Here is a 56,995-nt window from a genome sequence, read left to right as displayed (position 1 = left end):
CATGCGGGTCACGACCACGCCGGTCATGATCATGCGCAAGCTGCCCCTACCCAGTCTTCTGGTCCAGCTGCAATTCTTCCTAATTTCACTTTTTACCAACTTCGATCCGGCATACGTGTCAGCAATGAGAATCTAGCTAAAGATAAGAATACAGTCTTCATCTTATTTGATCCGGGATGTAGCCATTGTCAGCATGAAGCAACTGAACTCGAAAAAATATTGACCGCATAAAAGATGTCAATATTTTCTATATTTCCATGAATGATCCAGCATTGGTATTAGGATTCTTCGATAGCTTCGCACCAAAACTATCCAAATCTTCCAATGTGGAAGTCCTGATTGACAAAGATCAAACCTTTATCCAAAACATACATGTTCCTTCACAGTTCCCAGCAAATTATGTCTACGGTGCTGATGGAAAACTAAAAGCACATTGGGAAGGTGAGAAAATATCAATGAGGCAATAAGCCAATTTCATAAATAAGCTGAAATGCTCAATATAGCGATAAACGGATTTGGACGCATCGGAAGAAACACATTACGTAATATTTTTCTTCGCGATGCTTTTGATCAATTGCAGGTGGTCGCCATCAATGATTTGGCTGACACCAAGACTTTGGCCCATTTATTCAAGTATGATTCGGTGCATGGACCCTTCGCTGGTACGGTCACACACGATGAACATCATATTATCGTGAATGGCCATTCTATTTTAGTGACCAATGAAAGAGATCCGGCCCTACTACCCTGGAAATCCTTGCATATTGATGTTGTTGTTGAATCCACGGGGCATTTTACGAACCGTGAAAAAGCAACGCTTCATCTAACAGCAGGTGCGAAAAAGTTATTATCTCAGCTCCGCCAACTGACAAGGATATTGCAACAGTCGTATTGGGTATCAACGATAATGCTGTCGATCTCTCGGCTTCGATCTTGTCCAATGCTTCCTGCACAACCAACAACGTCGCCCCACTGGTCAAAATATTAGATGACAATTGGGGATAAAAGACGGATATATCACTACGGTGCACTCCATGACGGGAGATCAAAACCTGCATGATGCACCACATAAAGATCTGAGACGGGCACGTGCCGCCTCTTCGGCTATCATACCGACAACAACAGGTGCCGCCAAAGCAATTACCAATGTCTTTCCACATCTACAGAATAAGTTGGGCGGAGCAGGTATACGTGTTCCTGTACTGAATGGTTCGCTAACAGATTTTACCTGTACGTTAGAAAAAGAAACAACGGTTGAAGAAATCAACAAAGCTTTTAAAGCTGCAGCGGAAAACGAATTAAAGCAGGTATTGTTTTATACAGAAGACCCAATCGTGTCTGTTGATATTATCAACAACCCCTATTCTTGTGTTTTCGATGCACAATTGACCTCAGTAGTGGGTGGATTAGTGAAAGTTGTGGGTTGGTATGACAATGAATTTGGTTATTCCAATCGTTTGGTGGACCTTCTGATTAAGATTGACCGACTTGTTTAAGCTAAGTAGCTAAAAATAAAGAAAGCCCGTATCCTAAAAATACGGGCTTTTTCTTTCAAACTTTTACACGCCTATTTGCGAGGTATCAGTACTTTAGACCAAGCGCAAGTAAAGCACGAGAAAAGCACCTTTCGTTTTGTTTAATATCAGTCAATAGCTGCTACCCTAAGCATGGATATTTTGGGTGATCAGTACCCCTAGGTGTACCGTCTGTTACCTAGCATATCCGCTGATTACATGCCCTGTTGTTGGGGTGATACTGGTATATTAGTATTACATCTGTGTAACGTCTGTACTGGAGTAAGGCAGTTGAGGGGACTTGAGCGGACTTGAAGGGACTTGAGGCGACTTTACAGTTCCCGTTCTACCCCAAGCCGAAAAGCGCAAAATCATATTTTACCGGATCGTTGGGATCCAATAAACGAAGATTGCCCGTTAACTCTTGTGCGGTCTTCCAGTTGACCTTTTCCAAGGTAATCAGTCCAAATTTTCGCGCTACACGTTCGACATGTACATCACAAGGACAGATCAGGTCTTTTGGTGATAAGCGGTTCCAAATTCCAAAATCTACCCCTTTCTTGTCCTTTCGGACCATCCAGCGTAAAAACATATTGATACGCTTGACAGTAGATTTTTGGGCTGGGCTACTGATATGTTTACGCGTTCGGTGCGGATAGTCCGGAAGCGAAAAGAAATAGGTTTTAAATGTATTCAGCGCCTGCTCCAAATCCACCTCTTTTACGGTCTCCTGCCCTACCAAAAAAGCATCTTCTAAAGACGCAAAGTGGCTATAGTGGTGCCGAAAAAAAGCAACGAAATAAAGAATATCCGTATCATTGAATGTTCGGTGCTTAAAACCAAGCAGGCTTTTGAGGTCCTGATCGCTATGGTTCATGATATAATCATATGGCGCGCCGTCCATTCTTGCGATCAATTCATTACATTTATTGATGATGGTTTTACGTTGTCCCAAGCCATTATTGACGCTAGGAACCCGGTAATCTCGATATCATTCTTGCTTGAAAATTGATGTGGAATGGATATGGGATCATTGGGAATAAAATTAGGTTGATTATATTCATCAACCTTTTTGTCCAAAAAATCTTTTAAATTAAAATCTACTGCCATGGTCTTTGATTATCGTCCTGTCTGTAGTATACCTTTACAGATATTTGCGATCAATCCCGGTCCTTCATAAATAAATCCGGTATAGACCTGAATAAGACTAGCACCGGCATCAAGTTTTCAATAGCATCTTTGGCAGAGTGAATACCACCTACGCCAATGATCGGAAATGCTTTGTTGGATTTTTCGCTGAGGTAGCGGATCACTTCAGTTGAACGCTTGGTCAGCGGGCGTCCACTCACCCCTCCGGCCTCTTGTATCAAATCCGGCTGGCTCTTTAAACCTTCTCTTGAGATTGTGGTATTGGTTGCGATAACTCCTGCTATCTGTGTTTCCATAACGATCTCAACGATATCATCCAGTTGACTATCTGTTAGGTCAGGTGCGATCTTAAGCAGAATTGGCTTAGGAGCCGGTTTTGCTTTATTCAGATCCTGTAGTGTATTTAATATATTTTTAACGGTTCCTTTTCCTGCAAATCCCTTAAGCCAGGTGTATTTGGCGAACTGACATTGACAACAAAGTAATCTACATAATCAAAAAGTGCATTGAAGCAATAAATATAGTCGTTTACTGCTTCTTCGTTTGGTGTCACTTTATTTTTTCCAATGTTACCACCGATCAGAAGCCCTTTTCGATCTTTTAGGTTCTTCAATCGGGTTGCAGCGACATCTGCCCCTGATTATTGAACCCCATGCGGTTGATCAGCGCTTCATCCGGCACAAGGCGAAACATGCGTGGTTTATCATTCCCCGGTTGTGGTTTTGGAGTGACGGTTCCGATTTCAATAAAACCAAAACCTAAATTAGTCATGTCGGAGATATATTCGGCATTTTTATCGAAGCCTGCCGCCAGGCCTACTGGATTTTTAAATTTCAGTCCAAATACCTCACGTTCCAAGCGAGGATCTTCTACTGTAAAAATAGCATTCAATAATTGCTTGGCACCCCAAATTTTTGAGAAGACATTCAATCCACTGGTCACTTTATGGTGAGCCATCTCCGGATTCATTGTAAAGAATATAGGTTTGACTAATTTATACATAATCGCAAAGTTAGTCAAACAAGAAGAAATATTCATTACTTTTGTACTTTTGCATTTGAAATGATATCAATAAATAATTTAACATTTGAAATAGGATCCCGAGCGTTGTATGATGAGGCAAACTGGCACATCAAACCAGGTGATAAAGTAGGTTTAATTGGTGCCAATGGAGCCGGAAAATCAACCTTATTGCGTTTGATCGTTGGACAATATGCGCCGACTTCGGGAACAATTTCCATGGCAAAAGATCTAAAGATCGGTTACCTTAACCAGGACTTATTATCTTACCATTCGGACAAGAGCATTCTATACGTCGCTATGGAAGCGTTCGAACGCCAAAATCAACTACATGCCGAAATCGAAGACTTACTTGCGAAATTAGAAACAGATTATTCGGACGATATTCTCAATAGATTAAGTGATAGACAACTGGAATTTGAAGCGCTGGATGGCTATAATCTTGAATTCAAAGCACACGAGATCCTTGCCGGTCTAGGTTTTCAGAAGAAGAACAAAAAGGCCACTGGCAACATTCTCCGGGGCTGGCGTATGCGTGTGATGCTTGCAAAAATTTTATTGCAGACACCGGATATCCTATTATTGGATGAGCCGACCAACCACATGGACTTACCTTCCATCAAGTGGCTTGAGAACTACCTACAGGCGTTTGATGGGGCAATCGTCATTGTATCGCATGACAGGTACTTTCTGGACCGCATCATTAAAAAGACGGTGGAGTCGCGCAAAGGAAAATTAACACTTTATGCAGGTAACTATAGCTTTTACCTGGAAGAAAAGGAGTTGAGAAATGAGCTGCAGGCCAACCAGTTCAAAAATCAGCAGGCTAAGATCAAACAGGAAGAAAGACTTATCGAGCGTTTCCGCGCCAAAGCATCCAAAGCTAAAATGGCACAATCCCGGATTAAAGCTTTGGATCGAATGGAGAGAGTTGAGGATGTCGATGACGATAATCCAACGGTCAACTTTAGCTTTAAGTTTTCAAAACCTTCTGGCCGTCATGTGGTGACATTAGACAATATTTCTAAATCCTATCCGAACCTGGAGATATTAAAAACACTTCTGCGATTATTGAAAAAGGTGATAAGATTGCTTTGATCGGTGCGAACGGAAAAGGTAAGTCTACCCTACTACGTATTGTGGCGGGCACAGATACTCAGTTTGAGGGAAAAGCAGAACATGGACATAATGTATCGCAAACGTTCTTTGCACAGCATCAGCTGGAAGCGCTCCATCTTGAAAATTCGATCTTGGCCGAACTACAGGCCTTTGCGCCAAAACATACGGAGACTGAATTACGTTCGATATTGGGTTGTTTCCTATTTACGGGCGATGATGCATTCAAGAAAATTAAAGTGTTGTCTGGAGGTGAAAAATCCCGTGTAGCCCTTGCTAAGGCCTTGACCGCAGACGCCAATTTCTTGGCACTCGATGAGCCTACCAATCACTTGGATATGCAATCGGTTAATATTTTGATTCAGGCCCTACAACAGTTCGAGGGAACATGTATTGTTGTATCCCACGACCGTTATTTTTTGGATCACGTGGCCAACAAAATTTGGTATATCGAGGACAAGGAGATCAAAGAATATCCGGGTACCTATCAGGAATATGAAGAATGGGCAGCTAAACGTGTTGTAAAAACAGAGGCAAAACCGGAGAAAAAAGTCAAAGAAGAGCCAAAGGTTAAAAAAGAGAAACAAGCACCATCTGAAGACCGGACACGATTACTAAGCAAAAAGAATAAAGAGCTTGCTGCATTGGAGAAAAAGTCGAAGAACAGGAAATATTGGTCAAAGATTTAGAATTGAAACTGGCTGATGAAGCTGTATATTCGGATGCGACTAAGTTACAGGAAACTACGCGCGCATACAATTCTGCTAAGGCCCAATTAACCCAGTATCAAGAGCAATGGGAGCAATTGGCCGAGGAAATTATGGAATTGGAAAATGATTAATTTTTTTGGCTTAAAATCAGCTTTTTAAACAAACAGCTACGATTTTAAGCCAAAAAAATTTGCAGGAATAGGATTAAAGCCCTACTTTTGCATCACTTCAAACAAGGAACGGTAGTTCAAAAAAGAAGTACGATTCCGTAGCTCAGCTGGTAGAGCAATACACTTTTAATGTATGGGTCCTGGGTTCGAATCCCAGCGGGATCACAAGAAAAAAGCTAATCGCAAGATTAGCTTTTTTGTTTTTTAACAAAATCAGGATTCGAAAGAAGTGTCAGCTGGGTTCGATCCATTCGAGGCTCAGGAAGGCTTGCGGGAACCGTGGGACTTACCCAATTCTAGCGGGATCACAGCGAATCAAACAAAAGCGTACTTAATCTACCAATACTTGCTTATTTATCGGGTTGCAATTTGTTGGCATACTGCCCCATAATGCTCCATATTTTTTCGAACCCTGTCATTATATTTTTATTAACACCATTGAGCCCTTCCATTTCCGTATTGGCAATGAACAGCATGCCATAACCTTTGGCAGGATTAAAGAACAAGAACGCAGTAACACCGCCATCACTACCGCTATGACCAATGATGCCACTTTTTTTTATGGCATAAAATACGCCGATGTTTGGCTCTGCAGGGTTTAAATTTTCTGGCTTATAGGAATCTGAAAAAGCCGGCTGCAGCATCTTGGCATAACTTTCGGGTTTAAGGATTTTTCCTTTCCCCTGCTGCCCTGCAATTACCTCTTTCAGAAAAAGACTAAGCTCATGACATGAAGTTGTAAGTCCTCCATCGGGATAGGTTACGGAACTATATTTGGGATAGCTTTTTTGTCGCCGTTATATAAGGTCGATAGTTTAGCCTGGTCTGCATTAGTAGTAGACCAGGAGGCATCTGTCATCTGTAGTGGAAGCAGAATATGCTTTTGCGTGTATTCCGCAAAGGACATACCCGATTTGAGCTCGATCAGCCAGGCAGCTAAATCCGATCCAATATTTGAATATTCGTACCTTTTACCTGGTGCCTGTTTATTAAAGTTTTTGTTGGAATAGTAAGAACCATCAGTGCTTAAATAATCCTGTAAGAAAGCAGCCAAAGTAGTGTCTTTCCTTCGGCGCCATATCCCTTCGATTTGAGCAGCCTGTAAATTGGATTATCCTCATTAACCGGTGTATTATACAGGTATGTCTTTTTGTACGTATCAGCATGATCAGTAATTCCAGAAGTATGTGTAACCAGATGTCTCAAAGTAATTGGTACTTCGGGAGTGTAAGGATGTTGTAATTTAAAAGGTAATATACTGTTGATCTCCATATCAAGCGTAAACAGGCCCTGTTCTATGGCTTTCATTACTGACATTCCAATAAACAGCTTACTTAATGATGCAATGGGCTGTATGATGGTGGTTGTATAAGGAGTTTTCTTTTCCAGATCAGCGAAGCCAAAGGCATTTTCATATAAAATACTATCGCTGTTTACAATGGCAACACTGAAGCCTGGAAAGTCATTTTGTTTATATGCTGTAGTGAGTGCAGCTGTCAGGGATTCTGCAGCGATTTGCGCTTTAATTTGACTAGCGCAGAACATAAACAACAAAAGGAGGACATTTCTAAAGACGCTTTGCACTTTGTTTGAGCACTCCGCTCCATGGTGAAAAATAATCTTTGCTGACATAATATGAAATTATAAAACAATGTACATATATTGATTTATATTTCAATGTATTATAATTCTTTATCCAAAGAGTTTTGCGTGGCAATTTTAGCTTTCCATTGCAGCAATCACCCTACGCCTCTCCGATCAGGCTTTATCGGCATCCTTCCGCATTTGATGATATCTTATGACGGATTCATATTTTCAGTATATTTACCTTTGGGTTCGGTAAAATAATAACTCATGTATAACTCTTTAATCGAATATATCAATTCGCGGGTCTCCAGGCCGTTGGAAGCAAGTGAAATTAACATTCTCAAAAATAATTTTGTACCGCATAAACTCAGAAAGCGACAGATCTTTTTACAGGAAGGTGATGTAAGTAACCATATTGGATTTCTAGTCAAAGGCTCCATGAAAAAATACAGTACAGATACCAAGGGTACCGAACACATCATGAGCCTCTATATTGAAGGCTGGTGGGTCGTCGATCGCGAGAGTTTTGCAAAACTCACTCCTTCTTCCTTCAATATTGAGGCCTGTGAAGCTACTGATTTACTAATCTTAACCAAGAAAGCCGCAGAAGAAGTATTCTCCTTCCTATCATGAGTGAACTCATACGCCAGTTGGATGAAAATTATTCTTTTGCCAGTCAAAAAGAATCAATGCCGCCATAAGTATGACAGCTGAAGAACGCTATAATATGCTTATTGATAACTATCCTGAATTTGTGCAGCGATTTCCACAGCGCATGATTGCATCGTATTTAGGTATTACGCAAGAAACCATTAGCAGAATCCGTTCTAGAGCAGTCAAAAAATAATCAGGATTGATTTACCATAGGAATTACCTTTGTCCCGATTAATTCTATGGCTTTGAATATATCTTCTTTGCTAAGTCCTGGATTGTCCATCTGAAACGTAAATCTTGATATACCACCCAACGCCTCACTATGTCGTAAAATCTTTTCGGCAACTTCCTCAGGGTTACCAATAACGTACGCACCTGTGGGGTTGGCCTGGACCTCAAACATTTCTCGTGTAGGCGTAGACCATCCTCTCTCTTTGCCGATCTTCCCCATCATTTCCTGGTATCCTGGAAAGTAAATATTCTTCGCTTTCATTGTTGTATCCGCTACAAAGCCCAAAGAATGTAGTCCTACTTTAAGCTTCTCCCTCGCATGTCCTGCTTTTCTCCGGCCTCATAATATAAGTCTATCAACGGACGAAAACGGTGGGTTTCACCTCCAATAACGGCCACCATCAATGGAAGTCCCAATACTCCGGCGCGTATAAAAGATTGCGGAGTTCCTCCTACCCCTATCCAAACAGGCAACTGCTCCTGCACTGGCCTTGGATAAATGGCTTGTTGCTTCAGCTCTGGGCGGAATTTTCCCTTCCAGGTTATGGTTTCATTATCACGGATTTCAAGAAGCAATTTAATCTTCTCTTCAAAAAGTGCATCATAATCTTGGGTATTGAACCCAAATAAAGGAAATGAATCAATAAATGATCCTCTTCCGGCTACAATCTCAGCCCGGCCTTTGGAAATAATATCCAATGTTGCATATTCCTGAAATACCCTAACAGGATCTGCCGCACTTAGTACGGTAACCGCACTCGTTAGACGAATATGCTGAGTTCTGGCTGCCGCTGCTGCCAATATTACTGCCGGAGACTCATCCAAAAACTCCTTTCGATGATGTTCTCCAAGTCCAAAAACATGTAATCCCGCCTGATCCGCAAACGCTATCTTTGACAACAAAGCTTCCATAGCCATCATATTTTCCTCAGGACGCAACCCGTCATTATATGCACCGGTGGCAATAAAACTATCTATTCCTATTTCCATGATTATTCATTTAGTTTTGTAGACCTCCCATTATTGAAAAGCTAACCAAATTTCTATTTTTTTGATGGTTCATAACGATGATCTATGTCAAAAAGAATGCCGACAAATCATAAAAATATCTTCTATCTCCGTAAAAAGATGCAGTACCATGCGCTGCAATTGTAGGATTAGACCAATGTTGTGTGACAGGCGCAAAAAGCTTCGCAAGATAATTTGCTCATTTTTGCAATTCGACCAGCTTAATGACAAAATCCATTGGTCTGTCAAATCCCGTTCGCAGGTCATTGGGTTGTGCTTGTATTCGAACATCGGGCTTAATTCCTTTTGGATCATTGATAAAATGAACTGTTCTCATTTTGTATTGAAAAGTAGCCATCCAAACCAATGATTTGGAATAGGGCAAAACAAATGCTTGTCCACCAGCATTACTATAGTTACTCCCCTGCGTATATTCTCCATAGAATTTTCCGATCTTATATTCTCTCATCAAAGCTAATAGATGTCCAGTGGTTGAAAAGTATCCACCATTTATCAAAACACTGATCTTACCTTTGTAAAAATTTGGTTTATTTTGTTGTTGTTCAAACCACCAATAGTCTGTACTGTCAGTTTCTGTATAGTAATTCAATCCATCCCTGAGTTTTGTTTCATTCAGACCTATTTCTTCGATATTATCTGGATATCGCGCATAATGCCGCCATTCTTTTACGCTTCCATATTTTGCGCCGACATAATCAAAATAGTAATAAGGGCTGCTGGTTTGGTTTTCAACTAAACATTTATAACAGGCGGCCTCGATTCCTATTGGACTAGCCCCATGAAGTATTTTTATGATTTTTTCTTCTGAAAGCTACAAAACACAAAATTCTGTATACTGTCCGATGGTGTCCGATGATCCACAATCTGGCAATTGATCTTATCAAAATAAACGTTAAACGGATTGACCAAACTTGTTTCCGAATACTGTTTGATCTCAATACCACTGCATTTTTGGGACCTTGTTCTGAAAATGTACCGATGACCAAAATACCATCTGGGTTTATTTTCTTTTACGGTTTCTACATAACTTGTAATATCGTCTTCATCTGTCAAAAAATGAAAAGCGGCACGGTCATGCCAGAAATCATAGCTTTCAGTAGGCATAAAATAAGCGATATCCGCCACAATCCATTTTACCTTATCAGCCCTATCGGCCAACCGTTGTTTTGCCCTGTCGATGGCCTTTGCGGAAATATCCAGTACTGTAATATCTTTATATCCCAAATCTAACAGATAATCTACCAGCAAACTGTCGCCACCACCGATATCAATGATTTTCGCAGAGGTAGGTATATTACATGCGCTTAAATAGTCCAAGGATGTTTGGGGTGTTTGCTGATACCAACTTGTCTCGTTTGACGCCTTTGTTTGATAAATATTTTCCCAGTGATTTTTACGATTGAATGTTTCCATCAGTATTTTTTGTGTTATGAATTTATTAAAATTTGTAAACTATTGCCTGCATCTTATACCAGTTATGCGCCCTCCTAGTAAAAAAGATAATAGTTAATATAAATAAAACGTCCTATATTTTATCAATTTTTATGCTCAGAATTAGTGTAAAGTCACATAAAAAAGCCCGCGGTTTCACCACAGCTGGCAACTGAAAAGTTAGGTACTCAACCTAATCGTATAAATGGGACTCCAATTTACTCCAAAAATGATCGATAAAAGATTAAAATCAATCCACTTGCGATTAATTTCAATTTACTTTAGGTTTTAAATAGACAACAACTATAAATAGCGGTGAACTATTCTAAAATTGGAGATAGTGTAAAAAGTAATTATTAATGATTTTAATAATAGATTTAATAACCCACGATATTTTACGAGGCTAAATGCATCTAATTTAGGGAGTATAAAAAGAGGACAGTTTATTAAATCGCTTTTGGCATTCGCATTTTCCACGCCCTTGATATGGAGTATAGCTTATAGCAAGGATAATGGTCATATTTCTGATCGAACGGGAATTTTATTGTTGATTCCACAAATCGCTTTTCAGGATAGTCTTGCTGCCTCAATGTACACGAATGGTCAGCAATTTGGGTATTAGGGCGCAAAAGAAGATTTGACGGAACTCGATCCAATTATTTCATTTTTGTATATTTAGAAGTAATTTAAAAAGCAACCATCATTTGGAAAATATAATAAACCATTTTGAAAAGTATCTTCCCTTAATGATGAGGAAAAACAGGCTTTGATGAGTCGTGTTACGGAAAGGAAAATCAAACGCAGGCAGTTCCTGTTGCAAGAAGGAGATGTATCAATAGACACAACATGAGAAAAGCTAATCATAAGGTTAGCTTTTCTTAATGAGTAGTTCACCCACTTTCTTTTGCGCGATCTACTCAATAGACAATTCGCTGGGTAAAGAAAGTGATACTGCAACAGATCGATATACAGGATTATTTTAAACTACATTCCAATTTTTATTTACTGTTATCTGAGGATTGCTTTGCAGGGCTTCGTCTACTAGATTTAGTACTTTAAGAACATTTCCGCTCAAACGAAAACGGTATGTTTCTTGTGCTGTTTGAATTTTCACGGTAGCACTGTACCCTCTGTAATGTGTTTGTGAGACATGAATGTTTGTTATATTCTTAAAAGCAATGGTCGTTTGTTGCAGGTTTGTAAAAAACAAACCGCATCTCCTTTACAATATAAGGTGGCATGAATTTTTCATAAAAGGAGCGTTGTCGTTGTTTTTCACAAGCTTTTCCATATCTTTTTCAGAAAGTGTAATGATAAACTGCCGATAATTATCAATATATTTTTTAATAAAAAGAATAGCTGGAATTACCAATAAGAGCAAACAGCCAAAAAGTCCGAATGTGTAAAGATAACTATCGTTTACCCTTGCATTATAACGATCTTCACCCAAAAGTGTCCTGCCATAAGAGTCCGTTTCCATCATAGTACCAATAAAAAAATGATGGGAAGAATTATGATTATTGACAACATAATGCCGATAATTATCCGGCCACGGCGTTGTAGCTCATTTATGAAAAAATTATTCATTGCCTTTTTGATTATATTTCAACGTTTTCATTATACCGCAAGCGTAGTCTCTATTTGAATATTCACTATTTTTTAAACGGAGTGTCTAAACCCAAAAATCCATCCGGACTTCCTCCCAGTCTAGCAACAATAAAATTCTGCTTAAATGTATGTTATTTCTTATTACTGATAATTAAAATTTAATATTCGAAAGTCCCATTTTACAATTCGCATTAATGGAATATTTATTTGCGCTGCCAACCATATGGTATAGAGGTCAATATTATTGACATTGCTGGAGTTTGCTGGCATTTTATTAAAGAGCAAATTTAAAATAAAGAAGAAAAAATCGGCTAGAAAAGTAAAAAGATCGGACATAAGACAGAGAGCTGTTACAATTGCAGTGCATAAGCCATTTTTCACTAAAATAAAAGTGATTTTTATTAAATTTGAACTTATACGTTAAGATAATGTTGAGCCAGTCGGAAATATTAAAACATTTGGAATCCCTTCAGCAGCTGAATGATGAAGAACGCCTCGAATTGTCCAAAATATGCAAACCGCTATTTTTGGCCAAAAAGACTAAACTTGTGGAAACGGATGACCGATTTGATTCCGTCTTTGTGCTCACGGCGGGTCTATTACGTTGGTATTTCTATTCGGATGATGGTACCGAAAATAATGTTTTCTTCTCCTCGGAAGCAGATCATGCCTTTATTGCCAGTATCCCTGAGTATTATGCTGACCAACGGGAAACAAAATACACCATCGAAGCTGTTGTAGATACACAGTTACTGCTATTTCCGAAAGAGTTATTTGAAGATTTGGCTTTTCGACATAGAGGGATTTTCCAGTTCTATGTCAAATCCTTAAAAATTATTATTGATACCTTACGTATCCGTACAGAGCAACTGTGTAGCGATTCTCCAAGCGCCCGCTATGAGGTTTTCCTAGAAAACCGTTCGTACATCACCAGAAACACAAATCGTAAGCATATCGCTAATTTCTTGGGTATTACACCTAATTCTTTGTCCAGATTAACAGCCCGTATACAAAAAAACGGCCACCAAAAAACTAACTTAAGAATACTTTTTTAGCCTGTATTCGTTCTAATTTTGCTTCGTCAAAAAAGCTGTAAAACAGCCATTTGTACAGATAGTATGATTTAAAACGAAAACAAAATGAACAAATTTATTGTAAGAATAGGTGTCTTAAGCTTATTCGCACTTTTAGAAACGAATGCAGTACATGCCCAATCTCAGGAAGCAGAAAAGGTTGGCCTGTACATCACCCAAGAAATGTCATTTTTAAATATGACAACAACGCAAGCCGAACAGGTTTATCAAATAAACCTTCAGGCAGCCAATGCTGTAGAAAACTTACGCCAAAATAGCAATGTTCAACAAATAGGCACTTCGGAGAACATCGAAGGTTTTACAGATATCCTAAAACAAAGAAACCTAGCTGTACAGGAAATTCTATCACCGGTACAATTTCAACTCTTTAAGGAAAACAAAATAATAAGAGCAGCTACTTTTAGAACTATTGTCATGGCTAAAATGTTGGATTTAACCCAAGATCAGCTCGATCCAGTTTTTGAGATCAATCAAACAGTCGTAAAAAATGTAAGAGAAGACCTAGACATATACTTTTCTGCAGATAATAATCGGGGTAAAAGAAATGCACAACGTAGACTGCATAAAGCACTAAAGAAAACGGACAAAGCATTTGACAAAGTCTTAAGCCCGCAGCAAACTACGATTTACCATGAAAATGTTGATCTTTTGCGAAATGTACTTCGCGAAGAATATGGAACTCAAGACTCGTTTTAAATCATGTTTTCATGATGCTCGGCTTTATCTTAATTGATATTGCCGAGATTTTTATCACCAAATTTATTTTATCATGCAAAAATTATTCGCAACAATTTGCTTATTGCTGTTGTGCCGCGTTTCGCATGCCGCTACTAGCGGTGCCGAAGACACGATCGCAGATGTAGCATCATGGCTTATCATATTTATCTTACCTATTGCCGGAATTTTTCTGTTTTGGAAAGTACATATTTATCCTGAAAAAATAGCGGAAGAAAAAATCATCCACAGCTAAGTGCCATAAAAAGTATGTGTTTACTTTCATTGATATTCGGTGGTCTTCTCTGGCCAGTTGCTTTGATATGGGCAAATTACGATTACAAACAAGATAAAGTGCCTGCTCCAAATTTAGGCGAATCGGACTCTTCTTCAGGTGAAGAAAGCTTACCTTTTGAAGAAAAGAAATAAATTCTATAAGAAATACAGAATCATCTAGAACAAAAAATTATGTTAGAATTACTAATAGGAATATATGCTGGTATTTGCTGGCTTCTCATCAAAAAAATTAAAACTAATCCCTTGGAATTTCAATACGCAAGTTGTTGTATACTCGTTACCTATTTTTGGGTCTATTGCACTGATATTGAGTCTCAACTATTTTTGCCCCATTACATCGGACGTAAAAGTGGGTAACCGCAGTGTGGATATTACAACTCAAACCCTAGGGAAGGTCAAAAAGTATATGTAAAAACAAATCAGGAGGTAAAAAAGGAGATACACTATTTACGATAGATCCGGTACCCTACGAACAAGAGATAAAATCGTTGGAGGCTCAGCTTAGCAATATGAAATCTACCGTTTCCTCCTACACTTCGGATATCGATGCTTCCCGCAAAAATATACTGAGTTTACAATCTCAGCTTGATTTGAGCAATAAAAGAATAAAGCAATATCAGGAACTTGTAGCTGCTGGTGCTGCCAACAGATTTGACCTGGAACAAGCTATCGCAACATCGCAGGATCTGCAATCGCGAATTAGTGCTGCTCAGGCACAAAAGCGTCGTTGGAAGCCAAATATCATTCGACTCATAACGGTGAAAATGCGTCTATTGCAGAACTAAGGGCTAAATTGGATCAGGCAAAATGGAATCTTTCCCAAACAGTAGTTTTAGCACCTACCGATGGTCTGATTCCGAATGTACAGCTGAATGAAGGGGCTATGATGGCACCTTTTAAATCTGCTTTCGTGCTGATTCAAAAACAACAATCTATTATCGCCTTCTTCTCCCAAAATGAGTTGGAAACGGTAAAAAATGGTAATGAAGTAGAGCTTGCTTTAAAAACAGCTCCAGGAAAGTGGTCAAAGCCAAATTGGAATATGTAGTTGATGCAACCAGTCAGGGCATTATGAACAATGCCGGTGGGATGCTTGGTGGTAATGCCACAACTTCAGGAATTCCTGAAACAGCGCGACAAGTGCCTGAAACGGATGGAAAGCTCATCGCAAAATTTGTATTGATGAAAACGAGCAACCGCTAACTGTTGGTGCTAGAGGAACGGCTGTCATTTATTCCGACCATATCAAACCATTGCATCTTATCCGTAAAGTAATGGTGCGTGTGAGCAGCAAAATCAATTACTTAATTCCAAAACTGCATTAACATGATAAAGAAAATAAGTATGGGGGCTCTCCTCCTATTCAACTTGACTTCTTGTATCGGTTACAAAAATGCAACGCCTGAGAAGATTGAAGAATTAAAAACACAAGCGCGATAAAGGCCAATGTTGAAATATCTGATAAATGGATTCAGGAACAAGGACAGAACCAACCGGCTTTTTCCTATGCTTGGATGAACGAGCTACTCACGCCGGAACTGGAAGCATTAATCAAAGAAGGGCTTGCCCACAATGCGGATATCATCATCTCCAAAGAAAAACTGAATCAAGTTGAATTAGCAATGGATATCGCCGGAAGTAGCCTTTATCCAAGTGTTAATGCATTAGCAAATACAGGGAACAATCTTGTCAGTGGAAGCCACATCGGAAAGTTGCAATTAAAAGCCAACTGGGAACTTGATCTCTGGGGAAAAAATAAATCTGCGGAAATGGCGAGTGTTAGCCAATACTTTTCGGCAACGTTCCAGCAAAAATGCTGGAGCAGTCCGTTGCTGGGATGATTGCTAAGGCATATTACCTGAATATTGCGGGCCAGTACCAAGAGCAAAAAATCAGCGAGTATATTAGGAAAACCGAAGACTTAAAAAGGATTTTAACTGTTCAGAATAAAGTTGGAACGGCAAACGCACTCGATTTGTCCAATATAGAGAGCGAGTCTATTCTCCTGAGCTCTTACCTTGAGAAAATCAAAAATGCGAATTCGCAATCAAGAAGAAGTTTAGAAATGCTCTGTGGAAAATACCCGGAAGGTTTGATAAAAGTAAGTGCGAAATTTTCGGCCTTACAACAGGATATCCCGACAAATTTTCCGCTTAATGTTTTGGAAAAGAGAGCCGATATTATGGCACAACAATTTCAAATAGAATCCAGTTTCTATGAAATTCAGGAAGCAAAAGCCGCACGACTACCTGCTATTAATATCAGTGCTGCTTTTGGAGCTGCGGAAACAAATGTTGAAGGGATCAGCAATCTGTTTTCCAATCCATTGATAAAAGTTGGTGGTGGTCTAACAACCCCTATTTTTAACGGTGGGAAACTAAAAAAGAATGTAGAAGTAAAAACCTCACAACAAAAACAAGCTGTTGAGCAGTATGCAAAATCAGTGCTATTAGCTTTAAACGAGGTGGAATCTGCCTTAGCAAATTTAGGTTCAATCGACAAGCAAGAGGTTTTCCAGCAACGGGCAATTTCTTCGTTGGAGAAAAATATAGATTTAACAAAAAAACAGATCAATGTCGGCAGCAGCAATAGTTTCACGCTACTCCAAAAACAAAGAGACCTGGTAAAAAGAGAAATGAACACTATCGATCTCCACCTCCAACAGCGCATTGAAAGGATCAACCTTTACATGGCATTGGGAGCAAATGGGCTTGCTAATTTTTAAATAACTCAAATTCTAAACAGTAAAAGCTAATCTTTTGATCAGCTTTTACTGCTTCCCTCCATTACAGCAATTTTATCAGGGCAATACCACAATAATTGTAGATGTCATAAAAACCGATTATTTTATACCTAAGCATATATTTTTTCTATAATTTAGGGGCTTAAACCATTTCGCACATGAAGAAAAGTGAAATAACCTTATCTGCCTTCCATAGTAAATATACTTTTGGGGCATCGCTAATTACCATGTTCATTTTATTCCCGATTTCAATCGTATTCATTAAAGCTATGGATGTTAAATATACAGTAAATCAAACCCAATTAATTATCGCATTCCTGAGTTTAGTTTTTGGTTTTTTAATCGTTGTAATGAAAAGTACCATGCAAAAATTTCATTCATAAAATCTGAAGATCAATTTTATTTGAAAGATGAAAAGGAAAATGAAGTTCCCCTGCCTAATAGCACAACCTATAATATTTACAACTATAATTCGAGAAAAGCGTTTATGTTAAGAATTACAACACAAGCTGGCACAAAATATTTTTTGTCTCCTGATATGAACATAAAATCTGATATTGAAGATTTTTTTGCCAAGTTCTCGAAAAAACCGAACAGAAAGGACTTTTATATTAAGGCTTATCCATACCTGATTTGTTGCGCCTATGTTATAGTAAGTATTGTGCTCGTATTGTTTATTTAATGATTGATCGTTAGCGTAATCTCGCTATCCAGGTTAAAAATAGATACGAATACTGTTTTAGTACATTAACCTTATTTCCGGTCATCATATACATGTTCAACAATGCTCTTCCATATCTTATTATTATAAGCATTCATTTTTGAGATGGTATCGACATCACTTATAATAATAATCTGGGTATCAACGCCATCCACGGGCTGAACACTTTTACCTTCCTCTAAGACCGAAATTCTGCTAAATTGATTTGAGCTGTCAGGTCTTTCCAATCTTTGGGCACTGTTTTCTTATGATATTCTGAATTATCTGCTGGATTAGCCGCAACAGTTAGCCTATAATGTGTGGAGTCCTTATCTATTAACATACGCGAGTGAGAGCCCAGTTGCCCCCTGTATTGATGACTTCAATAGATTTTATTACCACATCTTTCATAACTCCAGGCGAATTTGTAGTCTTGTTCTTTGTTTCGGTACAGCCGATCAAAAACAAGGATAAAATAACTAATTTATACATTTTTCAAAATTTAAACTTTTATTACAGTACATGCACATAATTAGATTTGTCAAGTCGCCAACCAACTTTCTCCGGAGACTCTCTATAGCTGTACATTAAGGTCACTCGGTGTTATCAGGCGCTGTTTTTTCTCTTACAGCGTGGTAGGCTTTTGCATCGCAAATTACAGGTTCAGATTCATAGCCAACTTTATAGTATTGAGACACAGGTTTAATATTTCCTGACTTATAAAAGGTCTTTTCGATATAACTTGTTATCGCATGACAGCCTGTCTCTTTTTCGTCTTTGATATGGACATATGTTGAGGTTTCGATGAGCTTGCCTTTCCTATTGAATAAACTATCTGTCCCAACCGGAACACCACAGCCCATAAATATGCCCTGATGTGTAATCGATTGAATGTTTCCATGTTCATAATATGTCCTATATGTTTTTGTCTGCGCCAGGCTACGCGCAATAAAAATGAGCTGTATGATGATTACGATAAAAACGACAGGTTTCATAATCAGATTATTTTAAATTTTGTTACTAAATAAACAATACTCAGCTACTATCTATTTCAAGTTTATAACTCCAACTAAGTTTAGCCAAAAAATATGCCAACCTGCTATAAATCATACCAGCAGAAGGCGTGCCTTTCTTATGCTCTTTCCCATTTGATTAACCATACAAACTAAATTATAAGATCAAACTTTGATATTTTATCTCACTATTTAAATACTTATTCTGTTATTTATGATATTTTTGGGCTATTATTAAAGATTATTCCAAACTTATTAAACATTTTAAAGCCAAAATTAATGACTAAGCTTATTTGTGCTGTCTTTACATACTTTTTCCTCGTTATCTGCTGTGGTACTGTTTGTGCCCAAAATAGTAATGAGCTTATTACGGAAACATTATCTCATTTGAAACAACAAGAGAGGGACAAATTTGAGAATGTTCTCATGAACATTTTTCCAACCTACTTAAAGGAAAATTTAGCCAACTATCAAAATTCCATTAAGCTATTGGGAGAAAAAAATATAATGAAGTTTATCAAAACCTAGATAGTCTGATGCATGACGATTATTTTTTGGAGGAGATATTAACCGATGAGAATTTTAAAACATTGCACAACCGCAATGACTGGAAGACCTTCAAAACAGGTTTAGAAAACAGGCTTAATCAATATGATAATACAATCCGTATGCTATTGAAAAAAATACAGTACAGCGATCAGGGTATCCGATTAATCCTTTTGTATCATCAAAAAAATCAACCTCAAGATACTGCTTTGACTGTTTTGCTAAATAGACAAATGAAAAAAATTGACCTTGAAAGCGCCGAGTCTGTAAAAAGATCATTGATGATCATGGTTGGTTAGGTAAGCATCAAATTGGAAAAGAGGCTAACGAAACGCTCTTTTTAGCTATTCAGCATATTGATGACTCTGTTGTTCAGACGAAATACCTACCAATTCTGTCTGAAGCTGTAAAAATAAAGCCGCAGAACCTTGGCAATATGCTTTTTAACTGATAGAATTTTAATGAATCAGGGAAAAAAGCAGCGTTACGGAACTCAAACAATTATTTCTGATAAGGAGTATGGTGGTTATGTTGTTCCTCTGGAAAATCCGGATCAGGTCGATAAATTAAGACAAGAAATGGGATTAGAATCGTTAAAAGAATACTTGAATGAATTCGACATTGAATGGGATCTTGAAAAATATAAAAGAGATGCGGTGATTATAGAGAAACGTTTTAAAGATCGGTTTGAAAGTCTCAGAAAAAATAAATAGTAGGTTATTATCTATTTGGCATTTCTGATTTAAAATAACTCTTTATGAAACAAGGGGCATGATCAAACCAGAAAATGAGACTAATCAGCGGGAATTTGATATGATTTGGAGGAGTTCTGGTACGTTATTTTTTTAATTTCATCAACTTGATGAAATAGCAAATTATCAACGATAATCGAACTTAAATTCCATATCCAACAAGCAATGAACCAAAGTAGTCTTTCTACAAAATCCCATTACCCTATCCTGGATGGATTGCGTGGTGTCGCGGCCATCATCGTTGTCACTTTCCACCTCACTGAACCTTTAGGCACCGGACACCTGGATATCCTAGTCAACCATGGTTATCTCGCTGTTGACTTTTTCTTTCTCTTGTCAGGTTTTGTCATTGGCTATGCCTATGATGACCGTTGGCAGAAGATGAGTGTCGGTACCTTTTAAAACGCCGAATCGAGCGACTTCAGCCCATGGTTATATTAGGGATGACCCTTGGTGCTGTTGGATTCTATTTTACAGATTCAACTATCTGGCCACTTATTCATACAGTTCCTCTTTGGAAAATGTTGCTGGTGATGGTTATTGGTTATACCATATTACCCATCCCCTCTCTTTGGATATTCGCGGTTGGCAAGAAATGCACCCTCTTAATAGTGTGGGTTGGTCGCTATTCTTTGAATATATTGCCAATATCCTCTATGCGATCGGCATTCGAAAGCTGTCAAAAACCGCCCTCGCTATTTTGGTGCTGATCTCGGCCGTCGCCCTCGCCCATCTTGCCATTACAAGCCCCAATGGGGATGTCAGTGGTGGTTGGACACTCAATATGGAACAACTACGCATCGGCTTTACCCGGACCATGTATCCATTCTTTGCCGGTTTATTACTTTCAAGGGTAACCAAAGCCACTCGAATAAAGTATTCCTTTTTGTACTGTAGCCTCTTGCTCGCTATTGTATTGTATATGCCTCGCATTGGTGGTGCAGAAAATCTTTGGATGAATGGAGTCTACGAATCAATCTGTATAATCATTATTTTCCCCTTATTGTTTACTTGGAAACCAGCGGAACAACACAGACACAAAGAGAGTACAGGATTTGCAAATTTCTTGGCGATATCTCCTATCCACTCTATCTCGTCCACTACCCAATTGTTTATTTTTACGTCGCCTGGATCAGTAATCATCAAGGGATGACCCTCGCGCAGGCCTGGCCCTATGCGCTGCTCATCTTAATTGTCAGTATATTATTAGCCTATATAAGTCTGAAATGGTATGATGAACCCCTTCGCAGATGGTTAAAAATCGTAGATCTTCCAAGACACAGTAATGAAGATTCCAAGCATAACTTCTGGCATAAAAAGGTAGATATTTTTTAGAAAGATTTTAGTTGAAATTTTAATATTAAATTTTATAAACAATACAATATCAAAACTGGCAATACCTTTATGCTGTGTTTACTTTACCCTCCTATAAATAGGAGGATAAATTTCACGATTTATCTGTATTGTAATAATTGAAAATACTTAATACGTTTGTTAACGTGTTAAAATCAGTCTTTTAAATCATTGAAAAGCATACAATTAAAATACCTCAGATGAAGAAACTGCTTTTCCAATTTACCTTAACAATACTACTGCTATCCCCGGTATATGGCCAAGATACCAATGCGATAGATAGTTTAAGAAATGAATTTACGGCAGCAAAATCAGATACTGCCAAGCTATCGCTCTCCAATAAGCTTGCTCGGGAATATTTTATCCGGGGACAGCATTACAGCATTCAAATATGGATACACATCGCTCGCTCTTGCGCAAAAAACTAAGGTTCGACTGTATCAAGCAAAGGGTAACCAGATCATGGGTTATCTGCATACCATATTGATTCATATGGATAGCGCAAAATATTACAATAATCAGGTTATCCAAATCCTAAAAGATGCAAAATCAACGGAAGAAATACGGGTTGTTGCTTATGCCAAAAATAACCTGGCTGCTAACTACCAAGTCACTGGACAGCTCAAAAAGACGGCCGAACTTCTCATCGAAAATTTGCCAAGATTCGAAAAGATCAAAGACAATAAACTCTACCAAGTCACTTTAGAAAATATCGCTGTCACATTTAACGAATTGGAGGATTTTGAAAAAGCGACCTTTTATCTTAAAAAAGGAATTGAGTTTCTAAATAAAAATAATTTTGATGCCGAGCATAAAATTGGCAATTACCTTACAGGCGCTTTGATTACCTACGGACAGAATGATCTTGTGCGGATGAAAACCTACCTCGATCAAGTAAAGTCTTACCTCGATGAGCTGGGCGTTACCTCATTATATTCAGGTCGATATTATGCTTATTTGACCTGGTATTACGTCAAAAAAAAGGATTTAAAAAATCAAGAGAAGCACTCGCACAAGCAGAAAAGTCACTCCAGCATCTGGAGAGCCGCACCAATTATTACGATTTTTACAATTCACAATATGAGGTTGCCAAATTGGCCGGGGACCATCAGGGGCATTGAAAGCTTCGCATATATTATTTGACATGGCAAAGGAAGATAACCGAGCTTCGATTGCTGCAAGACACGCAAAGGACATTGCCCTTCTGGCCAGCAAACTCGGTGATTATAAGACGGCCTATGCCTTTCAGCAACGATACTCCGCTATTTCGGATAGCACGAAATTTGAAAATATGGAGGTTGAAATCCATGATCTGGAAATCAATTATCAAACTGCCGAAAAAGAGAAACGTATTGCACTATTGGAAAATGAGCAACGGGAAGCGGTATTAAAAAGTAAAAATCAAGTTTTACTGAATTTGGTTTTGGGTATTGGTGCCCTTACTTTCCTATTGGTCATGTTGTTTCTTTTCTATGTATTGAGGACAAATAAAAAGAATAATAAAAAACGCTTGGAGGAAATTGATCGGGATCAAGAACTTAAGATATCCCAGGCGTTACTGGAGGGCGAAGATCGTGAACGTATGCGGATAGCGCGTGATTTACACGATGGTATCGGTGGGACATTGAGTGGAATAAAACTAAAACTTTCAGATCCAACTGCAGATAGAGAATTAATGGTCCAAAGGGCAAATGAGCAACTTAGCACCGCCATTGGGGAGCTCAGAAGAACCGCACGGGGAATGATGCCCGAAAGTTTACTGAAAAATGGGCTAGAAACAGCACTACATGACCTATGTACAGATCTGATAAGCTCCGAGGTACAGATTGAATTTCAATACAGTGGTTTGCCAGCTGATCTTTCCATGAATAACACTGTTCATATCTACCGTATTGTACAGGAATTATTGACCAATGCCATCAAGCACGGTAAGGCAGAAAATATTCTGGTACAACTTATCCATGAACAAGATACTATCTTGATCACCGTAGATGACAATGGTAAGGGATTTGACCTAGCAACAATGTCAAACGCAACTGGTATAGGTCTTAAAAATATCCAGAATCGCGTTGATTTTCTCAAAGGAAAATTGTCAATTGGTAGTGAGCCAGGAAATGGCACCTCCGTAAATATCGAGATTTATGTATGATAGAGAATTGGTTATAGTTATACTAGATGATCATCCAATGGTATTGGATGGCATTCAAGAAATTATCAGGAGGAATATCGCCAATGCAACAGTCATCGGTTTTCAGAGTATTATCCTATTTAACGACTTCATCAGGCTCAAGCCAGTGGATCTGCTTTTGGTGGACATGTTTCTCAGTGATGGACGTGGAATTGATGTCTGTAAGGAGGTTAAAGAAAAGTTCCCTTCGGTTCGTGTATTGGGCATGAGCAGCGCACTTGAGCGAAGTATGATCATTGAACTTTTGCAACAAGGAGGATCGGGTTTTATTCTCAAAAACACCGAAGCTACCGAGATCTTGGAAGCTATTGAAAAAGTGTTGCGCGGAGAGATTGTCTTGAGTCCTGAAGCAGAAAGCTTGTTAAATAGATCTGTAGACAATCAAAGTCCGCTGCCTACACTAACTAGGCGCGAACGAGAGCTATTGCGCTACCTGGTTCAAGGGAAAACAATAGCAGAAATTGCTGACATCTTGCTTTTAAGCAACTCAACGATAGATACCTATTGTAAGTACCTGCTACAGAAATTTAAGGTATGCAATACGCCTGAGTTGTTAACACTCGTTTCCAGAGAAAGTATATTGTAAAAAGTCTTACTCATTATTATTACTATACTTTCCTATCTATTCGTTGTTGTATAATTTAAATCCAAAATTATAGTCATCTTTTTAATTCAATCTAGATTGACGAAGCTTATTGGGGAATCAATCCAGCCTAACTATTGTCCACTTGATAGAAGTTGAATCTATCAATCATAAAATACCAAAAGGTAAACAAAAACTTCTTACAAGCAACCTAATAATTTTATAAAAAATTGAATGTAAATTAACAAATAACGGTTATCTTCATAGTGCATACCTTGCTTTCCTTAATCCATTTCGGAAGTCATGGCATTAACGAAAGGAATTGGACTGTATTTGTTTGAAAGACATTCCACTACATTACTGGGAGCTATCTTTTAGATGTTAACATATATTCGGCATAGGGAAAATCCTACGTTTAATGAAAGCAATATGATGAAAAAATCTGTATTAACCATTACATTAAACCCTTCGGTAGACAAAAGTACAAGTGTTCAAAACATTGTTCCCGAAAAGAAGCTGCGCTGTGATACCCCAAAGTATGAAGCCGGCGGTGGTGGTATTAATGTAAGCCGCGCACTCAAACGACTTGGTATATCTTCAAACTCACTTTTTACTGCTGGAGGAAAAACAGGCAATATGTTGGAGGTATTATTAAAACAGGAAGAGCTCGATATTACAGCAATCCCTATCAGTAGTGAAACAAGGGAAAACTTTATTGTGGTAGATACGACCAGCAATCAACAATACCGATTTGGATTTCCAGGAGAAGCCTTTACAGCGGAAGAGAAGGAAAACATTTTGGGGACTGTTGACCAATTAAATCCAATCCCTGATTTTGTTGTCATCAGCGGCAGTCTCCCAAAAGATGTTCCCGCAGACTTTATCGGATTACTTGTCAATAAATATAAAGCTAAAGGAAGCAAAGTAATCGTCGATACTTCCGGAGATGCGCTTAAAGTTGCACTGGAAGAAGGGGTATATTTGCTGAAACCAAATGCGGGTGAATTAGCTGCTCTTGTCGGAAAAGAGGAACTGGCAAGCACAGATCTGGATCATGCTGCCCAGCAAATCATTGCGCAGGGCCAAGCTGTCCTCGTTGTGGTATCTCTGGGCGCTCAGGGAGCAGTATTATATTCCGCAGCAGAAAAAATCCAGATGGTTCCACCACTTGTAAAAATACGTAGTACGGTTGGTGCTGGAGACAGTATGGTTGCAGGCATGGTATCGATTCTGGCCAGGAGGGTACAGTCGAAGAACTACTTCGCATGGGAATAGCTTGCGGATCGGCAACCACCATGGCCGAGGGAACCGCCCTCTTTCAAAAGAAAGATGTGGATAGACTGTATGACGAAGTCAGAAAGCTATAGCCCGTAGATAAAATAGGCACGATTTAATTTTTTGAATACCTGTTCAGTTGTAATAAGCCTGTCTTCAGCAATTCGGGAAGAGTCACGCTATACGAAACTTTTTAACCTAATCTTTATTGTAATTATGCATATCAAAAACATTCAGAACCACAATCTTTTTGCTTATAGGAGATTACGGCGGGCGATCGGTTATTTGGGCATCTTTCTACCCATTGTTTTGGTTTTGCTGTCCCTATTTAAGTTTTTTGGCACCAACATTCAACCATCCATCAGTCATTACTATTTTTCAAATCTGAGAGAAATTTTTACGGGCACTTTATGTGCAGTTGGATTATTTCTAATCTGCTATAAAGGCAATGGGAATAAAGTCATTTGGAAAAATGATAACGCCCTCACAAATCTTGCCGGATTTATGGCGATTGGAGTTGCATTTATACCCACCGATCCAATCGGTAGCAGCTGCATGCAATGCACGCTGGTTGCAATTGGTTTAAAGGAACTGCATTACGGTTTTGCAGCCGTACTTTTTCTAACGTTTGCATTCCTTTCCATCAATGTATTTACTATTGGTCAGGAACCCAACAAAGAGATTCCGGTTAGTATCATGAATGAAAATAATATCTACCGTTTTTGTGGCTATGGTATAATCCTTTGTATCGCTTTGATTCCCTTTAAACTCTTTGGACATGCAACACTTGTCTTTGAGGCCATTGCACTTTTTTTATTTGGCAGTTCATGGCTTATTAAGGGACGAGCTTTGGGTGATAAAGGTGTAATCGGCGAAAAATTATACCGTGAACATAATACCACAGAAACAGAAGATATAGGGGCTGGATAGGAAGCAGTCTATTTATTTTAAAATAATTGTTATTTCAAATACAATTCGGCAATAAAAATCCAAGGCCGACAACCAATAAAGGTAAAGCGATAGATAACAAGATAAGTGGCCAGGCGAAAACGCGAAAATAGGTATATAGTTGTGCCTTAGTGGGATCAGCCGGATCATAAATAATCGTTTCTGTTTCGCCAACAGACCAGCTTGCGGGGTTACTCGCCTCGGCTAGTTCGTACTCATATTCATTTTCATCCCATGTACGGAAACGGAAAATTGGAGAATAAACCTCACCATCGGATTCTATTATCCGGAGCCTAATAACGGTAGCTGTCGTTTTTTCCGCCTTTTCAAAAATAAAAGGACATTTCTAAAAGTAAGAAAAGCGAAAAAAGCAGTACCAATCCAAGGCCGACCATTAGGTAATATTGCCACATATTTTTTCTATTAATGTCAAACATACAACGCCAAATAGCTGGGCTTTACAAACCATAAGTTACACGATACGAATATAGTATAAATTCCAATACCACTAACTATTGCTTAGCATGCGACAGGAATCTATTTGACCCCAGATGCATGTATAACAAGAATCCTAGGTCTTGGGATCATCTACCGGATCGGCCTCTACCCGCTTCTCTTCCTGCGTCAACGGAGCTGGAGGAATCTCCCCTCCTGCACGTTCGATTTCCTGGGTCTCCACATGTACGGCAAATTGAGCTGGTTCGATCGGAATCCCCATCACCGTTGCGTATTCTCTTGTGTAAATCGCTCCAAAATATAAGATAGCAGCGGTATAGTACACCCACAGCAGAATCAAGACAAATGAACCCGCAGCGCCATAGGTGTCCTGGGTCGCTGAATGTTCAAGATATATTCCGATCAGATAACGACCCAAGATAAACAAAACCGCTGTAAATAGCGCTCCTGCTCGAACTGTCCGCCACTGAATATTCACGTCGGGAAGTACTTTAAAAATAATACTAAAGAGTAAGAATATAATACCAAATGATAGCGCAAAGTTGATCCCGTCAAGCAGTACAACTGTCATGTCGGGAAAATAACGCTGCAACTGTCCTGTAAGGGCCAAGATGACACCGTTGATAATCAAGGTGACAACTAGTAAAAATCCCAGACCAATGACTAAGGAAGAGGACAACAAGCGATCCTGAATCAGTTTTAACCAGCCTTTCTTGGGCTTGGCCCGTACATGCCAGATTTTATTGATTGAATTTTGGATATCTCCAAATACACTGGTTGCTCCCAATATCAAGGTTATACTACTAATTAGCAGTGCCATATTGGATTTGCCCGACAGTTCAAGATTTTGAATAACTTCCTGAATCTGTTTGGCGGCACTGTTTCCCACTAAGCCACGCAGTTCCATAAAAACCTTCCCTTCGATGGCGTCTTCGCCATAAAATATACCTGCCAATGCAATTATTAAAACCAGTATTGGGCCAATCGAAAAAACTGTATAGTAAGATAAAGAAGCACTATATTTCATTGAATCTTCATTCAAAAACCCAGCAACTGAGCTTTTCAAAATTCGCCAGTAGGTCTTTATCTTACTTTTACTTTTAGTTCTTATATCCATATTGATCATTTTTGTCAATAAGAATAAACCAATTTCTGGTAAAGAATGTTTTTGGATTTACAAAGAAACGGCGGTAACCTGGTGCTGTGCTACCACATTATTCATGCGAATAGTCCCGAATAGTCCCCTGGAAAACAAGTTGTTTGGTACCCGCGACTTTTAAGGTGAAATCCATATCCGAAGCGATCGCCTTCAACATTAAAATCGGAGTGACTTTTAAGGCATTCGGCCAATCCACAAGATGAATTGCGACATGTGAAAGACTATTGGTTTTCATATATTTTGCCTGCATCTTGCCTATCGTTGAGGCCGTCGATAATATATTGAATTGACCATCATTTTTCTGAAACCATTGATAAAATAGCTTATTGGGAAGAAACTTAGGTAAGCTCTCATCTCCCCGAATTCCAAACCTAACATTTGGCACTTTACTTTCATAGGCAGTTTTTTCTTCTACTGTTTCAAAATCGTCATTCACAGCATAATTAATAATGGTATCTGTCTGTACGACCTGGTTTTTTAAAACTTCGATATCAACATAATTCCCATTTGCATGGGCCATAATCGAATCTGCCGAAACCGGTAGATCAACAAGCATGTCTTTTAAGGCTGCCTTTAACTGTTCATTTGGAAAATTGATCCAGCCTTTGCTGATGTAGTTTTCGTTTACCAATTCCCGGATGAGATATTCCTGTGGAAAATTCCAAGTATCAGATTGGAGTTCACCTGCGATCTCAATACGGCTACCTTTCAGGTCAAATTCAATAAAATTTTTGGAAGAAATATCGTTATAACGCAATGATTTACGGGTTAGTTCGCTCGGGTGATTGATGAAATTCTCAATAGAGACCCGCTCTGTATCCGACTGGATCAACCGGATCATTTCATCTTTCTTTTTATCGAGATTAAAACCCAGTCCCACCAACAGGGTGTTACCCTTCCAAACAAATGCAATTTTATTGGTATCCTGATAAGCATAATTTACTCCGGGAGCGACACTATTTTCAATGGAATCAACTTCCAGCCCCTTTTTTAAGAATGTCAGAAATTGCTTCTCATCTTTCAAATTAAAAAAGCATAAAAGTTCTTTGTCGTGTCTTCCAGAGAAAAAGGAATACATTGGCCATGATATCTATTCCATTGTCTTTTAGCTTAGTCAATTTTTTAGCAAAGTCCTGCCCTCCTTTCGGTGCCGTTTGCCATTTATCGAAGAATTGATTCAGAAGGATATCATCCAGAGAAATTGTCAATAAAGCCTTACTCTTTTTATGGACGACAGACTTATACGACTGCTGTTGTCGCATGATATAAGTTCCCCAGCCTATTATCACTAATCCTATGATAATACCTAAAGTCCAAATTATTCCTTTTTAATCATTGTCAGTTATATCAATTGGGTTGTCCAGTTCAGGTTGTTCATTCGGCACAACGCCATCGAGCAGTTGGTTGATCATAAACTGTAAGCCATTGTTTGCGTTTGTTGGCAGTTCAAGTTGCAAATCAGTTTCCAGTCTATCGCCCACAATTCCTTTAGAACTCAAAGTAAAATTACCATAATTATTCAATTCTGCTAATGTAGAACGCCAGCTATTGCCCAACACGAGATTCAGATCTTTTGTCAGTGCTGGTATTTTCTTTGTTTGGAAAGCTGCCGAAAACTTACTTCCTTTCATAAGCTTAGCAAAAGATTTATTGGGCTTGGTCGGATAGTTATCCTTGTGCAAAATTTTATTTAACTGCAGGCTATCGTTGCTGATCATCACTAGATCTTCATTGAACATCAGGTATAAAGGAAAATCTTTGCCATTACCTTGTTTGATTTTATAGATCCCACCCGCAAAACTTGCATCGGACTTTGATACCGCGACATCCAATGCCTTTTTGATAATCCTTTGATCTTCGGATGTAAACATCCAGATAAAAGACACCACTTTCTCTTCCTTTGTCTTATTAACTTCCTTTACGTCATAATTATCATCATAGTCGTAATCAACGTAGTCGATCTTCAGATTAGTGATTCCATTGACAACGACCAAATTGTCCCCGGGCATAATTTTGGCAACGGCTTTTTCATCCAGTGCAATTTCAAGTCCAAGGGCCATCAACTCAAGTACCTCATTCTCCTTTCCAAAATATTTTTTCATATTTTTTGTAAAAATGCCGGTATTTCTTTTAGGTACGCTTCGGAATTCACATTGACATTAAAATATCCTAATGTTTCCTCTGTCAAATACTTTGCGAACTTCGAATTAGGCTTCCTTGCATACAATTGTTTAGTCAGTTTCACTAAATCTTTGCCCAAGGTTACACCTGCTTTTAGCGTAATTTTATTTTCCCTTTGTGTCAGGTCAAAGAACATGTCCTTATAGTCATTTCCCAAAGAGAAACTGCTTGTATGATAATACGCATCTACCATAGAACGCACGGAACGAAGTCCGTCATAGAGACCTTCGACTTTAGGCAGCCATACACGTGCAATATCCACATTCTTTAGAAAACGCGCTTGCTCATGTGTAGGTATATTTGGATAGTTACCGCTCAATAATTGCTCCTGCTCAAGCAGTAACCATTTTCCAATAATATATTCTTGATAGAATCATTTCGTCTGTTCACTTCCTCAAAAGCTGTATCAAGTGAATCGTAGTTGATATGATTTTCATAGAGACTTGTATCAGCATCGGTTGTACTGGCATAAACGTCCAAAGGTTCCCCCTCCTCTTGCTGTAACTCAGCTTGCAATGTATCAAAATCAAATGCATCCCACTCCATCGTTGTAGAATCCATTAGTACAGAATCCGCACAGTTAGCTGCGGCTTCGGCCTCATCTGCCGCCGCACTGGCTGCAGATACCGCAGCGGCGGCATAATCTATATTTTCGATACCATATAATGCGGCAATGGAATCGTTGGCAAAATAGGTCGTACCAACCTCACCTTTTAAAATTCTAAACTCCTTTGCATTCCAAGCGAGCAATTGACCATCCGCGGTTCTAAATCGGCTATAACCGTTCAAGGCCGGAAGCGAAGTCCCCTGCATATGCAGCAACTTTTCAAAACGGCTGACCGCATTGATCGGGATAATCATCTCTCCATATAACAAACTATCCCTATCATTTCTGTAGTATATAGCCATTCCCTTCGAATCAATTCCTGTCTGCTGGAAATCCTTTTGCAGGTTAATACTTTTCTTTTCAAAATATTTGAAAAAAGCAACCCGATCCAGTAACCTATTCAATGTGGAAGCTTCTGCGTATTCCACGACTTTAGCCAGATTAATAGCCACTACTGTATTTGATCCTTCGGGTATTTTAGTGTCAAAGCTCTGCGCTTGCACCGAACCAAAACCCAAAGACAACATAACCCCAAAACAATAGGGAAGTATTTTTTTCCCCGAACGGCCTAATAAACTAGCTGATATAACCATATACATTTGATACTTTCTCTTATTTATCTATACCATCAAAAGTATCAAATGCAATAGGCTATTCTCATCCCTGAATTCAGGTAATTCGGGAATTTCTACTAAGCTTCGCGTATCAAACCATATTCTATAGCGGATTTGACCGCGGCAGTCACACTTTTCGTCTGAAATTTTTCCATTAAGTTTTTACGATGACTCTCCACGGTATGGGAACTAATAAACAGGGATTCGGCAATCTGATTGGTTGTCATTCCTTTGGCTACAAAGGTCAATATCTCCTTTTCACGACGTGTAAGTTTAGGAACTTGTTTCAGTCCGGAATCTGTTTTCTTGTTGAGTATAGCCTGGGTTTTCTCACAGATATACCGCTTGCCCACCAAAACATCGGATATAGCAGTAATGATTTCATTACCGGTGGCATTTTTTTGAAGATAAGCATCTGCCCCTCATTCAAAATACTATTGATAACCGCCAACTCATTATGTACACTAAAGGCTACTATTTTCAGCTCTTTATGTGCTTCTTTCAATCCCTTGACCAGATCGATTCCATTTGCATCGGGAAGATTGATATCCAATAACAATACAAGCGGTGCGTCTGTTACAATGTTTTTAAATAGTTCTGCTGAACTTGCATACATCCCTACAACTTCAAAATCTTCGTGGGAATTGATTATATTTTTAAACCCTCCAACAACAGCGGGTGATCATCTGTAATGGCTATTTTTATCATCTTAAATTATTAATTAAACAACAGGCATTTCAATTTCAATGGTAGTTCCTCGCCGATGGCGGATATAACCTTCATATCACCATGTAGAAAAGAAAGTCTCGACTGTATATTGTGCATGCCTGCTGAATGTTGTAAATCTATCTTTTCGGTATCAAATCCCTTGCCATCATCTTCAATAGTAATATGTAAACGCTCATTATATACAGAAAGTTGTATAAAGATATTACTTGCTGCAGCATGCTTCAATGCATTGTTTACCAGTTCCTGGATTATTCTGTATAAGGAAATCTGATGTTCTACACTTAATTTTGATTCAAATTGGATGAATTCACATTCTACCTGACAATTCGGTTGACTCATCCGTACGGCATAATCCTTTAAGGCTTCCTCTAGACCATATTTGACAATTAGATCCGGCATCAGGTTATGTGCAAGTCGACGCAATTCATCCACAGCATCATCCAGCAGCTCGATACTCCGCGCAATACCATCCTTAACCGAAGGCTGTTCGGCCCCGCCATCGCTGATCGAGGATAAGCCCAATTTTGTACTTGACAACAATCCGCCTAAGCCATCGTGCAGGTCTCTAGCCAAACGTGTCCGCTCCTTCTCTTCCCCTGCCAACATCGCCGTTAGATTTTTAATGGCATGCTGTTGATTATTTTTTTCGATTTCAAGCCCATGCAAGTGTTCCTTTTGCTTTAATGTTTTGGAGCGTTGCCAATAAGCATAGAACAATAAAATGACAGCGATTAAACAGCTAATAAATAACCAGATATAAATCGAATTCATACGTGATTTAAAGGCAATCTCTTGTTTAGAAACATCAAGTTCCTGCAATCGCTGTTCATTCTCCAAGCGGCTTAATTGCAAGTCCTGTTCCTTTTGTCGCGCTCAAGTTGAAGCACTTTCAACTGTTGGGTACGTTTAGTTCGTTCAATTTTAAATTTTCAACCAGTTGATTCTGTCGATCATTTAGCGCTTTCATCAATTTGATCTGCTGTTCCTTTTTCTCCCCCTCTAAACGAAGACGCATTAATTTTTGATTTTGCAGTTCCCGCTCATATTTTATTTCAAGTTGTTTGGTTTTATCCAATTTATCCGAGTTGAATGCCTCCTCGAAAACATTGATATAACTCTTTTGATATTGAAATGCCTCTTCATATTTTCCCTCTTCGACACTCACTTCAGCCAGTCTACTAAAAAGACTTAATCCCATTTGGTAATCATAATGTGGCTCTCTTTGCAAGTGGTAAAGCGCTTGTTGCAGATACTTTTGCCCTGCTCCCGATGGCCGCTTTTAAATGCCTCGTCAGCCAATACACCATAGGCAGGAATAGAAATGGCATACTGTCCCGTTTCCTGTGCAATTTCTAAGGCCTGCTGGGCAAATGAAATCGCTTTTTTAGCACCATTTTCAGGATAAAATTCATGATACAGATTGGCTAGATTCACCGAGACATAGGCCATATCTGTCGGGTTAACAAGATTTTTCTGGTTAGTTTTTGCTATTCGGTAAGCTTCCAGATAATGTTCTTCGGCTTTCTTCAAAAGTTGCTGATCTGCTCGGTTTGACCGATATTCCTCCTCAAATAGGTAACCAGCTTGCATATAGGCATCAAATAAACTGTTCGCATTCTGACCTGCTTTTGCTGTCTCCAATAGAAGGTTCGTATACTTCTCCTGAAATTCGTAATTCCGCTGATTGGCATAAATAGCCGTCAATTCTTTATATATCGCCAATTTGCGGGCTATATTTGCATCAGTCTGGGGGCCTTTTCCAAAAAGAAATTGCTTTATGAAACTGCGAAACAGCCTGATCCTCCTTGTTCTGCCTTGTCATAATCCAGCCATCACAATAATGAATATATCCCTTGATACCGTTATCATTGATTATGGGAAGAACAGATTTTGCATGTTCAAGGTAAAACCGCGATTTCTCAAAGAGGCGATCGTTATAACTATTCATTGCTGCGATGCAATTCAAATAGGCGTAGTATTGTTTGTCGGGGTAATTTTTGGCCAATTGAATATTATCATTGAGCAACTGACTTGCCAATGCTTTCTCATTGGCGAAATATAGGGCCTGCGCATATTTTCCGGTCAACAGAAACCGTTCCTTACTCCCTAGCGGAAGATTGTAGTATGATTTCTGTAGCTCCTGCAACTGCTCTTGGGCATACAGCTGACAGCAAGAGAATAGAGAAACTAAGCATATAATAAAGGTTTTAAAAAAAACACGAATATACCTCATAAAGTCTATTAATTCCCATTAGTGGATTGGTCAAACTTAGATAAATTTACCCTTATAAACAATTATAATTACCGTCAAAATTACCCTGATCGCTGTAAATGCACTGTATTTGTACCAACTCAATAACTGCAATTTCCTAAATACAATACCATTGAGGCGAAGTGAATAGCAAAAAGTGTAGCTTTGCATATAGTACTTCACTTGATCAGAAAAGAATCTGTAATGATAAAATATTTATACCTGTTTCTTGCTATTGCGGCAGAAATTTTCGCTACGACTTTCCTAAAGAAATCTGAGGGATTTACCTTATGGAAACCTACCGCTATCTGTATCATTGGTTACATTATCGCTTTTTATTTCCTGAGCATCACATTGAAATACCTTCCTGTCGGAATATCCTATGCTATTTGGTCGGGGTTGGTATCGTTGCCATTACATTGATAGGGATGATTTTGTTTAAACAGATTCCTGATACACCAGCAATAATCGGAATGATATTGATCGTCGCTGGAGTAATTATTATCAATGTCTTTTCAAAAATGGGCGCACATTAGCTGATCTAAAAACTAAATGTGTATTTTTGCAACTTACATAAACTAAAGGATACGTGTCGTTAGAGAAACTAAAACTAAGCAAAAGATTGACTGCTACGATGACCGAGCTCGGTTATTTGGCTCCAAAGGAAGTTCAGAGTAGATGCATTTCCAGAATTCTTGGCGGACAGGATGTTATTGCGATTGCTCCTGAAGGAGCGGGCAAGACCACAACTTATGTATTATCAACCTTGATGAAATTAAAATTCACGGATGATGAAGCGCCTAAGTTTTTAATCTTGGCTCCCAATGAAGAACGCATCGACGAGATCGTTGAAAAATTCTACCAACTAAGCAAAAATAGAGATCTTCGTATTATTGGATTGCGTGCAGGGGAAGTATGGAAGAAGAAATAGAAGAACTAGTTGCTGGAAAGGACATTGTAGTCGCGACACCGAACCGTGCAAGGGCAATCTATCTGAAATTAGCCCTCAATCTAAACCGTATCCAAACGTTAATTATTGATGATGCAGAAGAAATCATCAAACAGGGCATGCAAAATCCTGTAAGAGAACTAGCAGAAAGTTGTGGTAAAGTACAGCACCTGGTCTTCAGTACTGTTGAACATCAGAAGCTGTATGACATGATTGATAAGCATCTAAATGAGGATTATGCTGTGATTGAAGTGGATGAATTGGAGAATGAAACCATTGACACTTTAGATCTTTTATTGTACCATCTTCCCAATTTCACCACAAAAATCAATCTACTGAATTACCTTCTACAAGACAAAGAGGTTTTTCAAAAAGTGATTGTTTTTGTAAATTCAAAGCTTACCGCACAAAAGCTTGCTACTAGCCTATTTCAACAAGGGAAAGAGGAAATCGCTATTCTAAATCCGCTATTTTATGATGATTTTGGTTTTGAAACAACAGCAGATTTTATAGAGAGTGAGCAAACTCGTGTTTTGATCATTGCCCGGGAAAACACCAATGCAGTTGATCTCGCAAATATTCCTTTTATTTTTCAGTTTGAATTGCCAAATGAAAAGAGGAATTTTTAAACCATTTAGTCAAAAATGACGAAAATGAGGACTCCGTGGTATTGACATTTACGACCGACCTTGAACTTCCGATGGTCAGAAAAATAGAACAGGCTGTGGGTAAACGAATGGATGTCCTGGATCTTCCTGAGGATCTGCAGATTTACAATCCCACAAGTGATAAAAAGAAAAAAATCAACCAAGGAGGAACAAGAAGATAGTTCCCGTGGTGGAGCTTTTCACCAAAAGAAGGAAAGTAATGCCAAAACTTTCAATTATGGAGGTGGTGAAAAAGCAAAAATGACGATGAAATTGAAAAGAAATAAATAAAAAGGGAAGTTTAACTTCCCTTTTTATTTAAATGTCAGCTTTTTATTGATTCTTTGAGGCATCGATGAGCTCGTTACGCTGAGTTTATTGATCAGAAAGAAAACCCCGGCGAGTTTCAAGGTTAGGACTGGCTGCAAACATATAATAGCTTTATTTCAACACCTTTTTAACAACTTAATATAGGCATTTGCGATATGTTCCATCCCCTGATCGTTGGGGTGCGCATAATCTACTGTTGAGTTTAGGTCCAACCCCAGTTCCCCGCTCGATAGCATAAAAATCTGCCGAACACCCTGTGACTGTAATTTCTCGTAAGTTGCTTTCAGTACCCGGCTGCTTTGCTGATATTCTTTATTTTTGTCTTCGTTAAATACAGTATTGATATTTCCAGAACTATGCTGTGTCAATACGATCGGTGTTGTCGGATGTTCCTTTCTTAAAAAGGTAACCGCATTGACCAATAGCGAATCCAATTGTTTTTCGCTGAGTGATTTAGTAATCGCGAGATTGGGAATACAATCAAAATATAACATGCGGCGTCCACCTGATTCATTACATTTAGGATAGGCTGTTCAAGACGACCGTTACCCGAAAAACATAAATTCAACATCTCGTTATTAACAGCTCTACCTACCTGACTTGTCCAGGCAAGACCCGGCCGGCTGGTACATGCCCCTGTCCTATAGAAGTGCCATAGACCACGATAGGTTTCGAGGTAGCGGTATGTGTATATGTTAACTTCGCATCACTAGGAACACCTATTTTCAACCATTTAACCGTATTATATAAAGGCAGATACAAGCGATAGTTAAAGTTACTATTCTTGCCTATATTCTTCCAAGTATAAGAAATCGTGTCTGAAAAATCATAATTACCGTAAGCCCATTTCCAAACTTTATTCGTTGTATCATAGGCATAAAGATCCAGTCCACTCACACCGGTAGTAGGCATATGGGGCATATTCAATCCGCCGGAAACTTGATATTGCACTGTAATTTCCGAAGCTGATGTCCGAAAATCAATATAGAGTCCAGCAGAATTTTGTCCCAGTTCCCAGACTGGTTTGCGTACCTGCTTTTCCAGCTCATCCGGCAGTCGACCAAAAGCTGTAAGCTTCTGATTGTCAAGTCGGCCTTCAACATGTTTATCATCAAGAGGTGAAAACCAGGTATAATTTTGCTGTCCTTTGACAATCGAAAGCGAGAACAGCATCAAAGCGATGAGAGAAACTTTTGAAAACATACGATACTTTAGGTTTAAATTTGAATTGATTAAAAAAAGGAGCCTAATTGGCTCCTTTCTATTACGATTTATTTATTATACTATAAAATAGCTTGTCTTACACGTATTAGTTTTTCCATCAATCCTTCAAGTAGATCGAGGTGCAACATATTTGCTCCATCAGATTTTGCATTTGCAGGATCAGGATGGGTTTCTATAAATAGGCCATCGGCCCCAACAGCAATCGCCGCTTTGGCAATTGTTTCGATCAAGGCAGGCTTTCCACCTGTTACCCCTGAAGTCTGATTTGGCTGCTGAAGTGAATGTGTACAGTCCATTATAGTCGGCACATTAAAGGCACGCATTTCAGGAATTCCCCTATAGTCAACGATCAGATCCTGATAGCCAAATGTATTACCACGATCGGTCAAAAATACCTTTTCATTACCAGACTCTACAATCTTGTCTACGGCAAACTTCATGGATCCTGCACTTAAAAACTGTCCTTTTTTACGTTAACGACTTTATTGGTTTTTGCTGCAGCGACCAATAAATCCGTTTGTCTACATAAAAATGCAGGAATTTGAAGAACATCTACATAGGCTGCTGCCATTTCCGCTTCATGACTTTCATGGATATCCGTTACTGTAGGAACGCCGAAGGTCTTCCCTACTTTCTCCAAAATTTTCAGCGCTTTTTCATCTCCGATACCCATAAAAGAATCCAAACGAGACCTGTTGGCCTTACGATATGAACCTTTAAAAATATAAGGGATATTGAGTTTATCTGTAATAGTAACAATCTTTTCAGCAATCCGCAAAGCAATTTCTTCCCCTTCAATTGCACATGGCCCTGCCATTAAAAAGAAATTCTGCGAAGTTCCATTCTTTATTTCAGGAATGTATTTGTTAATCATATGAATTATATAAAAATTTTAATTACCCAATTCCGATAAAAATTTGATACGCATCAATTGAAGGTCTTCAAAACTATAATCGTCTCCTCCTAATTCCTTAAGCGCATCATTGATCGAATCAGTTTCAGCTGTTTTAAAGTAATCGTACACTTCGTCCTGACGGTCTTCATCAATAATTTCGTCAATAAAATAATTGATATTTATCTTGGTACCGGCATTAACGATCGTTTCAATTTCCTTTAATATTTCCTCGTAGGTAATCCCCTTTGCAGCGGCAATATCATCCAGCGCAAGCTTGCGGTCAATATTTTGGATGATCGCCACTTTCAACGCAGATTTATTTGCTGTACTTTTGATAACTAGGTCTACAGGTCGGTCGATTTCATTTTCCTCCACATAGTCCTTGATCAGCGCAATAAAGGAAGCTCCAAATTTTATCGCCTTACCATTCCCTACCCCTTGAATCTGTTTTAATTCATCGATATTGACCGGATAATGTGTACACATTTCCTCTAAGGAAGGATCTTGGAAGATCACAAATGGTGGCAATGATTTACTCTTAGCGATCTTTTTACGCAGATCTTTGAGCATACCCAGTAAGGTCGTGTCGAGTGCTCCGGTCCCATGACCAGCCTCGTCTCCAGCCGTACTTTCTGCGCTCTCAATAGGGCGGTTTAAAACAAACTTTAACTGGTAAGGATTTTCTATATAATTCCGACCGATATCCGTTAATTTCAACAAACCATAGTGATCAATATCTTTCTCAACGAAGTTGTCCAATACGGCTTGTCGTAACAGTGATTTCAATAGATAGTACCTTTTTCTTTTCCTGAACCAAATAGACGGTGTTCGTCATGTTTGTAGGAAGATACAGGTTGATTGTTCTGCCCGATCATCACGTTAATGACATGGTGATCGTCAAATTTTTCGCCCTGTTCTTTAATAAAGCCCAATACATCTTTTAGGGATTCTTCGGCTTCAAAATATTCTTTTTCCGAACGGCAATTATCGCACATGTTACTACAGCCCTTTTCGTCAAAGTTTTCTCCAAAATAATGAAGAATCTGTTTACGACGACAGACGGCAGATTCGGAATAATCGATGACTTCTTTCAGGATCTGTGTACCGATCTCACGTTCGGCCACAGGTTTATCTTTCATGAATTTTGTCAGCTTTTCAACATCTTTCTCCGAATAGAAAGCCAAACAATAGCCATCGCCCCCATCACGGCCAGCGCGCCCTGTTTCCTGGTAATAGCCTTCCATGGATTTTGGAATATCATGGTGGATAACATAACGGACATCCGGTTTGTCAATCCCCATACCAAAGGCGATTGTTGCGACAATCACTTCCACATCCTCCATCAAGAATTTATCTTGCGTATCAGCCCTTGTTTTCGCATCAAGGCCTGCGTGATATGGTAGCGCTTTAATACCGTTTAGGTTCAATACCTCGCTTATTTCTTCAACTTTCTTTCTGCTCAAGCAATAGACAATACCTGTTTTGCCTGGTTTTGTCTTGATAAAGCGCACAATTTCTTTGACCACGTCTTTTTTTGGGACGTACCTCATAGTATAAATTGCTCCGATTGAATGATGATTTAAATAGCACAGCATCATTCATCTGTAAGTTTTTACGGATATCGGATTGCACTTTTGAGTCGCTGTTGCTGTCAAAGCAATAATTGGAATATTAGCGCCTATCTCATTAATAACTTGACGTATTTTGCGGTATTCCGGTCTAAAATCATGTCCCCATTCTGAAATACAATGTGCTTCATCTACGGCAACAAAAGACACGGTAATCTGATGCAAGAACTCTACATTATCTTGCTTAGCAAGTGATTCTGGAGCTACATAGAGTAACTTGGTCTTTCCTGCAAGCACATCCTCCTTTACACGGGTGATTTCACTCTTGTTCAGTGAGGAGTTTAAAAAATGAGCGATACTGTCTTCGCCGCCAAACGCGCGAAGTTGATCTACTTGATTTTTCATTAAAGCAATCAACGGGGAAATTACAATTGCAGTTCCCTCACTCATGAGTGCTGGCAGTTGATAACAAATTGATTTCCCCCCCGGTTGGCATAATAACAAACGTATCCTTCTTTTGAAGAATGCTGGTTATAATAGCCTCTTGATCTCCTTTAAAAGTATCAAAACCAAAAAAATCCTGTAAATTGTCGAAAAGTGATTTTTCTATTTCCATTGCGCCTTGGGCAAAAATAAGATAGATAAATGAAGAAATAATCCTGAAAAATAATCTATTTTTGCAATCTATTCTAATACATAAAAGTAAGAGTATTTTTTTGTGAAAAACAACTACGAAATAAAAAATATAGCTATTCAAGCTATTCAAGAAGAAGCCAAGGCAGTAGCTGCTCTGGCTCAATATATTGACGATGATTTTGTTACCGTTATAAATAAAATCCTGCATCTTCAGGGGCGAGTAATCGTCACAGGTATAGGAAAAAGTGCCATTATCGCACAAAAGATTGTTGCAACATTAAATTCGACAGGCACGCCTTCTATCTTTATGCATGCAGCTGATGCCATCCATGGGGATCTGGGTATTATCCAACAGCATGATTTAATTATTGCCATATCCAAAAGCGGTAATACACCTGAAATCAAGGTCTTGGTTCCATTTCTAAAACAAACGAAAAATACGTTGGTGGCTTTGGTTGGTAACACGGAGTCCTACTTGGCGAAAAATGCAGATTACATACTAAACACCACTGTTGAGAAAGAAGCTTGTCCAAATAATTTGGCACCAACCTCCAGCACAACGGCACAATTAGCTATGGGTGATGCTCTAGCTGTTGCGCTACAGGAATGTCGTGATTTTACAGACCAAGATTTTGCGAAGTACCACCCTGGTGGTGCCCTGGGCAAAAAGCTTTACTTAAAAGTGGCGGACTTATCTGATCAAAATGGTAAACCTAGCGTACAATTGGATGCTAACGTCAGAGATATTATCATCACTATCACCCATTTCAGACTGGGCGCAGTAGCTGTCTTAGACGGCGCGCAGATCCAGGGTATTATTACCGATGGGGATATCCGTCGCATGCTCGAAAGACATACTGACCTCGCAACGGTCAGTGCAGCGGATATTATGGGCAAATCACCAAAGGTGATCGATAAAAATGAACTTGCAGCCAATGCGCTTCATATCATGCGGGAAAACAACATCACGCAATTATTGGTATCAGATCAAGGAAACTATGATGGGGTGATCCATATCCAAGATCTGCTTAAAGAGGGGATAATCTAACTGTAATAAAGTTGTTAGATGTGTAATAAATTGACAATAAATATTACATTTGGCATATCAGTTGTACTAGTTTAATCACAAAGTAATATCTTAGAAGCATGAAAAAGTATATAACAATCTTAGCAGTGATCATTTCCTTTATCGGTTTTTCGTCTATGCAAGCTGGACAAGGGGAATTTAAATTTGAAAAAGAAACACATGATTTCGGCAAGATTCCGGCTGGAACACCTGTATCATATAATTTTAAATTTTCAAACACAGGCAGTGAGCCTATTATCATTTCGAATGTAGTCCCGACTTGTGGTTGTTCGGTAGCCGAGTTCACTAAAACTCCAATCAAACCAGGAGAAACAGGAACAATCAAGGTAACTTATAACGCCGCGGCCAAAGCGCCATTTACCAAAAGTTTTACGGTACAATCGAATACCAAAACACCTGTAAAGACGCTTTATATTAAAGGGATTGTGGAATAAAAATCCAACAGATAAAACGAAAAAGCCACATCTAGATGTGGCTTTTTTCGTTTTATTTTGGTTAGCTTTGCACAACTAATTTTAAAAAAACTATAATGCCAGTAATATCAGAAAAAGGGCTAAATATGCCTGCGTCACCCATCAGAAAACTGACGCCTTATGCTGATCAAGCAAAAAAGAAGGTAAAAAATATACCACTTAAATATCGGGCAACCAGATATCCAAACACCTGAAATTATGCTTAATGCTTTGAAAAATATTGATTTCAAAGTATGGGCTTATACACCTTCTGAAGGTACCGCCACCTACCGAAAAAAATTAGCCGAGTATTATAACAAGCTAAATTACAATATTGAACCTACTGACATCCTGGTAACCAATGGTGGCTCAGAAGCGATCACAATCACCATGCAAGCCTGCTTAAATGAAGGTGAGGAAGTGATTATCCCAGAACCGTTTTATGCAAACTACAATGGTTTTGCCTGTTCTTCGGACATTGTGATCAAACCGATCATGTCTTATATTGAAAGTGGATTTGCACTACCTTCCATTGCTGAATTTGAGAAAGTAATTACCGAGAAAACCAAAGCAATCTGCATCTGTAATCCCAACAATCCGACAGGTTATCTTTATTCGAGAGAAGAGCTGGAAGCATTAAGAGAGCTTTGTCTGAAATATGATCTCTATCTTTTCTCCGATGAGGCTTATCGCGAATTTTGTTACGATGGCAGAGAGTTTATATCTCCGATGCACTTGGAAGGCCTCGAGAATAATGTTGTTATCTTTGATACGGTTTCAAAACGTTATTCAGCATGTGGTGCCCGTATAGGCTGTATTATCACCAAAAATAAAGAATTATATCAGACGGCATTGAAGTTTGCTCAGGCACGCCTAAGTCCATCTTTGGAGGGACAAATTGCCGGCGAAGCTGCTGTGGATACTCCAGACAGCTACTTTGAGGCAGTATCTAAAGAATATACGGCCAGAAGAGATGCATTGGTCAGTGGATTAAATGCAATTGATGGTGTATACTCTCCTAATCCGGGAGGTGCATTTTATGTGGTTGCTAAGTTGCCGATCGACAACGCGGATAGATTCTGCCAATGGATATTGGAGGAGTTTTCCTACAATAACGAAACGGTCATGATGGCTCCGGCAACAGGATTCTATAGCACAGAAGGTGCCGGAACCAATGAGGTTCGCCTAGCTTACGTCCTGAATCAAAATGATCTTAAAAACGCATTGATCTGTTTGGAGAAAGCACTAGAAGTATATCCAGGAAGAACGATTTAAAAAACAACAATTATATGTTGTTAGAGCCAGTCCCTTTTTGGACTGGCTTTTTTATGCCTCAGCGCTATCATAAGGGCAGTTTTCTTATCAATTTTAAAAAAACAAAACAAACTTTCTAGCGACATTGTTCTTATTACAGTATAACTAAAGATATTGCATATGGATAAATTGAAGAAATTCCAATTGATGGAAAAAATAGCGAGAGAATTAGAAGATGTCAGAAATAGCCAACAAGCTGTTTTAGAAAAGATAGGCAAAATCGAAGTTGATAACATCGAACTCGGTGATAAGAAGATTGAACAGACAATTCCCGAAATCTATCAACGTACAGCAGATAATTCAGACGCTATCAAAGCGCTTCTGGAATCTTTTCAAGAACAGACAGCAGAGTTTGGTGAGAAAAACAATGTAGAAAAGTTATTGGAGCAACAACAAATCAATAGTATAAAATAGTTGTCTTCAAAATACAAAAAATGCCGATTTTTCAATCGGCATTTTTTGTTATATCGCGTTTAAGCTTGTATTCTTGCTGCTTTGACTTTCAGATACTCCTCTTCAACAAAATGTAGTTGTTGTTCTGGAGTCAAATTTGAGTTATCCAATACGATAGCATCTTCGGCTTGTCGCAGTGGGCTCTCAGCGCGTGTACTATCAATACGATCCCGATTGGCAAGATTTTCAACAACCTCTTCGAGTGTGACATCCTCCCTTTCTCGGTCAATTCCAGGTATCTTCTAGCTGCCCTAACTTTCGGATCTGCAGTCATAAAGATCTTCAGATCGGCATCAGGGAAAACGGTAGTACCAATATCCCGGCCATCCATAATAATATTTCTCCGGCTACCCAATTTTTGTTGTTGCGCCACCATTGCGGTTCGTACTGCTTTAATTGCACTTACATCACTGACTTTATCAGAAATGTACATTTGACGGATTTCTTCCGAAATATCTTCATCATTGAGGTGAATCTCCGTTTTGACAGCATTTGGAATAAAGTCAATATGGATCTCATTTAATGCCTGATCAATTGCTTCCTGATCATCCAGTGCAATAGTATGACGAATAAAATAAAGCGTTACCGCTCTGTACATCGCGCCGCTGTCAATAAAGGCAAATTTCAGCTTTTTAGCTAAAGCTTTGGCAAGCGTACTTTTTCCACAAGAGGAAAAGCCATCTATGGCGATAATAAAATTGTGTCTTCCACTCATTATTCATTTCCTCCTATGATGACACCGGGCTTATTCACTAAAGGTACTTTAGTTAAATTACCATCCACGATGCTTTCTGGTAAAAAGATATATTTTTTATCGTAAATAATATTGTCAATATAAAAGCTCAACCAATATTCGTTGGTTAGCCCAAATACCTGCTCATCGATCGCTTCAACCCGATCAAAGGATTTAGGCTCTATATTTCCGATGAAATGCCGTAATGTTGTTGTGGTGACCTGTCTCCCATCCTTTTCACCATACCCTTTTGAACTGATCAGCACATTCTGTATTGCGATATTCTTATCGTTGATAACATACACTGTCCAGTTTTTCGTCTCCACGGTCTCGCCCTCCAAAACCACGGCTATCATGATATCTTTTACTATATTTTCTGGCAAATCTGCTTTCATCCTTATTTAGACTTTGTCGTTTTCTTAGCTGGAGCCTTCTTTGCTGTTGCTTTTTTAGCAACTGTTTTCTTTTCGGCAGTTTTTGCTTTCACGGCTTTCCCCTTCGGAGCATCCGCTTCGGCCCACTTCAACACATCTTCGTAGCTGATCTTTTCGATTTCCGTTCCTTTCGGAATTTTCAAATTCTGCTTACCAAAACGAATAAACGGTCCCCAACGGCCTTGTTCAATCTGCGCATCCGGATTTTCATCGAAAACGCGGATCACTTTTTCAATATCTTTCTGACGTTTTTCTTGAATGATCTGAATGCATTCCTCTTCGGTTACATCCAAAGGATCTACTCCTTTTGGCAAGGAATAGAAAGCCGAGTTATGACGGATATAAGGCCCAAATCGACCAATAGCAACGGTCATTTCCTTTTCTTCAAATACCCCAACTTTTTTGGGCAATTTGAATAACTCCATCGCATCCTCAAAGGTGATTGTTTCAATCATCTGTCCTTTACGTAGGGATGCAAATCGAGGTTTTTCTTCGTCATCAGGAGAACCGATCTGAACCAAAGGCCCAAATTTCCCAATACGTACAGAGACTGGTTTACCTGAAACCGGATCTACACCTAGCTCACGCTCATTGTTGGCCCGATCAGCATTCTCCAATGTATCTTCAACTTCAGAGTGAAACGGCCCATAGAAATCGTGCAACATTTTTGTCCATTCGGTCAATCCATGTGCAATATCGTCAAACTCTTTCTCCACATTCGCAGTAAAGTGAAAGTCTACAATACCATTGAAATGCTCTACAAGAAAATCATTCACAACAATACCGATATCCGTTGGGAACATTTTCCCTTTTTCTGCTCCTGTTATTTCCGTCTTAGTGACAGCTTTTAATTCCGTGTTCTCTAGTGTCAACACACGATAATCACGTGATCGCCCCTCTCTTTCTTCTTTCACAACATAGCCACGATTTTGGATCGTAGAAATTGTTGGTGCATAGGTCGAAGGTCTTCCGATACCCAGTTCCTCTAATTTCTTCACCAATGCAGCCTCAGTATAACGTGCCGGAGGTCTTGTAAAACGTTCCGTCGCAGACATACTTTTTAAGGTCAGTTGTAAACCAACTGTCAATGGTGGAAGGATTGCATTATCACTGTCCTCATCAAGGGTTGTCTCCTGATCATCATCTACAGATTCCATATAGACTTTCAGAAAACCATCAAATTTCATCACCTCACCCGAAGCGTTTAAATCTTCTGAACGTGTAGAAATCGAAATTTTCGCTAGTGTCCGCTCAAATTCAGCTTCACTCATTTGGGAAGCAATTGCCCGCTTCCAAATCAGTTCGTACAATCGCTTTTCAGCAGAATCGCCTTCAATGGTATGTTCAGAAAAATAAGTAGGACGTATAGCCTCGTGCGCTTCCTGTGCGCCCGAAGTTTTTGTTTTATATCTTCTTACTTTATGGTATTGGTTACCATATGCCGATTTAATTTCTTTTTCAGCTGCGTCTATTGCAGTATCACTCAAATTGACTGAGTCGGTACGCATATAGGTGATACGTCCGGACTCATACAGACGCTGGGCAACTTGCATGGTACGTGCCACAGAGAATCCAAGTTTTCTACTCGCTTCCTGTTGTAAGGTAGAAGTAGTAAATGGAGCTGCTGGCGAACGTTTCGATGGTTTTGTCTCCAGATTTTTAACGGAGAACAAAGCCGCCTTACAGTCTTCCAAAATTGTGTAGCCTCCGCTTCTGTCGCAAATCGTTGTGGAAGTTCAGCTTTAAAACTATCTTTAACCTTACCTGTATGAAAGAAAGCAACGATCTTAAACGCAGCCTCAGGTTCAAATTTGTTAATCTCACGTTCCCTGTCGACGATCAACCTCACGGCAACAGATTGCACACGGCCCGCAGATAAAGATGGTTTCACCTTTTTCCATAAAACGGGTGACAACTCAAAGCCCACCAATCGATCTAATACGCGTCTCGCCTGTTGTGCGTTAACGAGATTATAATCTATTTTACGGGGATTGTCGATGGCTTTTAGTATGGCTGGTTTCGTGATCTCATGAAACACAATACGTTTAGTACTTTCATCTTTCAGTCCCAATGTCTCAAATAAATGCCAAGAGATAGCTTCCCCCTCCCGGTCCTCATCGGATGCGAGCCATACAGTTTCTGCTGCCTTAGCTAATTTTTTCAGCTCGCTTACGACAGCCTTTTTATCAGAGGGAACTTCGTACTTCTGTTCGAAATTATTCTCTGTATTAATTGCATCATCGGTTTTCACCAGGTCACGGATATGTCCATAACTTGACTTTACCAAAAATCACTACCTAAATATCCTTCTATCGTTTTTGCTTTCGCTGGAGACTCAACTATCAATAAATTTTTCGCCATCTAATTTGAGATTTGTGCAAATAAAGGGAATTCTAAAAGGAATGACAATAATTTCTTGCAAAAAAGACAAAAAAATAGATTTCGCCTTAACATATAAGTGTACTATCCGATTTTCGATTCCGCTGTAATCGTTCCGAAAAGGCTTTCTTCTTGTAAAGAATGATATTTAACAGACCTTTAAAACTTCGTTTTTCTTCACTTCAATAATTTCAACGATTCATTTTAGTTTGTTCTGTTTCGAAAACACATTCGAAAAAAGATAAAATCAAGCATGCGAAACCTTCAAAGTAAAATAGGTTATGTATATTCGCCTATTCAAAACGGGGTAATTCACCCTTATTTTGTTTAAATATAATAATAATGAAAAGAAGTCTTCTTAGAATAGCCTTTTTGGTCTGCTATTATCATCTGTGTCTTGTTCAGTTATGAAAGATTCCCAAAAAACAACCAACAGCTTCCCTAAACTCAGTTTGGAAGCACATCGTGGCGGACGTGGCCTCTACCCCGAAGAATCTATTGCTGCCATGAAAATGCAATTGATCTGCCCCGGGTAACAACACTGGAAATGGATTGTCACATTACAAAAGATCGGAAAGTCGTTGTTTTTCACGACGATTATCTCAATCCCAAATTTGTATTAAAACCAGATGGCACTGAGATTTCCGAAAAGATAAATCATTGAAAATATATGCAATGAACTATAAAGACCTGATCAAGTACGATATTGGTTCCAAATTTTATAAGGAGTTTCCAGAACAGAAAAAACAAGTTACGCGTATTGCAAAACTCGCCGACCTCATCGATAGTACAGAAGCCTATGCCCTCCAAAAGAGAACAGCGCCTATGTTTTATAATATTGAGGTGAAAAGTAAAGAGGATAAAGACGGCATCTATCATCCCAGAGTAGAAGAATTCGTTGATTTAATGGTACAGGTGATCACAGAGAAAAAAATTGCAGCTCGTACCATCATTCAATCCTTTGATATTCGGGCAGTCAAGTATCTAAACAAAGCCTACCCACAATTAAAAGTTTCTTATCTTATCGATGGCAACTATACAAAAAATGCACAGGAGACAATCGCAGCATTAGGTTTTACTCCTTTCATCATTAGCCCACACTATAAGCTGGTGACCAGCGAATTTGTCAAACAATACCATAAAGCAAATGTCAAGGTAATTCCGTGGACAGTAAATAATAAAACAGAGATTGAGCAATTGAAGGTACTGAAAGTAGATGGAATTATCAGTGACTATCCCAATCTGTTTTAATCCTTGATTTCTTGACAACGATCAAAGAGCTCCCTGTTCAATTCTTGATGATCTAAATATGAAAGACCAAAATAGAGTAGTGCACAGTGCACTACTCTATTTTGGTCTTACTTTTAAGGGCTTTATCAATGTATTCCCTGCCTTTTTGAACTAAAAACTCTGCACGGTGGTAGTCCCACAAATTACAGATGTTATAAGGGATGTTGACAACAACATCCGGACGATAGAGATCAATAATCATACGGCTCATTTTTCTGCGCATCACATAATAGGAAGCTTGTAGAATATCCAGCGAATTTGAGGTTTTTGTATCCAATTTTTTGATAACAGAATACTGTTTATCCGGTTTTGATTCCAGATTGACCGCTATAATTAAATTTTCTTTTCGTGTGACGTGGTTGATGGGTAATGGATTGAGAACTCCGCCATCCACATAGACATGCGTGTCTTCCTCTACTGCTGTAAAACAGCCGGTATTGCAATAGAAGCCCGTATTGCGTCATACATACTTCCAAAATCGAGTACGACTTCTTTTTCATAATTCAGATCAGTAGCAACAGCCTTGAATAAAATAGGAAACGTTTCTATATTCGCATCGGGAATAACCGATTTCAAGGCATTAAAAACCTTAATCCCTTTCATCATTCCCAGACCCTTCCAGCTGAAATCCATCATATTGAAAACCGATTTCTTTGTTAGATTATGCATCCAGTCTTCCAGCACATCCATCTTTCCCTGGGCATAAATTCCGCCGACCAATGCGCCAATGGAACAACCCACAATTTCATCGATCTCAAAGCCCATTTCCTCTAGTTTGCGGATAATACCGATATGTACCAATCCTCTCGCTCCCCGCCCCCGAGGACGAGTGTTACTTTACGATTTAAAAAATCTTTCTCTGACATATACTTAGACCTGCAATATAATGATGTTGACATTGACCCAACAATGTAATCCGATAATCACCGTTATTATATGTATTTTTGATTACAATATACGGAGTAAAATAAGAAATATGAAAATAGAAATTTGGTCGGACATCATTTGTCCGTTTTGTTATATTGGCTTGACAAAGCTTGAGTCGGCCCTACAGGAAGTTGAGCAAGATGTACAAGCAGAGATTACCTGGAAATCCTATCAGCTCAATCCAGAATTTCCCGAAGACGCTCCGGGAATGCCAACCTACGATTACCTTGTCCGTACAAAAGGGATGAGTATGGATGATGTCGTGGCAATGACGGCACAACTCAGTGCGCAAGGTAAAGAACTTGGTATCGCATTAAACTTTGATAAAGCAATTGTCGTCAATACCAAAAAAGCACATCGTCTTCTTCATTTTGCGCAGACCCATCAAAAAGGAACTGCTTTGAAAAAATCATTATTCAAAGCCCATTTTACCGACGGTTTAGATGTCAACGATAATGCAACCCTTGTTGAACTGGCGAAACAAGTAGGTCTCCCTGTTGAAGCGGTTCAGGAGCTTTTAGCGTCTGACAACTATGCTTACGATGTCAGTCAGGACATTCAGGAAGGTGTCAACCTCGGTCTTCGTGGTGTACCATTCTTTGTCTTTGACCGGAAGTATGCAATTCCCGGTGCACAACCTATGGAAGTTTTTCACAATACGATCAAAGAGTGTTTGGCAAGCCAATCCGTCCCATTACAACAAAGAGGTGAAGAAGGGCCTTCTTGCGATCCTGAAACAGGAAAATGTGAGTAAAGAAAGAAAAAAGTTTTATTTTAATTTACTATTTTCGCAAGCTTATAACGACAAACAAATTTGGTATAAATGCAGTTAACCAAACTAGAAATAAAGGGATTTAAGAGTTTCGGAGACAAGATCACGATCAACTTCAATGACGGTGTTACCGCGATTGTCGGACCAAATGGATGTGGGAAATCCAATGTGGTGGATGCAATACGCTGGGTACTTGGTGAACAAAGTACAAAGATGCTGCGTTCGGATAAAATGGAAAACATTATTTTTAACGGAACAAAGAACAGAAAACCAGCTAATCTTGCGGAAGTTTCCTTGACCTTCAATAATAACAATAATATCCTCCCAACAGAATTCTCTACTGTTACGGTAACACGTAAACTATTCCGAAATGGGGATAGTGAGTATCGTTTGAATGATGTAAAATGTCGTTTAAAAGATATCACGGATTTATTTTTGGATACAGGGGTCGGTGCAGATAGTTATTCCATCATCGAGTTGAAAATGATCGATGAGATCATCAATAACAAAGACAATTCACGTAGAAATCTTTTGAGGAAGCATCCGGTATTTCAAAATACAAGGTGCGCAAAAAACAGACACTAACAAAATTAAAAGATACGGAAGCTGACCTCAGCCGGGTAGACGATTTGCTCTATGAGATCACGAAAAATCTTAAATCGTTAGAAAATCAAGCTAAAAAGGCGGAGAAATATACCCTACTCAAGCAGGAATATCGCCAAAGTAGCATTGATCTTGCTTATTATAGAATTGCTGATTTCTCGACTGAACTTGATCGACTTCAAACGCAGGAATCTAAAGTCCAAAAGGATTCCGCAAATTCCCAGCAATTAATTCTCCATGCGGAAACTGAACTTCAATCACTGCGTCAGGTAAATTTGGAGCAGGAGAAGAACCTTTCTGTACAACAAAAGGCTACACAAGAATTTGTTAACAAAATCCGTGGCTATGAATCGGAAAAGAAGATCAAAAATGAGAAAGTCAAAAATCTTCAGGATAAAGAAAATCGATTAAATCTTGATGTCAATAGCGACAAGCAACAACTGAATCACGTCCTTTATACCATTAAAAGACTGAATGAGGAGCTATTTGATGAACAGAATAAACTTGATTCACTCAAAGACAATCTGGAATCCAATAAATCTGAGGTAGATGCCTGAGGGGTCAACAACAATCTGCCAAGGGGAAATTGGATATCTTCAACAAAAGCAATGCGGAACTTCAGGCTAAGATTTATAAACTCGAGAAGGATCTCGCTGTTTTTAATATCCAAAAAGAAGCCCTTCTTCAGGAAGCTGTCCGCAACAATGTGGATACCGAATCGAAGGAAGCAGAATTACAGCAATTTAACAGTGCTGTAGCGGAATTGGAAGGTCGTGTTGAAGCGCAGCAGTTGCAGTATGATTCGTCCAATCAACTGGAGGAAGAACTGCAAATGCAGATCCTTCAATGTCAGACAAATTTGGAGGAGTTTAAAGCACAACTTGCGAAAGACCTTAGATTGGTTGATGCCAAACAGAATGAATATAATCTGACAAAATCCCTTATTGACAATTTAGAGGGTTTCCCAGATTCTATTCGATTCTTGAAGAAAATGCGGGTTGGAAAAAGCAGCCACCGCTCTTCTCCGATGTGCTATTTTGCCAGGAAGACTATCGTGTTGCAATTGAAAATTACCTGGAACCGATCATGAACCATTATGTTGTCGAGACCCAACAGGATGCCGTACAGGCCATCCAGTTATTGAGCGACGCCGCAAAAGGCCGTGCCAATTTCTTTGTTCTGGATGCCATAGATACAACCGTTAAACAGCCCCTTCCTTCACATGACAATCTCATGTCCGCTCTGGATGTGATCACTGTGGATGAAAAATATAAAGCGCTTTGTACCCTACTCCTTCAGCATGTCTTTATTTTAAAGCAGGAAGGCGAAAAGGAAATGGAGCAGAAACTTCCTGAAGCTGGACAGGTCATCCTACAGAAGAATGGCCGTTACGCCAAGCATCATTTAGGCCTTTCGGGCGGATCGGTCGGATTATTCGAAGGAAAACGTATCGGCAGAGCGAAAAACCTGGAGGTTCTCTCACAGGAAATTAAAGCGCTTAATCTGGAGATTGCAAAACTTGAAGACAAAATAACGGCTGAAACAGCACGTGTGGAGACTTTGCGTGGCAACTCCCAAAAAGAACTTATTGATGAACTACGTTTTCAACTGAACAGACTCAACAATGAGTTGATTACGGTAAAAACCAAACAGGAGCAATATCAAGCTTTCATCAACAATTCGCAAATACGGAAAAAAGATATCCAGGAAAAAATTGCAACTATCGAGTCGGATCTTACGGTTGCCGAACCTCAGCTTCAGGAATTACGTATAGAAAAAGATCAAAGTGTAACTGAACTTTCCGAATTACAGGATCAATTCCATGAAATTTCAGAAATATTAAACGAAAAATCCATTGCCTATAATCAGGAAAATATCAGTTATCATCAACAACTGAATAAAGTCGCTAATATTAGCAAGGATCTCGAATTCAGAGAGACCCAAAAAGATGATCATGAAATCCGTATCGAGCGAAATAGTATTGAACTCGTTGAAGTACAGGAAGCATTGCGAACTACGATTCCATTTGAGGACGAAGAAGATGCAGATCTTATTGCTATGTATGAGCAGAAGATTTCATTGGAAGACGGCCTAAAAGAGCTAGAGGAAACGTATTATGCGGACAAGCAACAGATCAATAATCTGGAAGATTCATTGACGCAGCAACGCCGCTCAAAAGAACAGAGTGACTTTCTTATCGGTGAGATTAAGGATAAGAAAACAGCCTTACAAATTGATCTCAATGCACTAAAAGAACGTCTATCGGTCGAATTTAATATCGAATTGAAAGATCTGATCGAACGTGAGGATGTACCTGAAATAGCCGAAGATCAATCCAGTTTAGTGACAAAATGCAGCAAACTCAAAAAGCAGCTCGATGAGTTTGGAACGATCAATTTAATGGCCAAAGAGGCCTTTGATGAGATGAATGAGCGTTATGACTTTATCAATAAGGAAAAAGCAGATCTGATCGAAGCAAAAGGTTCATTAATGGCAACAATCAAAGAAATAGATGATACCGCAAAGGTGCAGTTTATGTTTACCTTCAATGCTGTACGGGACAATTTTGTTAAAGTATTCCGTTCATTATTCAATGAAGAAGACAGCTGTGATCTCGTTTTGACTGATCCAAGCAATCCATTGGATTCGGATATTGATATCATAGCTCAGCCAAAAGGAAAACGCCCATTATCCATCAACCAGCTATCGGGTGGTGAGAAAACCTTGACCTCTACGGCATTGTTATTTTCCTTGTATCTGTCAAAGCCGGCACCTTTCTGTATTTTTGATGAGGTGGATGCTCCGCTGGATGATACCAATATTGATAAATTCAACAATATCATTCGTGATTTTTCCAAAAACTCACAGTTTATTGTTGTATCCCATAATAAGAAAACAATCGCAAGTACAGATATTATCTATGGCGTGACCATGGTTGAACAAGGTGTATCGCGTGTAGTTGCAGTAGATTTAAGAGAAGTAGCTTAACGTTATTTTATTTAAAAGAATAGTAAAGCCCTACAAGCAAATTGTAGGGCTTTTTACGCCACATCATATTCCCCTCTTTAAGTTAGGCTTTTTGAGCAACCTGAATAAGTAAATATTAGGATAAATGAACTTTATTTTTTAATTTCTAATTATCAACGGTTAAATTATGAAATTATTAGCTGCGCTATTGACCTGCGCAATCTTACAGTCTTGCCAAATAAACAAGCTAGGCAAAAAGATAAATACACATTGTATATCAATACAGTGGTCCCAGCACATAAATTCTTAAAGATTTCGACAGAGAACGCGAGCACATTTTCTATCGAGGCCGTCAATAAATCGAGCAATACCATAGCGTTAGCGACTGACACCAGTGAAATCATCATGAAAAAGACATAGAATATTCCCTGAACATCGGGCATAAAGGAAGTGTGTCCATCAAAAACCCCTCCGGGCAGGAAGTTGGCATAAAGCTGAAAGTCTACAATCACTCTTCGAAAATTATCCAGCATACGGATAACCTATAAACGGATAATCTATAATAGGCACGACTTCCTATTTTTATTAGAGGCCATTTATTCTTCACTAAAAGACCATTCTGATTAATCAAAAAATAAAAAGCTCAGAGTGGGGAACCCTGAGCTTTCGTTAGCCATATATTAACCTATTTTATGAAAAGTATTTGAAATTAAAACGAAGCATATCTCAATTAATTATATGATTACCATTTCTTTAACATTTTTTAACATTTAAATAATAACTCTCCTATCCTTCCTATTTTTAGGAGAGCATACAAACCAAAGTCGTTCGTCGGAGGCTCAGGCGGGATATTCGAAAACAATATATGCCCCTCAGCCTTGGATAATTATGGGGACCTGCGAGTCGAAGACGTTTGCTGGAAAGCAAATTGAATACCTGAAAACGATTCAACAATACACGATCCTAACCTATGGTATATTCGTACCAGATTTAAGTTCAAGTCTTTCACCGGAGAGCTAATTGGATACCCGAAAACTTTACTGCATAAAAACAAAAAGCCCGAAGTTGAGAACTCCGGGCTAACCTAACCAATTATTAACCTAAATTTATGAAAAGTCCAATTCTTAATCAAAGCATCCTTTTGCATTGCTTTTCCTTATAACGTTGGCTTTTGGATCAATATTACATGTGTTGGTCTGATTTATTTCAATTTTGACATTTTTAACAATTCAATAAGTAACTTTAGGTGAACGAACTTGAAAAAACCAATTAATATGGCAGAATACGATTTAAAAGAGCTTGAAAAAATCCGTCAAAACAAAGATGTTCTTGACTATTTAGAGCAACATGGGATTTTGGAAATCAAAAATTTAACGATGTCTATGACTATGAAAAAGAGCTCTATGATCTACAGGTAACCTTGCTCAAATTACAATATGATATCATTGAAAAAGGAAACGTGTTGTCATTATATTTGAAGGAAGAGATGCTGCTGGAAAGGGAGGTACAATTGGTCGGGTGACCGAGCATTTAAATCCCAAAAGGTACGTGTTGTGGCATTACCTAAGCCAACTGTTGAGGAGAATGGTCAGTGGTACTTTCAACGCTATATCAAGCATCTACCCAATGCCGGTGAAATGGTCATTTTCGACCGTAGTTATTATAACCGTGCGGTGGTAGAGCCTGTATTTGATTTTTGTACAAAGGAGCAGCATGAATTATTTATGCAACAGGTACCGGAATTTGAAAAGCAATTGATTGATGATGGTATTATCCTAATCAAGCTGTTTCTGAGCATCAGTAAAGAAGAGCAGGCGGAACGCTTAAAGGAGCGACAAGAAGATATCCTAAAGCACTGGAAGGTTGGGGTTTTGGATCAACAGGCACAGGAAAAATGGGATGTTTATACGGGTTATATTGAAAAACTCTTTAAAACGACCGCCACCAAAAAGTCGCCTTGGTTTGAAATCGACAAAGACAATAAAAGAAAGCTCGCTTAGCAGCTTTTCGGATAATTATCAATGCAATTGCCGGAAATGAACAGGAGAAATTGGATTCTTTTGTGAACAAACACAATTAAAATGCGTCTATAAAAAAGCCTTCAAAAAGACAATGTCTTTTTGAAGGCTTTGCACGCTAATTAATGCTATACTTTTAAACAAGTATTGTCGTTGCGATCCGAGGACCAGCCATCTGTACCGAAGCTGGCATTGAATGATCAAATTTTTCAAAATTTTCGATAAACAATTTTGCTAATCGTTTAGCTTGCATGTCATAGGCTTCGTTATTGTTCCATAATCCTCTAGCGTCTAGAATCTGTTCAGGAACAAATTCGCCACAGCTGGTCGGATAATCCAATCCAAAAATCTCATGCTTATTAAATTGAGCCTCCAATAGTGAGCCATCCATTGCAGCACGAATTAGAGCCCGTGTATAGTTCAGTTTAATACGACGTCCGATACCATAAGGACCGGCAATCCAACCTGTATTAACCAACCATACTTTGATCTTGGGATTTTGCTCCAGTTTAGCCCGCAGTAACGCAGCATACTTCGCTGGGTGTAGAGGTAAGAATGCTTGACCGAAACATGTTGAGAAGGCTGCAGTAGGTTCCTTCACCCCTACCTCGGTACCAGCTACTTTTGCCGTATAACCACTCACAAAATGATAGACTGCCTGATCTACTGTTAACAATGAAATCGGTGGCAATACACCAAAAGCATCTGCAGTCAGAAAGAAAATATTTTCAGGTGCATGACCTATTCCCGTCATCTCAGCGTTTTCCATGAAATCGATCGGATAGGAAACCCGCGTATTTTCGGTTTTACTGATATCGTCATAGTCTGGTCGATCAAACTCATCCAGAACAACATTCTCAAGCAAGGAACCAAAACGGATAGCATGGTAAATCTC

69 protein-coding genes, 1 tRNA gene and 13 pseudogenes (2 of these 83 running past the window's edge) are annotated in these 56,995 nt (G+C 38.9%); 48 read left to right on the top strand and 35 right to left on the bottom strand.

Annotation, left to right across the window (positions count from 1 at the left end; genetic code table 11):
• The 3 genes and pseudogenes from KUH03_RS38925 to gap form a co-directional block, all read left to right on the top strand.
• On the top strand, nt 1–231 hold the 3' portion of the coding sequence (locus KUH03_RS38925; RefSeq protein ID WP_257089998.1) for a hypothetical protein. Its footprint begins 135 nt before the window's first position; 231 of the gene's 366 nt are visible here — the last part of the coding sequence; its start codon lies beyond the left edge, outside the window; the stop codon is at nt 229–231.
• 26 nt (nt 232–257) lie between these two features.
• Entirely contained in the window at nt 258–467 is a 210-nt protein-coding gene (locus tag KUH03_RS38920) for a hypothetical protein (RefSeq protein WP_257089997.1), read from the top strand.
• 23 nt (nt 468–490) lie between these two features.
• Nucleotides 491–1,496, top strand: a pseudogene (gap, locus tag KUH03_RS38915) (type I glyceraldehyde-3-phosphate dehydrogenase).
• A gap of 364 nt (nt 1,497–1,860) precedes the next feature.
• Here gap and KUH03_RS38910 read toward each other — a convergent pair.
• Nucleotides 1,861–2,624 (bottom strand): annotated as a pseudogene (locus tag KUH03_RS38910) (TIGR02757 family protein).
• A gap of 9 nt (nt 2,625–2,633) precedes the next feature.
• Nucleotides 2,634–3,665 (bottom strand): annotated as a pseudogene (locus tag KUH03_RS38905) (quinone-dependent dihydroorotate dehydrogenase).
• 60 nt (nt 3,666–3,725) lie between these two features.
• Between KUH03_RS38905 and KUH03_RS38900 the strand changes: the two are divergent.
• Nucleotides 3,726–5,640: pseudogene (locus KUH03_RS38900) on the top strand (ABC-F family ATP-binding cassette domain-containing protein).
• Nucleotides 5,641–5,771: 131 nt separating this feature from the next.
• Nucleotides 5,772–5,844 (top strand) — tRNA-Lys (locus KUH03_RS38895).
• A gap of 185 nt (nt 5,845–6,029) precedes the next feature.
• Here KUH03_RS38895 and KUH03_RS38890 read toward each other — a convergent pair.
• From KUH03_RS38890 to KUH03_RS38880, 3 genes are read right to left on the bottom strand one after another with little or no spacing between them, the layout of a single operon-like run.
• Nucleotides 6,030–6,389, bottom strand: a complete 360-nt coding sequence (locus KUH03_RS38890; RefSeq protein ID WP_257097740.1) for a serine hydrolase — start codon at nt 6,387–6,389, stop codon at nt 6,030–6,032.
• A 50-nt stretch (nt 6,390–6,439) separates the two neighbouring features.
• Entirely contained in the window at nt 6,440–6,733 is a 294-nt protein-coding gene (locus KUH03_RS38885) for a serine hydrolase (protein ID WP_257089996.1), read from the bottom strand.
• Nucleotides 6,706–7,224, bottom strand: coding sequence for a serine hydrolase (locus KUH03_RS38880; RefSeq protein ID WP_257097738.1), 519 nt, complete (start codon nt 7,222–7,224; stop codon nt 6,706–6,708). The genes KUH03_RS38885 and KUH03_RS38880 overlap by 28 nt, the downstream gene beginning before the upstream one ends.
• 309 nt (nt 7,225–7,533) lie before the next feature.
• Here KUH03_RS38880 and KUH03_RS38875 point away from each other — a divergent pair, with 309 nt between their 5' ends.
• A complete protein-coding gene (locus KUH03_RS38875) occupies nt 7,534–7,899 on the top strand; it encodes a Crp/Fnr family transcriptional regulator (RefSeq protein ID WP_257089995.1) in 366 nt (121 codons plus the stop codon).
• Between the two features lie 70 nt (nt 7,900–7,969).
• Entirely contained in the window at nt 7,970–8,113 is a 144-nt protein-coding gene (locus KUH03_RS38870) for a sigma factor-like helix-turn-helix DNA-binding protein (protein ID WP_257089994.1), read from the top strand.
• Here KUH03_RS38870 and KUH03_RS38865 read toward each other — a convergent pair whose 3' ends face one another.
• The 4 genes from KUH03_RS38865 to KUH03_RS38850 all read right to left on the bottom strand — a co-directional run bounded on the left by KUH03_RS38865 (nt 8,114) and on the right by KUH03_RS38850 (nt 10,593).
• A complete protein-coding gene (locus tag KUH03_RS38865) occupies nt 8,114–8,437 on the bottom strand; it encodes a hypothetical protein (protein WP_257089993.1) in 324 nt (107 codons plus the stop codon).
• An 11-nt stretch (nt 8,438–8,448) separates the two neighbouring features.
• Nucleotides 8,449–9,141: an LLM class flavin-dependent oxidoreductase gene (locus KUH03_RS38860; RefSeq protein ID WP_257089992.1), complete on the bottom strand. Its 693-nt coding sequence runs from the start codon at nt 9,139–9,141 to the stop codon at nt 8,449–8,451.
• 217 nt (nt 9,142–9,358) lie between these two features.
• Nucleotides 9,359–9,769, bottom strand: a complete 411-nt coding sequence (locus KUH03_RS38855; RefSeq protein ID WP_257089991.1) for a S41 family peptidase — start codon at nt 9,767–9,769, stop codon at nt 9,359–9,361.
• A gap of 200 nt (nt 9,770–9,969) precedes the next feature.
• Complete coding sequence (locus tag KUH03_RS38850) at nt 9,970–10,593, bottom strand: trans-aconitate 2-methyltransferase (RefSeq protein ID WP_257089990.1); 624 nt, start codon at nt 10,591–10,593, stop codon at nt 9,970–9,972.
• 475 nt (nt 10,594–11,068) lie between these two features.
• Between KUH03_RS38850 and KUH03_RS38845 the strand changes: the two genes are divergently transcribed.
• Nucleotides 11,069–11,233 (top strand): hypothetical protein, encoded by a 165-nt coding sequence (locus KUH03_RS38845; protein ID WP_257089989.1) that lies wholly within the window; start codon nt 11,069–11,071, stop codon nt 11,231–11,233.
• A gap of 600 nt (nt 11,234–11,833) precedes the next feature.
• Here the strand turns inward: KUH03_RS38845 and KUH03_RS38840 are convergent.
• The gene (locus KUH03_RS38840) at nt 11,834–12,094 is read right to left on the bottom strand and encodes a hypothetical protein (protein WP_257089988.1); all 261 of its coding nucleotides are present in this window, start codon (nt 12,092–12,094) and stop codon (nt 11,834–11,836) included.
• Nucleotides 12,095–12,677: 583 nt separating this feature from the next.
• Between KUH03_RS38840 and KUH03_RS38835 the strand changes: the two genes are divergently transcribed.
• From KUH03_RS38835 to KUH03_RS38795, 9 genes are all read left to right on the top strand, one after another.
• Nucleotides 12,678–13,274, top strand: coding sequence for a Crp/Fnr family transcriptional regulator (locus KUH03_RS38835; protein WP_257089987.1), 597 nt, complete (start codon nt 12,678–12,680; stop codon nt 13,272–13,274).
• Nucleotides 13,275–13,358: 84 nt separating this feature from the next.
• Nucleotides 13,359–14,009, top strand: a complete 651-nt coding sequence (locus KUH03_RS38830; protein WP_257089986.1) for a hypothetical protein — start codon at nt 13,359–13,361, stop codon at nt 14,007–14,009.
• Between the two features lie 73 nt (nt 14,010–14,082).
• Nucleotides 14,083–14,283, top strand: coding sequence for a hypothetical protein (locus tag KUH03_RS38825; protein WP_257089985.1), 201 nt, complete (start codon nt 14,083–14,085; stop codon nt 14,281–14,283).
• A 14-nt stretch (nt 14,284–14,297) separates the two neighbouring features.
• Nucleotides 14,298–14,456, top strand: a complete 159-nt coding sequence (locus tag KUH03_RS38820) for a hypothetical protein (protein WP_257089984.1) — start codon at nt 14,298–14,300, stop codon at nt 14,454–14,456.
• A gap of 272 nt (nt 14,457–14,728) precedes the next feature.
• Nucleotides 14,729–15,109, top strand: a complete 381-nt coding sequence (locus KUH03_RS38815; RefSeq protein ID WP_306429876.1) for a TolC family protein — start codon at nt 14,729–14,731, stop codon at nt 15,107–15,109.
• A gap of 8 nt (nt 15,110–15,117) precedes the next feature.
• Nucleotides 15,118–15,372: a hypothetical protein gene (locus KUH03_RS38810; protein WP_257089983.1), complete on the top strand. Its 255-nt coding sequence runs from the start codon at nt 15,118–15,120 to the stop codon at nt 15,370–15,372.
• The gene (locus KUH03_RS38805) at nt 15,360–15,527 is read left to right on the top strand and encodes a hypothetical protein (RefSeq protein WP_257089982.1); all 168 of its coding nucleotides are present in this window, start codon (nt 15,360–15,362) and stop codon (nt 15,525–15,527) included. Before KUH03_RS38810 ends, KUH03_RS38805 begins: the two co-directional genes overlap by 13 nt.
• Nucleotides 15,528–15,838: 311 nt before the next feature.
• On the top strand, nt 15,839–16,165 hold the full coding sequence (locus KUH03_RS38800; protein ID WP_257089981.1) for a TolC family protein: 327 nt from the start codon (nt 15,839–15,841) through the stop codon (nt 16,163–16,165).
• A complete protein-coding gene (locus KUH03_RS38795) occupies nt 16,162–17,049 on the top strand; it encodes a TolC family protein (RefSeq protein WP_257089980.1) in 888 nt (295 codons plus the stop codon). Before KUH03_RS38800 ends, KUH03_RS38795 begins: the two co-directional genes overlap by 4 nt.
• 771 nt (nt 17,050–17,820) lie before the next feature.
• Here the strand turns inward: KUH03_RS38795 and KUH03_RS38790 are convergent.
• Both KUH03_RS38790 and KUH03_RS38785 read right to left on the bottom strand, forming a co-directional pair.
• Nucleotides 17,821–18,015 carry a hypothetical protein gene (locus KUH03_RS38790; RefSeq protein ID WP_257089979.1) on the bottom strand — a complete coding sequence of 65 codons (195 nt, stop codon included), beginning with the start codon at nt 18,013–18,015 and terminating at the stop codon, nt 17,821–17,823.
• 345 nt (nt 18,016–18,360) lie between these two features.
• Entirely contained in the window at nt 18,361–18,762 is a 402-nt protein-coding gene (locus tag KUH03_RS38785; protein ID WP_257089978.1) for a hypothetical protein, read from the bottom strand.
• A gap of 554 nt (nt 18,763–19,316) precedes the next feature.
• Here KUH03_RS38785 and KUH03_RS38780 point away from each other — a divergent pair.
• The 11 genes from KUH03_RS38780 (at nt 19,317) to KUH03_RS38740 (ending at nt 26,407) form a co-directional block, all read left to right on the top strand.
• Nucleotides 19,317–19,625: a hypothetical protein gene (locus KUH03_RS38780; protein WP_257089977.1), complete on the top strand. Its 309-nt coding sequence runs from the start codon at nt 19,317–19,319 to the stop codon at nt 19,623–19,625.
• Nucleotides 19,626–19,754: 129 nt separating this feature from the next.
• Nucleotides 19,755–20,039, top strand: a complete 285-nt coding sequence (locus KUH03_RS38775; protein WP_306429315.1) for a DUF6624 domain-containing protein — start codon at nt 19,755–19,757, stop codon at nt 20,037–20,039.
• 204 nt (nt 20,040–20,243) lie between these two features.
• On the top strand, nt 20,244–20,480 hold the full coding sequence (locus tag KUH03_RS47435; RefSeq protein ID WP_306429314.1) for an acyltransferase: 237 nt from the start codon (nt 20,244–20,246) through the stop codon (nt 20,478–20,480).
• A 112-nt stretch (nt 20,481–20,592) separates the two neighbouring features.
• Entirely contained in the window at nt 20,593–21,231 is a 639-nt protein-coding gene (locus KUH03_RS49830) for an acyltransferase family protein (protein WP_373564942.1), read from the top strand.
• Entirely contained in the window at nt 21,132–21,413 is a 282-nt protein-coding gene (locus KUH03_RS47425; protein WP_373564891.1) for a hypothetical protein, read from the top strand. The genes KUH03_RS49830 and KUH03_RS47425 overlap by 100 nt, the downstream gene beginning before the upstream one ends.
• Before the next feature lie 218 nt (nt 21,414–21,631).
• Nucleotides 21,632–21,859 (top strand): hypothetical protein, encoded by a 228-nt coding sequence (locus KUH03_RS38765; RefSeq protein ID WP_257089975.1) that lies wholly within the window; start codon nt 21,632–21,634, stop codon nt 21,857–21,859.
• A 34-nt stretch (nt 21,860–21,893) separates the two neighbouring features.
• Nucleotides 21,894–22,574: a tetratricopeptide repeat protein gene (locus KUH03_RS38760; RefSeq protein WP_257089974.1), complete on the top strand. Its 681-nt coding sequence runs from the start codon at nt 21,894–21,896 to the stop codon at nt 22,572–22,574.
• Nucleotides 22,549–23,580 (top strand): sensor histidine kinase, encoded by a 1,032-nt coding sequence (locus KUH03_RS38755; protein WP_257089973.1) that lies wholly within the window; start codon nt 22,549–22,551, stop codon nt 23,578–23,580. The genes KUH03_RS38760 and KUH03_RS38755 overlap by 26 nt, the downstream gene beginning before the upstream one ends.
• A complete protein-coding gene (locus KUH03_RS38750) occupies nt 23,573–24,205 on the top strand; it encodes a response regulator transcription factor (protein ID WP_257089972.1) in 633 nt (210 codons plus the stop codon). Before KUH03_RS38755 ends, KUH03_RS38750 begins: the two co-directional genes overlap by 8 nt.
• Nucleotides 24,206–24,631: 426 nt before the next feature.
• On the top strand, nt 24,632–25,477 hold the full coding sequence (locus KUH03_RS38745; protein ID WP_257089971.1) for a 1-phosphofructokinase family hexose kinase: 846 nt from the start codon (nt 24,632–24,634) through the stop codon (nt 25,475–25,477).
• A 216-nt stretch (nt 25,478–25,693) separates the two neighbouring features.
• Nucleotides 25,694–26,407 carry a hypothetical protein gene (locus tag KUH03_RS38740; protein WP_257089970.1) on the top strand — a complete coding sequence of 238 codons (714 nt, stop codon included), beginning with the start codon at nt 25,694–25,696 and terminating at the stop codon, nt 26,405–26,407.
• Nucleotides 26,408–26,441: 34 nt separating this feature from the next.
• On the opposite strand, the gene KUH03_RS49825 is transcribed toward KUH03_RS38740, so the two are convergent.
• The 13 genes from KUH03_RS49825 to KUH03_RS38680 form a co-directional block, all read right to left on the bottom strand.
• Complete coding sequence (locus tag KUH03_RS49825) at nt 26,442–26,759, bottom strand: DUF3592 domain-containing protein (protein WP_373564890.1); 318 nt, start codon at nt 26,757–26,759, stop codon at nt 26,442–26,444.
• 237 nt (nt 26,760–26,996) lie between these two features.
• Complete coding sequence (locus KUH03_RS38735; protein ID WP_257089969.1) at nt 26,997–27,998, bottom strand: YihY/virulence factor BrkB family protein; 1,002 nt, start codon at nt 27,996–27,998, stop codon at nt 26,997–26,999.
• A 97-nt stretch (nt 27,999–28,095) separates the two neighbouring features.
• Nucleotides 28,096–29,064 carry a hypothetical protein gene (locus KUH03_RS38730; protein WP_257089968.1) on the bottom strand — a complete coding sequence of 323 codons (969 nt, stop codon included), beginning with the start codon at nt 29,062–29,064 and terminating at the stop codon, nt 28,096–28,098.
• 1 nt (nt 29,065) lies between these two features.
• Complete coding sequence (locus KUH03_RS38725) at nt 29,066–29,329, bottom strand: hypothetical protein (RefSeq protein WP_257089967.1); 264 nt, start codon at nt 29,327–29,329, stop codon at nt 29,066–29,068.
• A gap of 39 nt (nt 29,330–29,368) precedes the next feature.
• Nucleotides 29,369–30,142, bottom strand: a complete 774-nt coding sequence (locus KUH03_RS38720; RefSeq protein WP_257089966.1) for a hypothetical protein — start codon at nt 30,140–30,142, stop codon at nt 29,369–29,371.
• On the bottom strand, nt 30,139–30,540 hold the full coding sequence (locus KUH03_RS38715; protein WP_257089965.1) for a DUF4836 family protein: 402 nt from the start codon (nt 30,538–30,540) through the stop codon (nt 30,139–30,141). Before KUH03_RS38715 ends, KUH03_RS38720 begins: the two co-directional genes overlap by 4 nt.
• Complete coding sequence (locus KUH03_RS38710; protein ID WP_257089964.1) at nt 30,537–31,421, bottom strand: hypothetical protein; 885 nt, start codon at nt 31,419–31,421, stop codon at nt 30,537–30,539. The genes KUH03_RS38715 and KUH03_RS38710 overlap by 4 nt, the downstream gene beginning before the upstream one ends.
• A gap of 98 nt (nt 31,422–31,519) precedes the next feature.
• Nucleotides 31,520–31,690 carry a response regulator transcription factor gene (locus KUH03_RS38705; protein ID WP_257089963.1) on the bottom strand — a complete coding sequence of 57 codons (171 nt, stop codon included), beginning with the start codon at nt 31,688–31,690 and terminating at the stop codon, nt 31,520–31,522.
• A gap of 38 nt (nt 31,691–31,728) precedes the next feature.
• Nucleotides 31,729–32,091 (bottom strand): response regulator, encoded by a 363-nt coding sequence (locus tag KUH03_RS38700; RefSeq protein ID WP_306429875.1) that lies wholly within the window; start codon nt 32,089–32,091, stop codon nt 31,729–31,731.
• 68 nt (nt 32,092–32,159) lie between these two features.
• Complete coding sequence (locus KUH03_RS38695; protein WP_257089961.1) at nt 32,160–33,023, bottom strand: sensor histidine kinase; 864 nt, start codon at nt 33,021–33,023, stop codon at nt 32,160–32,162.
• Nucleotides 33,024–33,060: 37 nt separating this feature from the next.
• Nucleotides 33,061–33,369, bottom strand: a complete 309-nt coding sequence (locus tag KUH03_RS38690; RefSeq protein WP_257089960.1) for a hypothetical protein — start codon at nt 33,367–33,369, stop codon at nt 33,061–33,063.
• Nucleotides 33,360–33,893, bottom strand: coding sequence for a hypothetical protein (locus KUH03_RS38685; RefSeq protein ID WP_257089959.1), 534 nt, complete (start codon nt 33,891–33,893; stop codon nt 33,360–33,362). Before KUH03_RS38685 ends, KUH03_RS38690 begins: the two co-directional genes overlap by 10 nt.
• Before the next feature lie 19 nt (nt 33,894–33,912).
• Nucleotides 33,913–34,317 (bottom strand): hypothetical protein, encoded by a 405-nt coding sequence (locus KUH03_RS38680; RefSeq protein WP_257089957.1) that lies wholly within the window; start codon nt 34,315–34,317, stop codon nt 33,913–33,915.
• A 309-nt stretch (nt 34,318–34,626) separates the two neighbouring features.
• Here KUH03_RS38680 and KUH03_RS38675 point away from each other — a divergent pair.
• The 5 genes and pseudogenes from KUH03_RS38675 to KUH03_RS38655 all read left to right on the top strand — a co-directional run bounded on the left by KUH03_RS38675 (nt 34,627) and on the right by KUH03_RS38655 (nt 36,309).
• Nucleotides 34,627–34,958 (top strand): annotated as a pseudogene (locus tag KUH03_RS38675) (multidrug efflux SMR transporter).
• A 53-nt stretch (nt 34,959–35,011) separates the two neighbouring features.
• Entirely contained in the window at nt 35,012–35,353 is a 342-nt protein-coding gene (locus KUH03_RS38670; protein WP_257089956.1) for a DEAD/DEAH box helicase, read from the top strand.
• Entirely contained in the window at nt 35,338–36,000 is a 663-nt protein-coding gene (locus KUH03_RS38665; protein WP_257089955.1) for a DEAD/DEAH box helicase, read from the top strand. The genes KUH03_RS38670 and KUH03_RS38665 overlap by 16 nt, the downstream gene beginning before the upstream one ends.
• A 35-nt stretch (nt 36,001–36,035) precedes the next feature.
• Nucleotides 36,036–36,200: a hypothetical protein gene (locus tag KUH03_RS38660; RefSeq protein WP_257089954.1), complete on the top strand. Its 165-nt coding sequence runs from the start codon at nt 36,036–36,038 to the stop codon at nt 36,198–36,200.
• Nucleotides 36,157–36,309, top strand: coding sequence for a hypothetical protein (locus KUH03_RS38655; protein WP_257089953.1), 153 nt, complete (start codon nt 36,157–36,159; stop codon nt 36,307–36,309). The genes KUH03_RS38660 and KUH03_RS38655 overlap by 44 nt, the downstream gene beginning before the upstream one ends.
• A 155-nt stretch (nt 36,310–36,464) precedes the next feature.
• Here the strand turns inward: KUH03_RS38655 and KUH03_RS38650 are convergent.
• From KUH03_RS38650 to recQ, 4 genes and pseudogenes are all read right to left on the bottom strand, one after another.
• Nucleotides 36,465–37,042: pseudogene (locus KUH03_RS38650) on the bottom strand (SGNH/GDSL hydrolase family protein).
• A complete protein-coding gene (locus tag KUH03_RS38645; RefSeq protein WP_257089951.1) occupies nt 36,940–37,551 on the bottom strand; it encodes an SGNH/GDSL hydrolase N-terminal domain-containing protein in 612 nt (203 codons plus the stop codon). The pseudogene KUH03_RS38650 and the gene KUH03_RS38645 overlap by 103 nt, the downstream one beginning before the upstream one ends.
• Nucleotides 37,552–37,631: 80 nt before the next feature.
• Nucleotides 37,632–38,446 (bottom strand): annotated as a pseudogene (gene kdsA, locus KUH03_RS38640) (3-deoxy-8-phosphooctulonate synthase).
• A gap of 18 nt (nt 38,447–38,464) precedes the next feature.
• Nucleotides 38,465–40,651 (bottom strand): annotated as a pseudogene (recQ, locus tag KUH03_RS38635) (DNA helicase RecQ).
• Between the two features lie 102 nt (nt 40,652–40,753).
• On the opposite strand from recQ, the gene KUH03_RS38630 reads away from it, so the two are divergent.
• From KUH03_RS38630 to KUH03_RS38615, 4 genes and pseudogenes are all read left to right on the top strand, one after another.
• Complete coding sequence (locus KUH03_RS38630; RefSeq protein ID WP_257089950.1) at nt 40,754–41,719, top strand: SIS domain-containing protein; 966 nt, start codon at nt 40,754–40,756, stop codon at nt 41,717–41,719.
• Nucleotides 41,720–41,817: 98 nt separating this feature from the next.
• Nucleotides 41,818–42,192: a DUF1573 domain-containing protein gene (locus KUH03_RS38625; RefSeq protein WP_077434338.1), complete on the top strand. Its 375-nt coding sequence runs from the start codon at nt 41,818–41,820 to the stop codon at nt 42,190–42,192.
• 95 nt (nt 42,193–42,287) lie between these two features.
• Nucleotides 42,288–43,485: pseudogene (locus tag KUH03_RS38620) on the top strand (pyridoxal phosphate-dependent aminotransferase).
• A gap of 159 nt (nt 43,486–43,644) precedes the next feature.
• Nucleotides 43,645–43,938 carry a hypothetical protein gene (locus KUH03_RS38615; RefSeq protein WP_120258025.1) on the top strand — a complete coding sequence of 98 codons (294 nt, stop codon included), beginning with the start codon at nt 43,645–43,647 and terminating at the stop codon, nt 43,936–43,938.
• A gap of 59 nt (nt 43,939–43,997) precedes the next feature.
• Here the strand turns inward: KUH03_RS38615 and cmk are convergent.
• The 3 genes and pseudogenes from cmk to topA all read right to left on the bottom strand — a co-directional run bounded on the left by cmk (nt 43,998) and on the right by topA (nt 47,505).
• Nucleotides 43,998–44,692, bottom strand: a pseudogene (gene cmk, locus KUH03_RS38610) ((d)CMP kinase).
• Nucleotides 44,692–45,105: a hypothetical protein gene (locus KUH03_RS38605; protein ID WP_120258027.1), complete on the bottom strand. Its 414-nt coding sequence runs from the start codon at nt 45,103–45,105 to the stop codon at nt 44,692–44,694. Before KUH03_RS38605 ends, cmk begins: the two are co-directional and overlap by 1 nt.
• 2 nt (nt 45,106–45,107) lie before the next feature.
• Nucleotides 45,108–47,505 (bottom strand): annotated as a pseudogene (gene topA, locus KUH03_RS38600) (type I DNA topoisomerase).
• A gap of 425 nt (nt 47,506–47,930) precedes the next feature.
• Here topA and KUH03_RS38595 point away from each other — a divergent pair.
• From KUH03_RS38595 to KUH03_RS38590, 3 genes are read left to right on the top strand one after another with little or no spacing between them, the layout of a single operon-like run.
• Nucleotides 47,931–48,059 (top strand): hypothetical protein, encoded by a 129-nt coding sequence (locus KUH03_RS38595; protein ID WP_257089949.1) that lies wholly within the window; start codon nt 47,931–47,933, stop codon nt 48,057–48,059.
• Nucleotides 48,060–48,070: 11 nt separating this feature from the next.
• Nucleotides 48,071–48,187, top strand: a complete 117-nt coding sequence (locus KUH03_RS49820) for a hypothetical protein (protein ID WP_373564567.1) — start codon at nt 48,071–48,073, stop codon at nt 48,185–48,187.
• Complete coding sequence (locus KUH03_RS38590) at nt 48,184–48,774, top strand: glycerophosphodiester phosphodiesterase family protein (protein ID WP_257089948.1); 591 nt, start codon at nt 48,184–48,186, stop codon at nt 48,772–48,774. Before KUH03_RS49820 ends, KUH03_RS38590 begins: the two co-directional genes overlap by 4 nt.
• Nucleotides 48,775–48,865: 91 nt before the next feature.
• Here the strand turns inward: KUH03_RS38590 and KUH03_RS38585 are convergent, their stop codons facing one another.
• Nucleotides 48,866–49,207, bottom strand: a complete 342-nt coding sequence (locus tag KUH03_RS38585; protein WP_257089947.1) for a hypothetical protein — start codon at nt 49,205–49,207, stop codon at nt 48,866–48,868.
• A 20-nt stretch (nt 49,208–49,227) separates the two neighbouring features.
• A complete protein-coding gene (locus tag KUH03_RS38580; RefSeq protein ID WP_373564566.1) occupies nt 49,228–49,614 on the bottom strand; it encodes a patatin-like phospholipase family protein in 387 nt (128 codons plus the stop codon).
• Nucleotides 49,615–49,789: 175 nt separating this feature from the next.
• Between KUH03_RS38580 and KUH03_RS38575 the strand changes: the two genes are divergently transcribed.
• From KUH03_RS38575 to KUH03_RS38555, 8 genes and pseudogenes are all read left to right on the top strand, one after another.
• Nucleotides 49,790–50,494: a DsbA family oxidoreductase gene (locus tag KUH03_RS38575; protein WP_257089946.1), complete on the top strand. Its 705-nt coding sequence runs from the start codon at nt 49,790–49,792 to the stop codon at nt 50,492–50,494.
• A 69-nt stretch (nt 50,495–50,563) separates the two neighbouring features.
• Nucleotides 50,564–51,097 (top strand): AAA family ATPase, encoded by a 534-nt coding sequence (locus KUH03_RS47420; RefSeq protein ID WP_306429311.1) that lies wholly within the window; start codon nt 50,564–50,566, stop codon nt 51,095–51,097.
• Nucleotides 51,076–51,672: a hypothetical protein gene (locus KUH03_RS47415; RefSeq protein ID WP_306429310.1), complete on the top strand. Its 597-nt coding sequence runs from the start codon at nt 51,076–51,078 to the stop codon at nt 51,670–51,672. The genes KUH03_RS47420 and KUH03_RS47415 overlap by 22 nt, the downstream gene beginning before the upstream one ends.
• Before the next feature lie 29 nt (nt 51,673–51,701).
• Nucleotides 51,702–52,205 carry a hypothetical protein gene (locus KUH03_RS47410; protein ID WP_306429309.1) on the top strand — a complete coding sequence of 168 codons (504 nt, stop codon included), beginning with the start codon at nt 51,702–51,704 and terminating at the stop codon, nt 52,203–52,205.
• On the top strand, nt 52,145–54,103 hold the full coding sequence (locus tag KUH03_RS47405; RefSeq protein ID WP_373564565.1) for a hypothetical protein: 1,959 nt from the start codon (nt 52,145–52,147) through the stop codon (nt 54,101–54,103). Before KUH03_RS47410 ends, KUH03_RS47405 begins: the two co-directional genes overlap by 61 nt.
• Nucleotides 54,104–54,313: 210 nt before the next feature.
• On the top strand, nt 54,314–54,502 hold the full coding sequence (locus tag KUH03_RS38565) for a hypothetical protein (protein WP_257089945.1): 189 nt from the start codon (nt 54,314–54,316) through the stop codon (nt 54,500–54,502).
• Nucleotides 54,503–55,338: 836 nt separating this feature from the next.
• The gene (locus KUH03_RS38560; RefSeq protein ID WP_257089944.1) at nt 55,339–55,500 is read left to right on the top strand and encodes a hypothetical protein; all 162 of its coding nucleotides are present in this window, start codon (nt 55,339–55,341) and stop codon (nt 55,498–55,500) included.
• 91 nt (nt 55,501–55,591) lie between these two features.
• Nucleotides 55,592–56,082, top strand: a pseudogene (locus KUH03_RS38555) (hypothetical protein).
• Between the two features lie 154 nt (nt 56,083–56,236).
• Here the strand turns inward: KUH03_RS38555 and pckA are convergent.
• Nucleotides 56,237–56,995 (bottom strand): annotated as a pseudogene (gene pckA, locus KUH03_RS38550) (phosphoenolpyruvate carboxykinase (ATP)); it runs 857 nt beyond the window's last position.

Origin of the sequence: Sphingobacterium sp. E70 (assembly GCF_019285695.1) — a bacterium.
Taxonomy (GTDB): Bacteria; Bacteroidota; Bacteroidia; order Sphingobacteriales; family Sphingobacteriaceae; genus Sphingobacterium; species Sphingobacterium detergens.
Note: the sequence above shows the minus strand (reverse complement) of the source record. Positions and strands in the feature narration are given on the sequence as shown.

Excerpts from the sequence above, each read along its gene's own strand:
- KUH03_RS38575 (WP_257089946.1), top strand. The coding sequence starts at position 49,790 with ATGAAAATAGAAATTTGGTCGGACATCATTTGTCCGTTTTGTTATATT.
- KUH03_RS38875 (WP_257089995.1), top strand. The coding sequence starts at position 7,534 with ATGTATAACTCTTTAATCGAATATATCAATTCGCGGGTCTCCAGGCCG.
- KUH03_RS47420 (WP_306429311.1), top strand. The coding sequence starts at position 50,564 with ATGCAGTTAACCAAACTAGAAATAAAGGGATTTAAGAGTTTCGGAGAC.
- KUH03_RS38840 (WP_257089988.1), bottom strand. The coding sequence starts at position 12,094 with ATGATGGAAACGGACTCTTATGGCAGGACACTTTTGGGTGAAGATCGT.
- KUH03_RS38645 (WP_257089951.1), bottom strand. The coding sequence starts at position 37,551 with ATGTTTTCAAAAGTTTCTCTCATCGCTTTGATGCTGTTCTCGCTTTCG.
- KUH03_RS38850 (WP_257089990.1), bottom strand. The coding sequence starts at position 10,593 with ATGGAAACATTCAATCGTAAAAATCACTGGGAAAATATTTATCAAACA.
- KUH03_RS38765 (WP_257089975.1), top strand. The coding sequence starts at position 21,632 with ATGAAGAAACTGCTTTTCCAATTTACCTTAACAATACTACTGCTATCC.
- KUH03_RS47435 (WP_306429314.1), top strand. The coding sequence starts at position 20,244 with ATGAACCAAAGTAGTCTTTCTACAAAATCCCATTACCCTATCCTGGAT.
- KUH03_RS38860 (WP_257089992.1), bottom strand. The coding sequence starts at position 9,141 with ATGGAAATAGGAATAGATAGTTTTATTGCCACCGGTGCATATAATGAC.
- KUH03_RS38735 (WP_257089969.1), bottom strand. The coding sequence starts at position 27,998 with ATGGATATAAGAACTAAAAGTAAAAGTAAGATAAAGACCTACTGGCGA.
- KUH03_RS38710 (WP_257089964.1), bottom strand. The coding sequence starts at position 31,421 with ATGGTTATATCAGCTAGTTTATTAGGCCGTTCGGGGAAAAAAATACTT.
- KUH03_RS38830 (WP_257089986.1), top strand. The coding sequence starts at position 13,359 with ATGAACAAATTTATTGTAAGAATAGGTGTCTTAAGCTTATTCGCACTT.
- KUH03_RS38720 (WP_257089966.1), bottom strand. The coding sequence starts at position 30,142 with ATGAAAAAATATTTTGGAAAGGAGAATGAGGTACTTGAGTTGATGGCC.
- KUH03_RS38665 (WP_257089955.1), top strand. The coding sequence starts at position 35,338 with ATGGAAGAAGAAATAGAAGAACTAGTTGCTGGAAAGGACATTGTAGTC.
- KUH03_RS38780 (WP_257089977.1), top strand. The coding sequence starts at position 19,317 with ATGCATGACGATTATTTTTTGGAGGAGATATTAACCGATGAGAATTTT.
- KUH03_RS38745 (WP_257089971.1), top strand. The coding sequence starts at position 24,632 with ATGATGAAAAAATCTGTATTAACCATTACATTAAACCCTTCGGTAGAC.
- KUH03_RS38820 (WP_257089984.1), top strand. The coding sequence starts at position 14,298 with ATGTGTTTACTTTCATTGATATTCGGTGGTCTTCTCTGGCCAGTTGCT.
- KUH03_RS38750 (WP_257089972.1), top strand. The coding sequence starts at position 23,573 with ATGTATGATAGAGAATTGGTTATAGTTATACTAGATGATCATCCAATG.
- KUH03_RS38760 (WP_257089974.1), top strand. The coding sequence starts at position 21,894 with ATGGGTTATCTGCATACCATATTGATTCATATGGATAGCGCAAAATAT.
- KUH03_RS38615 (WP_120258025.1), top strand. The coding sequence starts at position 43,645 with ATGGATAAATTGAAGAAATTCCAATTGATGGAAAAAATAGCGAGAGAA.
- KUH03_RS38625 (WP_077434338.1), top strand. The coding sequence starts at position 41,818 with ATGAAAAAGTATATAACAATCTTAGCAGTGATCATTTCCTTTATCGGT.
- KUH03_RS38740 (WP_257089970.1), top strand. The coding sequence starts at position 25,694 with ATGCATATCAAAAACATTCAGAACCACAATCTTTTTGCTTATAGGAGA.
- KUH03_RS38795 (WP_257089980.1), top strand. The coding sequence starts at position 16,162 with ATGATTGCTAAGGCATATTACCTGAATATTGCGGGCCAGTACCAAGAG.
- KUH03_RS38785 (WP_257089978.1), bottom strand. The coding sequence starts at position 18,762 with ATGAAACCTGTCGTTTTTATCGTAATCATCATACAGCTCATTTTTATT.
- KUH03_RS38880 (WP_257097738.1), bottom strand. The coding sequence starts at position 7,224 with ATGTTCTGCGCTAGTCAAATTAAAGCGCAAATCGCTGCAGAATCCCTG.
- KUH03_RS38825 (WP_257089985.1), top strand. The coding sequence starts at position 14,083 with ATGCAAAAATTATTCGCAACAATTTGCTTATTGCTGTTGTGCCGCGTT.
- KUH03_RS38605 (WP_120258027.1), bottom strand. The coding sequence starts at position 45,105 with ATGAAAGCAGATTTGCCAGAAAATATAGTAAAAGATATCATGATAGCC.
- KUH03_RS38595 (WP_257089949.1), top strand. The coding sequence starts at position 47,931 with ATGAAAGATTCCCAAAAAACAACCAACAGCTTCCCTAAACTCAGTTTG.
- KUH03_RS49820 (WP_373564567.1), top strand. The coding sequence starts at position 48,071 with ATGGATTGTCACATTACAAAAGATCGGAAAGTCGTTGTTTTTCACGAC.
- KUH03_RS38800 (WP_257089981.1), top strand. The coding sequence starts at position 15,839 with ATGAACGAGCTACTCACGCCGGAACTGGAAGCATTAATCAAAGAAGGG.
- KUH03_RS38870 (WP_257089994.1), top strand. The coding sequence starts at position 7,970 with ATGACAGCTGAAGAACGCTATAATATGCTTATTGATAACTATCCTGAA.
- KUH03_RS38920 (WP_257089997.1), top strand. The coding sequence starts at position 258 with ATGAATGATCCAGCATTGGTATTAGGATTCTTCGATAGCTTCGCACCA.
- KUH03_RS38690 (WP_257089960.1), bottom strand. The coding sequence starts at position 33,369 with ATGGGATTAAGTCTTTTTAGTAGACTGGCTGAAGTGAGTGTCGAAGAG.